Source organism: Rummeliibacillus stabekisii (assembly GCF_007988965.1).
Taxonomy (GTDB): Bacteria; Bacillota; Bacilli; order Bacillales_A; family Planococcaceae; genus Rummeliibacillus; species Rummeliibacillus stabekisii.
In genome coordinates, this window is the sequence record NZ_BJVD01000011.1 from 1 (window position 1) to 57,671 (window position 57,671).

59 protein-coding genes (1 of these 59 running past the window's edge) are annotated in these 57,671 nt (G+C 37.0%); 40 read left to right on the forward strand and 19 right to left on the reverse strand.

From position 1 onward, the window contains the following. The first annotated feature begins 200 nt into the window (after positions 1–200). Positions 201–392, forward strand: a complete 192-nt coding sequence (locus RST01_RS13830; RefSeq protein ID WP_147197646.1) for an NETI motif-containing protein — start codon at positions 201–203, stop codon at positions 390–392. Positions 393–640: 248 nt separating this feature from the next. After that, positions 641–1,936, forward strand: a complete 1,296-nt coding sequence (gene purB / locus RST01_RS13835) for an adenylosuccinate lyase (protein WP_147197648.1) — start codon at positions 641–643, stop codon at positions 1,934–1,936. A 50-nt stretch (positions 1,937–1,986) separates the two neighbouring features. On the opposite strand, the gene RST01_RS13840 is transcribed toward purB, so the two are convergent. Next, positions 1,987–2,712, reverse strand: a complete 726-nt coding sequence (locus tag RST01_RS13840) for a DUF2892 domain-containing protein (protein WP_147197650.1) — start codon at positions 2,710–2,712, stop codon at positions 1,987–1,989. 150 nt (positions 2,713–2,862) lie between these two features. Between RST01_RS13840 and RST01_RS13845 the strand changes: the two genes are divergently transcribed. The 9 genes from RST01_RS13845 to gatB all read left to right on the forward strand — a co-directional run bounded on the left by RST01_RS13845 (position 2,863) and on the right by gatB (position 14,823). After that, positions 2,863–4,593 carry an adenine deaminase C-terminal domain-containing protein gene (locus tag RST01_RS13845; RefSeq protein WP_147197652.1) on the forward strand — a complete coding sequence of 577 codons (1,731 nt, stop codon included), beginning with the start codon at positions 2,863–2,865 and terminating at the stop codon, positions 4,591–4,593. 158 nt (positions 4,594–4,751) lie between these two features. Beyond that, positions 4,752–5,069, forward strand: a complete 318-nt coding sequence (locus RST01_RS13850) for a YerC/YecD family TrpR-related protein (RefSeq protein ID WP_147197654.1) — start codon at positions 4,752–4,754, stop codon at positions 5,067–5,069. A gap of 149 nt (positions 5,070–5,218) precedes the next feature. After that, complete coding sequence (gene pcrB, locus RST01_RS13855) at positions 5,219–5,911, forward strand: heptaprenylglyceryl phosphate synthase (RefSeq protein ID WP_147197655.1); 693 nt, start codon at positions 5,219–5,221, stop codon at positions 5,909–5,911. Between the two features lie 31 nt (positions 5,912–5,942). Continuing rightward, the gene (gene pcrA, locus RST01_RS13860) at positions 5,943–8,180 is read left to right on the forward strand and encodes a DNA helicase PcrA (RefSeq protein WP_147197657.1); all 2,238 of its coding nucleotides are present in this window, start codon (positions 5,943–5,945) and stop codon (positions 8,178–8,180) included. A gap of 18 nt (positions 8,181–8,198) precedes the next feature. Beyond that, entirely contained in the window at positions 8,199–10,205 is a 2,007-nt protein-coding gene (gene ligA, locus RST01_RS13865) for an NAD-dependent DNA ligase LigA (RefSeq protein ID WP_147197659.1), read from the forward strand. A gap of 17 nt (positions 10,206–10,222) precedes the next feature. Beyond that, positions 10,223–11,368, forward strand: a complete 1,146-nt coding sequence (locus tag RST01_RS13870; RefSeq protein WP_147197661.1) for a CamS family sex pheromone protein — start codon at positions 10,223–10,225, stop codon at positions 11,366–11,368. A gap of 259 nt (positions 11,369–11,627) precedes the next feature. Next, the gene (gatC, locus tag RST01_RS13875; protein ID WP_066790065.1) at positions 11,628–11,921 is read left to right on the forward strand and encodes an Asp-tRNA(Asn)/Glu-tRNA(Gln) amidotransferase subunit GatC; all 294 of its coding nucleotides are present in this window, start codon (positions 11,628–11,630) and stop codon (positions 11,919–11,921) included. A gap of 12 nt (positions 11,922–11,933) precedes the next feature. Beyond that, a complete protein-coding gene (gene gatA, locus RST01_RS13880) occupies positions 11,934–13,394 on the forward strand; it encodes an Asp-tRNA(Asn)/Glu-tRNA(Gln) amidotransferase subunit GatA (protein ID WP_147197663.1) in 1,461 nt (486 codons plus the stop codon). Position 13,395: 1 nt separating this feature from the next. After that, positions 13,396–14,823: an Asp-tRNA(Asn)/Glu-tRNA(Gln) amidotransferase subunit GatB gene (gatB, locus tag RST01_RS13885; RefSeq protein WP_147197664.1), complete on the forward strand. Its 1,428-nt coding sequence runs from the start codon at positions 13,396–13,398 to the stop codon at positions 14,821–14,823. A 47-nt stretch (positions 14,824–14,870) separates the two neighbouring features. On the opposite strand, the gene RST01_RS13890 is transcribed toward gatB, so the two are convergent. After that, the gene (locus tag RST01_RS13890; RefSeq protein WP_147197666.1) at positions 14,871–15,326 is read right to left on the reverse strand and encodes an ASCH domain-containing protein; all 456 of its coding nucleotides are present in this window, start codon (positions 15,324–15,326) and stop codon (positions 14,871–14,873) included. A gap of 15 nt (positions 15,327–15,341) precedes the next feature. Next, the gene (locus RST01_RS13895; protein WP_223823611.1) at positions 15,342–16,478 is read right to left on the reverse strand and encodes an MFS transporter; all 1,137 of its coding nucleotides are present in this window, start codon (positions 16,476–16,478) and stop codon (positions 15,342–15,344) included. Positions 16,479–16,623: 145 nt separating this feature from the next. Between RST01_RS13895 and RST01_RS13900 the strand changes: the two genes are divergently transcribed. The 11 genes from RST01_RS13900 (at position 16,624) to RST01_RS13945 (ending at position 25,510) form a co-directional block, all read left to right on the forward strand. Beyond that, positions 16,624–17,184 carry a thioredoxin family protein gene (locus tag RST01_RS13900; RefSeq protein ID WP_147197670.1) on the forward strand — a complete coding sequence of 187 codons (561 nt, stop codon included), beginning with the start codon at positions 16,624–16,626 and terminating at the stop codon, positions 17,182–17,184. Between the two features lie 148 nt (positions 17,185–17,332). Further along, positions 17,333–18,250, forward strand: a complete 918-nt coding sequence (locus RST01_RS13905; RefSeq protein WP_147197810.1) for a diacylglycerol kinase — start codon at positions 17,333–17,335, stop codon at positions 18,248–18,250. 360 nt (positions 18,251–18,610) lie between these two features. Then, a complete protein-coding gene (locus RST01_RS13910) occupies positions 18,611–19,957 on the forward strand; it encodes a cytochrome ubiquinol oxidase subunit I (protein ID WP_147197671.1) in 1,347 nt (448 codons plus the stop codon). Continuing rightward, the gene (locus RST01_RS13915; RefSeq protein ID WP_147197673.1) at positions 19,954–20,979 is read left to right on the forward strand and encodes a cytochrome d ubiquinol oxidase subunit II; all 1,026 of its coding nucleotides are present in this window, start codon (positions 19,954–19,956) and stop codon (positions 20,977–20,979) included. Before RST01_RS13910 ends, RST01_RS13915 begins: the two co-directional genes overlap by 4 nt. A gap of 14 nt (positions 20,980–20,993) precedes the next feature. Then, positions 20,994–21,113: a cytochrome bd oxidase small subunit CydS family protein gene (gene cydS / locus RST01_RS16330; RefSeq protein ID WP_371859453.1), complete on the forward strand. Its 120-nt coding sequence runs from the start codon at positions 20,994–20,996 to the stop codon at positions 21,111–21,113. Positions 21,114–21,263: 150 nt separating this feature from the next. Beyond that, positions 21,264–21,605 carry a hypothetical protein gene (locus tag RST01_RS13920; RefSeq protein WP_147197675.1) on the forward strand — a complete coding sequence of 114 codons (342 nt, stop codon included), beginning with the start codon at positions 21,264–21,266 and terminating at the stop codon, positions 21,603–21,605. 26 nt (positions 21,606–21,631) lie between these two features. Beyond that, positions 21,632–22,000, forward strand: coding sequence for a hypothetical protein (locus RST01_RS13925; RefSeq protein ID WP_147197677.1), 369 nt, complete (start codon positions 21,632–21,634; stop codon positions 21,998–22,000). Between the two features lie 16 nt (positions 22,001–22,016). After that, entirely contained in the window at positions 22,017–22,496 is a 480-nt protein-coding gene (locus tag RST01_RS13930) for a hypothetical protein (protein ID WP_147197680.1), read from the forward strand. Between the two features lie 89 nt (positions 22,497–22,585). Continuing rightward, on the forward strand, positions 22,586–22,786 hold the full coding sequence (locus RST01_RS13935) for a cytochrome ubiquinol oxidase subunit I (protein WP_147197682.1): 201 nt from the start codon (positions 22,586–22,588) through the stop codon (positions 22,784–22,786). Between the two features lie 41 nt (positions 22,787–22,827). Continuing rightward, positions 22,828–23,709 (forward strand): hypothetical protein, encoded by an 882-nt coding sequence (locus RST01_RS13940; RefSeq protein WP_147197685.1) that lies wholly within the window; start codon positions 22,828–22,830, stop codon positions 23,707–23,709. 148 nt (positions 23,710–23,857) lie between these two features. Beyond that, positions 23,858–25,510, forward strand: coding sequence for a MutS-related protein (locus RST01_RS13945; protein WP_147197688.1), 1,653 nt, complete (start codon positions 23,858–23,860; stop codon positions 25,508–25,510). 47 nt (positions 25,511–25,557) lie between these two features. Here the strand turns inward: RST01_RS13945 and RST01_RS13950 are convergent, their stop codons facing one another. Then, positions 25,558–25,971: a VOC family protein gene (locus RST01_RS13950; protein WP_147197690.1), complete on the reverse strand. Its 414-nt coding sequence runs from the start codon at positions 25,969–25,971 to the stop codon at positions 25,558–25,560. A 165-nt stretch (positions 25,972–26,136) separates the two neighbouring features. Here RST01_RS13950 and rlmD point away from each other — a divergent pair, with 165 nt between their 5' ends. Continuing rightward, the gene (gene rlmD, locus RST01_RS13955; protein WP_147197693.1) at positions 26,137–27,501 is read left to right on the forward strand and encodes a 23S rRNA (uracil(1939)-C(5))-methyltransferase RlmD; all 1,365 of its coding nucleotides are present in this window, start codon (positions 26,137–26,139) and stop codon (positions 27,499–27,501) included. Positions 27,502–27,508: 7 nt separating this feature from the next. Here rlmD and RST01_RS13960 read toward each other — a convergent pair whose 3' ends face one another. From RST01_RS13960 to RST01_RS16065, 3 genes are read right to left on the reverse strand one after another with little or no spacing between them, the layout of a single operon-like run. After that, the gene (locus RST01_RS13960; protein WP_147197695.1) at positions 27,509–28,150 is read right to left on the reverse strand and encodes a hypothetical protein; all 642 of its coding nucleotides are present in this window, start codon (positions 28,148–28,150) and stop codon (positions 27,509–27,511) included. After that, positions 28,054–29,064 carry a recombinase family protein gene (locus tag RST01_RS13965; protein ID WP_184117561.1) on the reverse strand — a complete coding sequence of 337 codons (1,011 nt, stop codon included), beginning with the start codon at positions 29,062–29,064 and terminating at the stop codon, positions 28,054–28,056. The genes RST01_RS13960 and RST01_RS13965 overlap by 97 nt, the downstream gene beginning before the upstream one ends. A 1-nt stretch (position 29,065) precedes the next feature. Further along, complete coding sequence (locus tag RST01_RS16065) at positions 29,066–29,212, reverse strand: hypothetical protein (protein WP_184117562.1); 147 nt, start codon at positions 29,210–29,212, stop codon at positions 29,066–29,068. Positions 29,213–29,589: 377 nt separating this feature from the next. On the opposite strand from RST01_RS16065, the gene RST01_RS13970 reads away from it, so the two are divergent. Next, positions 29,590–31,128: a zinc-ribbon domain-containing protein gene (locus RST01_RS13970; RefSeq protein ID WP_147197700.1), complete on the forward strand. Its 1,539-nt coding sequence runs from the start codon at positions 29,590–29,592 to the stop codon at positions 31,126–31,128. 58 nt (positions 31,129–31,186) lie between these two features. Here the strand turns inward: RST01_RS13970 and RST01_RS13975 are convergent, their stop codons facing one another. Further along, positions 31,187–31,600, reverse strand: a complete 414-nt coding sequence (locus RST01_RS13975; protein WP_147197702.1) for a hypothetical protein — start codon at positions 31,598–31,600, stop codon at positions 31,187–31,189. 67 nt (positions 31,601–31,667) lie between these two features. Further along, positions 31,668–32,648, reverse strand: a complete 981-nt coding sequence (locus tag RST01_RS13980; RefSeq protein ID WP_147197703.1) for a tyrosine-type recombinase/integrase — start codon at positions 32,646–32,648, stop codon at positions 31,668–31,670. A 1,178-nt stretch (positions 32,649–33,826) separates the two neighbouring features. On the opposite strand from RST01_RS13980, the gene RST01_RS16070 reads away from it, so the two are divergent. From RST01_RS16070 to RST01_RS13995, 4 genes are all read left to right on the forward strand, one after another. Beyond that, complete coding sequence (locus tag RST01_RS16070) at positions 33,827–33,985, forward strand: hypothetical protein (protein ID WP_184117563.1); 159 nt, start codon at positions 33,827–33,829, stop codon at positions 33,983–33,985. Between the two features lie 169 nt (positions 33,986–34,154). Continuing rightward, positions 34,155–35,765, forward strand: a complete 1,611-nt coding sequence (locus tag RST01_RS13985) for an ATP-dependent nuclease (protein WP_147197705.1) — start codon at positions 34,155–34,157, stop codon at positions 35,763–35,765. After that, positions 35,749–36,831 (forward strand): UvrD-helicase domain-containing protein, encoded by a 1,083-nt coding sequence (locus RST01_RS13990; protein WP_147197707.1) that lies wholly within the window; start codon positions 35,749–35,751, stop codon positions 36,829–36,831. The genes RST01_RS13985 and RST01_RS13990 overlap by 17 nt, the downstream gene beginning before the upstream one ends. 139 nt (positions 36,832–36,970) lie before the next feature. Then, positions 36,971–39,205 (forward strand): protein kinase domain-containing protein, encoded by a 2,235-nt coding sequence (locus tag RST01_RS13995; protein ID WP_184117564.1) that lies wholly within the window; start codon positions 36,971–36,973, stop codon positions 39,203–39,205. 277 nt (positions 39,206–39,482) lie between these two features. On the opposite strand, the gene RST01_RS14000 is transcribed toward RST01_RS13995, so the two are convergent. Next, complete coding sequence (locus tag RST01_RS14000) at positions 39,483–40,019, reverse strand: NAD(P)-dependent alcohol dehydrogenase (RefSeq protein ID WP_307723587.1); 537 nt, start codon at positions 40,017–40,019, stop codon at positions 39,483–39,485. Between the two features lie 159 nt (positions 40,020–40,178). Here RST01_RS14000 and RST01_RS14005 point away from each other — a divergent pair, with 159 nt between their 5' ends. The 5 genes from RST01_RS14005 to RST01_RS14025 all read left to right on the forward strand — a co-directional run bounded on the left by RST01_RS14005 (position 40,179) and on the right by RST01_RS14025 (position 43,573). Then, entirely contained in the window at positions 40,179–40,499 is a 321-nt protein-coding gene (locus RST01_RS14005) for a PadR family transcriptional regulator (protein ID WP_066790021.1), read from the forward strand. Beyond that, a complete protein-coding gene (locus tag RST01_RS14010; protein ID WP_147197712.1) occupies positions 40,496–41,050 on the forward strand; it encodes a DUF1700 domain-containing protein in 555 nt (184 codons plus the stop codon). The genes RST01_RS14005 and RST01_RS14010 overlap by 4 nt, the downstream gene beginning before the upstream one ends. Continuing rightward, a complete protein-coding gene (locus tag RST01_RS14015; protein WP_147197714.1) occupies positions 41,043–41,831 on the forward strand; it encodes a DUF4097 family beta strand repeat-containing protein in 789 nt (262 codons plus the stop codon). Before RST01_RS14010 ends, RST01_RS14015 begins: the two co-directional genes overlap by 8 nt. Positions 41,832–41,945: 114 nt before the next feature. Beyond that, the gene (locus RST01_RS14020; protein WP_147197716.1) at positions 41,946–42,602 is read left to right on the forward strand and encodes a Type 1 glutamine amidotransferase-like domain-containing protein; all 657 of its coding nucleotides are present in this window, start codon (positions 41,946–41,948) and stop codon (positions 42,600–42,602) included. A gap of 470 nt (positions 42,603–43,072) precedes the next feature. Next, positions 43,073–43,573, forward strand: a complete 501-nt coding sequence (locus RST01_RS14025; RefSeq protein ID WP_147197718.1) for a DUF6584 family protein — start codon at positions 43,073–43,075, stop codon at positions 43,571–43,573. Positions 43,574–43,597: 24 nt separating this feature from the next. On the opposite strand, the gene RST01_RS14030 is transcribed toward RST01_RS14025, so the two are convergent. From RST01_RS14030 to RST01_RS14040, 3 genes are all read right to left on the reverse strand, one after another. Further along, entirely contained in the window at positions 43,598–43,960 is a 363-nt protein-coding gene (locus tag RST01_RS14030) for a hypothetical protein (RefSeq protein WP_147197720.1), read from the reverse strand. A 253-nt stretch (positions 43,961–44,213) separates the two neighbouring features. Further along, positions 44,214–45,263, reverse strand: a complete 1,050-nt coding sequence (locus RST01_RS14035; RefSeq protein ID WP_147197722.1) for a 2,3-butanediol dehydrogenase — start codon at positions 45,261–45,263, stop codon at positions 44,214–44,216. Positions 45,264–45,281: 18 nt separating this feature from the next. Further along, positions 45,282–45,920: a GntR family transcriptional regulator gene (locus RST01_RS14040; protein WP_147197724.1), complete on the reverse strand. Its 639-nt coding sequence runs from the start codon at positions 45,918–45,920 to the stop codon at positions 45,282–45,284. A gap of 393 nt (positions 45,921–46,313) precedes the next feature. On the opposite strand from RST01_RS14040, the gene RST01_RS14045 reads away from it, so the two are divergent. Both RST01_RS14045 and RST01_RS14050 read left to right on the forward strand, forming a co-directional pair. Continuing rightward, positions 46,314–46,796: an NUDIX domain-containing protein gene (locus tag RST01_RS14045; RefSeq protein WP_147197726.1), complete on the forward strand. Its 483-nt coding sequence runs from the start codon at positions 46,314–46,316 to the stop codon at positions 46,794–46,796. A 235-nt stretch (positions 46,797–47,031) separates the two neighbouring features. Then, entirely contained in the window at positions 47,032–47,412 is a 381-nt protein-coding gene (locus RST01_RS14050) for a VOC family protein (RefSeq protein ID WP_147197728.1), read from the forward strand. 76 nt (positions 47,413–47,488) lie between these two features. Here the strand turns inward: RST01_RS14050 and RST01_RS14055 are convergent, their stop codons facing one another. Beyond that, positions 47,489–48,067 carry a TetR/AcrR family transcriptional regulator gene (locus RST01_RS14055; RefSeq protein ID WP_147197729.1) on the reverse strand — a complete coding sequence of 193 codons (579 nt, stop codon included), beginning with the start codon at positions 48,065–48,067 and terminating at the stop codon, positions 47,489–47,491. 57 nt (positions 48,068–48,124) lie between these two features. Next, the gene (locus RST01_RS14060) at positions 48,125–48,868 is read right to left on the reverse strand and encodes an SDR family NAD(P)-dependent oxidoreductase (RefSeq protein ID WP_147197731.1); all 744 of its coding nucleotides are present in this window, start codon (positions 48,866–48,868) and stop codon (positions 48,125–48,127) included. 426 nt (positions 48,869–49,294) lie between these two features. On the opposite strand from RST01_RS14060, the gene RST01_RS14065 reads away from it, so the two are divergent. After that, positions 49,295–49,831, forward strand: coding sequence for a DUF3267 domain-containing protein (locus RST01_RS14065; protein WP_147197733.1), 537 nt, complete (start codon positions 49,295–49,297; stop codon positions 49,829–49,831). 271 nt (positions 49,832–50,102) lie between these two features. Here the strand turns inward: RST01_RS14065 and RST01_RS14070 are convergent, their stop codons facing one another. Beyond that, a complete protein-coding gene (locus tag RST01_RS14070; RefSeq protein ID WP_147197735.1) occupies positions 50,103–51,455 on the reverse strand; it encodes an MATE family efflux transporter in 1,353 nt (450 codons plus the stop codon). 140 nt (positions 51,456–51,595) lie between these two features. Between RST01_RS14070 and RST01_RS14075 the strand changes: the two genes are divergently transcribed. After that, the gene (locus tag RST01_RS14075; protein ID WP_147197737.1) at positions 51,596–52,276 is read left to right on the forward strand and encodes a TetR/AcrR family transcriptional regulator; all 681 of its coding nucleotides are present in this window, start codon (positions 51,596–51,598) and stop codon (positions 52,274–52,276) included. A gap of 160 nt (positions 52,277–52,436) precedes the next feature. Here RST01_RS14075 and RST01_RS14080 read toward each other — a convergent pair whose 3' ends face one another. After that, positions 52,437–53,624, reverse strand: coding sequence for an ABC transporter permease (locus RST01_RS14080; RefSeq protein ID WP_147197739.1), 1,188 nt, complete (start codon positions 53,622–53,624; stop codon positions 52,437–52,439). A 163-nt stretch (positions 53,625–53,787) separates the two neighbouring features. Between RST01_RS14080 and RST01_RS14085 the strand changes: the two genes are divergently transcribed. The 3 genes from RST01_RS14085 to RST01_RS14095 all read left to right on the forward strand — a co-directional run bounded on the left by RST01_RS14085 (position 53,788) and on the right by RST01_RS14095 (position 56,040). After that, on the forward strand, positions 53,788–54,405 hold the full coding sequence (locus RST01_RS14085; protein WP_280524636.1) for a TetR/AcrR family transcriptional regulator: 618 nt from the start codon (positions 53,788–53,790) through the stop codon (positions 54,403–54,405). A gap of 75 nt (positions 54,406–54,480) precedes the next feature. Then, positions 54,481–55,296: a MerR family transcriptional regulator gene (locus RST01_RS14090; RefSeq protein WP_147197743.1), complete on the forward strand. Its 816-nt coding sequence runs from the start codon at positions 54,481–54,483 to the stop codon at positions 55,294–55,296. Between the two features lie 60 nt (positions 55,297–55,356). Next, the gene (locus RST01_RS14095) at positions 55,357–56,040 is read left to right on the forward strand and encodes a DUF554 domain-containing protein (protein WP_147197750.1); all 684 of its coding nucleotides are present in this window, start codon (positions 55,357–55,359) and stop codon (positions 56,038–56,040) included. Positions 56,041–56,045: 5 nt separating this feature from the next. On the opposite strand, the gene RST01_RS14100 is transcribed toward RST01_RS14095, so the two are convergent. Together RST01_RS14100 and RST01_RS14105 are read right to left on the reverse strand one after the other, a co-directional pair. Beyond that, positions 56,046–56,747 carry a metallophosphoesterase family protein gene (locus RST01_RS14100; protein WP_147197752.1) on the reverse strand — a complete coding sequence of 234 codons (702 nt, stop codon included), beginning with the start codon at positions 56,745–56,747 and terminating at the stop codon, positions 56,046–56,048. Positions 56,748–56,942: 195 nt separating this feature from the next. Then, positions 56,943–57,671, reverse strand: the 3' portion of a protein-coding gene (locus RST01_RS14105) for a polysaccharide deacetylase family protein (protein WP_147197754.1). It continues 231 nt past the right edge of the window; only the last 729 of its 960 coding nucleotides appear in the window; its start codon lies beyond the right edge, outside the window; the stop codon is at positions 56,943–56,945.

Sequence of the window (57,671 nt, forward strand, 5' to 3'; positions counted from 1 at the left end):
GGACGTTGCTAGGCATATTAAGATACTGCTGATTCAATCAGTAGTGTCTTTTTTTGTTTCTCGGAAGTCTATTGTTTCTAGCAACGGACGTCAAACTTAGGTAAACTATAAAAGAGAGCAAATGGCAAATGGCCTTGTATAAAAAACAAAATGCATAGGCGGCGTATAAAGTGTTGCAAATCTTATAAGGAAGTGGCAATGTGGCAAAGAAACAAATTTGGTATGAAGTCGAAGAATCGGAAACAATAGAAGAGTGCTTGGAGAGAATGAAAAAGGATGGCTATATGCCGATCGGCAGAAAAGAGGAGCCTCTTTTTCAAATTATCAATGGAGAGCCTGTACCGATTCGCCAAATCATAAAATTTAAGGGACTGCCCTCTGATCAAGAATAGACTGACTGTTCAAAATCGAACTTTATTTTCTTTTAGTTAAAGTAACGTTCGGATATTGCGTTGACTTACTACTTTTGCATTGATAAAATGAAATTGAAAAAGTCTTCGTTAGGAAAGTAAAAATTGCGTCGGTTACAGCGTAAAAATCAATGATAATGAGGAGGGAACCGTAGAGTCAAATATGTGACATCTAAAAAGCCTAGAGTGAATAAGCTGTGGCTTTTACGGATTTTGACAGCGGGAAAACGATGATCGAACGTTATACTCGTCCGGAAATGGGCGCCATTTGGACAGATGAAAATAAGTACAATAATTGGTTGGAAGTTGAGATATTAGCTGCAGAAGCATGGGCAGAGCTTGGTGATATTCCAAAGGAAGATGTAGCAAAGATTCGCGAGCATGCTTCATTTGATATCAATCGAATTTTAGAAATTGAAAAAGAAACTCGTCATGATGTTGTGGCTTTTACTCGAGCTGTATCTGAAACACTTGGCGATGAACGCAAATGGGTGCATTATGGCCTTACTTCAACAGACGTCGTAGATACTGCATTGTCTTACCAATTAAAACAGGCAAATGCGATCTTACGTGAAGATATTAAACGTTTCATCGATATTTTGGCAGTAAAAGCAAAAGAACATAAATATACGGTCATGATGGGACGTACACATGGCGTACATGCAGAACCCACAACATTTGGTCTAAAGCTTGCTTTGTGGTATGAAGAGATGAAACGCAATATGGAACGCTTTGAAGCAGCCGCTAAAACGATTGAAACAGGGAAAATTTCTGGAGCAGTAGGAACTTACGCAAATATCGATCCGTTCGTGGAAGAGTATGTTTGCAGTAAATTAGGTCTTCAAGCAGCACCTATTTCCACTCAAACATTACAACGAGATCGCCATGCTGAATATATTGCAGCATTGGCATTGATTGCTACTTCTATTGATAAATTTGCTACAGAGATTCGTGGGTTGCAAAAATCTGAAATACGAGAAGTAGAAGAATTCTTTGCGAAGGGGCAAAAAGGTTCTTCTGCTATGCCGCATAAGAGAAATCCAATTGGATCAGAAAATATGGTCGGCCTAGCGAGAGTAATTCGTGGCCATATGGTGACTGCTTATGAAAATGTATCACTTTGGCATGAACGTGATATTTCTCATTCGTCTGCTGAACGCATCATTTTGCCTGATACAACTATTGGTTTAAATTATATGTTAAACCGCTTCGGCAACATTGTGAAAAACTTAACGGTTTTAGAAGACAATATGAAACGCAATATGGATAGCACATTTGGACTAATCTACTCACAGCGCGTGCTTCTTGCATTGATTGACAAAGGACTATCTCGTGAAGAGGCATATGATACTGTACAACCTTTAACAGCTCAAGCATGGGACGAACAAATTCAGTTCCGCGAGCTTGTGGAAGGGAATTCAGTCATTAGCTCACATCTTTCTGAAGAAGAGATTGCTGATTGCTTCGATTACCATTATCACTTAAAAAATGTAGATTTGATTTTTGATCGTCTTGGCTTAAACTAAAAAAACTGCCCAGCTTTGGGCAGTTTTTTTTGCATCATACTGTTTCTGTCTTACTGTTTTTGTGAAGATTGATTTGAATTAGAGGACTGGTTATTTTTATTTTGTTGGTTTTTTGATGATTGATTCGATGAGTTCGATGACTGGCTCATGTTTGATTGTTGAGAGTTGTTCGATTGCTGGCTATTATTCGATTGTTGGTTATTACTTGATTGCCCACTATTATTCGATTGTTGGCCGTTTGATTGCTTGCCAGAACCGGATAATGAAGAGAAATCTTGCATTAATTGCTCAATATCAGGAATGACGGAAGAGTTGGATGAAGCATTGGCATTTGAGCTAGAATCGCTTGATCCACCTGAACCTCCGTTATTGCTGTTTGACTTGGATTTGCCACCTAGGCCCATAGCAGCTGAAGCTATACTGGCAAGAGATGATCCTGATCCAGAATTGCTTGAGCCTCCTGAATTACCTGAGTATCCAGAGTTACTTGAGCTTCCTGATGTGCCGAAGCCTCCAGAGTTTCCTGAGCTTCCGGAATTGCCTGATTGCAATTCACTAACCATGGTGGACAGATAGTTGCTTAAGAAGGATTTAGTTGGACAGAATTTCGCGACCCCTTCACCCATTTTCATCGCACCAATCATAATCATAGCCTTCGCGCGCATACAATCAGGTTTATGGGCTAGTCTACCGACACCTAATGCAGTCATAGTAGCACCGCATGCAAAACGCATATAAGCACTTTTTACACTGATATTTCCACCTGTTGTCGTCATCAATTTAACCTCCAGTTATCATTCAAATTTTATTTCTTTGCTTTCCAGAAGCGCTATGATACGATTATTTTACCATCCAAAATATTCAAATTATTTTTGGGCGTATCCCAACCATAACATAAGCACAAACTTAGAAAGGAGATGGATGTAATGCTTGAGCCGAATTGGAAAATTACTGAACTTAGAAAGCAAGTGGCAGTAATTGATGGTAAAACAGCACCCACGATTGTTATTACAAATGCATGTTATCTACATAGCATGTACAAAAAATGGGTGGAGGGGAATATATGGATTTTAGGCGACCGAATTGTATATGCCGGCCCTAAAATGCCTGTAAATATAGAAGGAACAGAAATTGTAGATGCAAGTGGCAAGACGATTGTACCCGGCTATATTGAACCGCATGTACATCCATTTCAACTTTATAATCCCCAAACTTTAGCGGATTATGCGGCACAATTAGGGACAACTACGTTAATTTCGGACAACTTAACATTCTTTTTGCATACCGCAAATGAGAAAGCGTTTTCAATGTTAGACCAATTAAAAAAATTGCCATTTTCATTTTATTGGTGGGCTCGCTTTGATTCGCAAACCGAATTACAAGATGAACACAAGTTCTTTACGCCAACAGCTATCCATGATTGGTTAGAAAGAAGCGATGTTCTTATGGGCGGCGAGCTAACTGGATGGCCCAAGCTAGTAGCAGGCGATGACCAAATGCTGTATTCATTGCAAGAAGCTCATATGTACGGCAAAAAAATAGAGGCACATTTACCAGGATCCTCTTCTCGGACCCTTGCAAGATTAAAATTATTTGGCGCGGACGGCGATCATGAGGCCATGACTGTAGAAGAAGTGGAAAACAGGATTCTTCACGGCTATGGTGTCACTTTACGCCACTCATCTATACGCCCGGATTTACCTGACTTATTGAAAGGTATTTTAGAAAAGGATTTGAACCTCTTTGATCATTTGATGATGACAACTGATGGAGCGACACCATCATTCTATGAAAAGGGCATCATGGATCAATGCATTCAAGTAGCGCTCGATGCAGGAGTAGAACCAATTGATGCGTATCAAATGGCCTCTTATAACATTGCTAGATATTATGATATGTCTGATGTGCATGGATTCATTGCAACGGGCCGTTTCGCTACGCTTAATATATTAGAGGATGAATACCATCCTGTTCCAGAAAGCGTGTTATCAAAAGGCGTATGGTTAAAACGCGATGGTCAAAAAGAGACAACACTAGAAGGTGTCGACTTTTCAGCATTGCCGCCATTAAATCTGTCATTTAATTTAACAGAGGAAGATTGTCAGTTCTCCATGCCGTTTGGGATTGAAATGCTGAATGATGTAATTACCAAACCATATAAAGTATCTGTTCACCCAAATCAAGGACATTTAAGCGAAGAACATGATGAATGTTTCTTAATGCTCGTAGACCGAAAAGGGCAGTGGCGTGTGAATACACTCATCAAAGGGTTTGCGAATAAGCTCCAAGGCTTTGCATCTTCTTATTCTTCTACTGGCGACATTATTTTAATTGGGAAAGATATAAAAGAAATGCTGCATGCGTTTAATGTAATGAAAGAAATGAACGGCGGCATCGTCCTAGTAGAAAATGGTGAGGTTATTGAAAGCATCCCATTGCCGCTTTGCGGTGGATTATCTGTAGAACCGGTTCAGCATTTAATCCAGCAGCAAAACGCTTTGGCTAATGCATTGGCTGAACGAGGCTATGCGCATGGCGATGCGATTTATACTCTATTATTCTTGCAATCTACACACTTGCCATATGTTCGAATTACACAGCAGGGAATTTATGAAGTCATGAAGAAAAAGGTACTATTCCCATCCCTTATGAGGTAGTAGTGCACTAAAGCGTGAAATTGATATATATCCTATAATGGTGGTAAAATAGAGTAGAAGAAAGTTGTCTTCTTGCTGTACTTTGCCCTTTAGGGTGTATGCCTTCTAAAGCCTAGTCACAAAGGCTAGTACACAAGCAAGGGAGGGGGAAAACGGTTATGCAAATTGATAAAATTAAAGGCCATCAAACAGAACAATTATTTAAAGCCGTTTTATCATTGAAAAATATAGAAGAATGCTATGAGTTTTTCGATGATTTATGTACAATCAGCGAGATTCAATCATTGGCACAGCGTTTTGAGGTCGCTCACCTTTTACGGTTGAAAAAGACATACGAAACAATCAAAAAAGAAACAGGCGCCTCTACTGCTACCATTTCAAGAGTACGCCGTTGCTTCGATTATGGCAATGACACGTACGATGAAATGCTAGGGCGTCTTTACCCAGACGAATCGCCTTATCAAGCGCCTAAATAGGGACCACAAAGAAAAGACTGGACCAAGTGTTCAGTTTTTTCTTTTTATAAAGATGTTGATCAACAAAAGAATGTATTTGTAGATTTAGCATGTGAAATAGTTTGTGTATACTAGGTATGATAGAAAGTGAATAGGGGGCTTTTGAAAAAATGATGGATTGGCGGCATGTATTTAAGCTGGACCCAGCAAAGGAGATTTCAGATGACGCATTAGAAGCAATTTGCGAATCTGGTACCGATGCGATTATAGTAGGAGGTTCAGACGATGTAACGATAGATGGAGTGCTCGACCTGCTAGCGAGAATTCGGCGCTTTACTGTGCCAGTAGCATTAGAGATTTCAAATATAGATAGTATTTCTCCGGGATATGATTATTACTTCATTCCAACGGTGTTAAATAGCAGTGATACATTATGGGTGAAGGATCTTCATCATGAAGCGATTAAGGCATTTGGCGATGTGATGATGTGGGAGGAGCTTGTAGCAGAAGGCTATTGTATCTTAAACGCTGATTGCAAAGCTGCAAAATTATCCAAAGCTAAAACGGACTGTGAGCCAGATGATGTCATGGCTTATGCAAGAATGGCAGAGAACTTTTTCCGTTTGCCGGTCTTTTATATGGAATACAGCGGCACATACGGTGACCCTGAACTTGTAAAATCCATTGGGGAAGAACTTTCAACAACTAAGCTCTTTTATGGAGGCGGTATTGCTTCAGAGGAACAAGCGGCAGAAATGGCTTCTTACGCGGATACAGTTGTCGTAGGCAATGTAGTGTATGATAATTTGAAAACAGCATTGAAGACAGTAAAGGCTGTTAAAGAGACAGTGAAAAATGTATAATAAGAACAAATGTTTGTGAAGGAGAGTGCATATGGAACAGCTGACAAGAAATTTGCTGAGTGGCATGAATAAGGAACAAGAAGAAGCAGTTAAAACAACAGAAGGCCCTCTCCTCATTATGGCGGGAGCAGGTTCAGGGAAAACGAGAGTATTAACGCACCGGATTGCTTATTTGGTCATCGAAAAACAAGTCTATCCTTCCAAAATTTTAGCGATTACCTTCACTAATAAAGCGGGTCGCGAAATGAAGGAGCGGATCAACAACTTGCTTGGCCAAGGTACAAGCGAACGGATGTGGGTATCTACGTTCCACTCGATGTGCGTGCGCATATTAAGACGAGATATCGACCGTATTGGCTATAGCAAGAGCTTTACCATCCTTGATACCTCTGACCAACTGACCGTAATTAAAAATGCTCTAAAAGAGCTAAACATCGATCCAAAACGATTTGATCCGCGTTCCATGCTGAATGCGATTAGCTCAGCCAAGAACGAGTGCATTGATGCTGCCTCATATAAAGCTCAAATCAATGAGTCTAACCCATATGAACGGACTGTAGCACAAGTATATGAGAACTATCAAAAACGCTTGAGAAAGAATCAATCATGCGACTTTGATGATTTGATTATGCTTACAATCCGTCTTTTTGAAGAAGTACCTGAAGTCTTGGAATATTATCAAAATCGTTTCCAATACATTCATGTGGACGAGTACCAAGATACCAATAAATCTCAATACCTGTTAGTCAAAATGCTTGCAAAGAGATTTAAAAATCTTTGTGTTGTAGGTGACTCAGATCAATCAATTTATCGCTGGCGCGGTGCTGATATTCAGAACATCCTATCATTTGAGAAGGATTATCCGAATGCCAAGGTTATTATGCTTGAGCAAAATTATCGTTCTACATCGCGCATCTTACAGGCGGCTAATGACGTCATAGAAAATAATACGAGCCGTTATCCTAAGAAGCTACGTACGGAAAACGAAGATGGAGAAAAAATCTATCTGTACCGCTCCTATGACGAAAAGCAGGAAGCACAGTTCGTCGTTAAGACTATTCAAGAATTGATGGAGACAGAGAATCGTTCTGCAGATGATTTTGCTATTCTTTACCGTACAAATGCCCAATCGCGGGTAATGGAAGAAATGCTTGTCAAATCCAATATGAACTATACCATTGTCGGCGGTACAAAGTTCTATGATCGAAAAGAAATTAAAGACTTGCTTGCCTATTTGCGTCTCATCGCCAATAATGATGATGATTTATCGCTCGCACGTATTATCAATGAGCCAAAACGGAGCATTGGCGCTACGTCATTTGAACGCATGGCTCAATTTGCTATTGATCAAGATCGTTCCATATTCGATGCATTGGCTGAAGCAGATTTTATGGGATTATCTGCACGTGCAACGAAGGCAGCAATCGAATTCCGTGAGATGATATTGAATCTGACAAAAATGCAGGAGTTTTTGCCGGTCACAGAATTAGTGGAAGAAATCTTAACTAAATCCGGCTACCGCGATATGTTGAAGAATGAAAAAACAATTGAAGCGGAAAGCCGTTTAGAAAACATTGATGAGTTTATATCTGTTACTAAAGCATTTGAGGATCAAAGTGAGGACAAATCTTTGGTTGCCTTCTTAACTGATCTAGCGTTAATCGCTGATATTGACACATTGGATAAAGAAGATGAAGCGAAAGGCTCTATTGTTTTGATGACGATGCATTCGGCGAAAGGGCTAGAGTTCCCTGTCGTGTTCATTATCGGTATGGAAGAAAATATCTTCCCGCATTCCCGTTCATTGCAAGATGATGATGAGATGGAGGAAGAAAGAAGGCTCGCTTATGTGGGTATAACAAGGGCTGAACAGCGCCTTTATTTAACATGTGCTCAGTGCCGGACAATCTTTGGCCGTAGCAGCTTCAATACGCCTTCACGCTTCTTGCAGGAAATTGGTTCTGAAATACTGGAAGAAATAGCTTTGCGCGATCAAACAAATGGGCATACTAGCTTTAATGCGCCAAGACGCCGTCCATCAGGCTATGCACAGCCACGTCAAACTGTGATTACACCTACCTATAAACAAACAGGTGGCGATCAGATTGGTTGGAAGGCTGGCGACAAAGCCTCTCATAAGAAATGGGGCGTAGGCACGGTAGTAGCAGTGCGCGGAGAAGGCGAAAATACTGAATTGGATATTGCTTTTGCTAGTCCAACCGGCATTAAACGGTTACTTGCAAAATTTGCGCCAATCGAAAAAGTTTAAAAGTGTGGAGGAAACAGAATGGACCGAGTTCAATTGGAAAACAGAGTGGCGGAGTTAAACAAACTTCTTCATGAATACGGGCACGCTTACTATGTATTGGATCAGCCCATCGTACCTGATGCTATCTACGATCAATTGCTGCATGAATTGATTGCTATCGAAGAAGAAAATCCTGACCTTATTTTTCCGGATTCACCAACAAGGCGAGTGGGCGGAGAAATACTGACAGGGTTTAACAAAGTGACGCATCAATATCCGATGTTGAGTTTAGGAAATGCGTTTAATGAAGAAGATCTAAACGATTTTGACCGCCGTGTACGCCAGGTGGTTGGAGATCAGGTCACATATGTATGTGAGCTGAAAATTGACGGTCTAGCGATTTCACTCCGTTATGAAGACGGGCTTTTTGTACAAGGTGCCACGCGCGGGAATGGGACAGTTGGCGAGGACATTACAGAAAACCTGAAAACTGTTCATTCCATTCCGCTGCGTTTAAAAGAACGTGTCAGTATTGAAGCACGTGGCGAATGCTATATGCCGAAGCGTTCATTTACTAATTTGAATAAGATGAGGGCGGAAAAAGGCGATGAGCTCTTTGCTAATCCGCGAAATGCTGCAGCTGGTTCGCTTCGTCAGCTTGATCCAAAGGTGGCAGCGAGCAGAAATTTATCGACATTCATATATGCGATGGGTGGCAACGGCGAAGCATATGGCCTTGAAAGCCACAGTGAAGCACTTGATTATATGGACCATTTGGGCTTTCAAACAAATCATGAGAGAAGAAAGTTCACTAATATGAAAGAAGTAATGGCGTATATCGAGGAATGGACAGAGCAACGCCCAACACTGCCGTATGAGATTGATGGCATTGTCATCAAAGTAGACAGCTACAACCAGCAAGAAGAACTAGGGAATACCGTCAAAGTTCCTCGCTGGTCTATCGCGTATAAATTCCCAGCTGAGGAAGTTGTAACAACTGTTTTAGACATTGACTTAACTGTGGGCCGGACAGGGGTTGTGACACCGACTGCGATCTTGCAGCCAGTCCAAGTAGCAGGAACAACTGTTGGACGTGCAACGCTTCATAATGAAGATATCATTCGTGAAAAAGATGTGCGCATCGGCGATCAGGTCATCATCCGAAAAGCGGGTGACATTATTCCTGAAGTGGTATCTGTACTGTTTGATCAACGAAAAGAGGATAGCGAACCCTTCGTTATGCCGACACATTGTCCGGTATGCGACAGTGAACTTGTTCGCATTGAAGGGGAAGTAGCCTTGCGCTGCGTCAATCCGCAATGCTTTGCCCAAATATCAGAAGGAATGGCACACTTCGTCTCACGCAATGCCATGAATATAGATGGATTGGGTGAAAAGGTTGTAGAACAATTGTTAAGGTCTGGGCTGGTTAAAGATGTATCTGATTTATACCGCCTTACTGTTGATGAATTGGTACAGCTCGAGCGCATGGGTGAGAAATCTGCAACCAATCTAGTGAGCGCGATTGCAGCCTCTAAGGGGAATTCATTAGAGCGCTTATTGTTCGGCTTAGGCATCCGACATGTCGGAGCCAAAGCAGCAAGGCTGCTGGCTGAAGAATTCGAAACGATGGATCGCCTAATCAGTGCGACAGAAACAGAATTAGTGAACGTCTTTGAAATTGGCGATAAAATGGCGGATTCAGTCGTGACGTATTTCGATAATGAAGACGTGTTGACCTTGATCTCACGTTTAAAAGAAGCTGGCGTCAACATGAATTACCTTGGCAAGAAGGTGAACGCAGCGGAAATCGACAGTCCATTTTCAGGAAAAACAATTGTCCTGACCGGTAAATTAGAACAATTGACAAGAGACGATGCAAAAGTGAAAATAGAAGAGTTAGGCGGCAAAGTCACAGGCAGCGTCAGCAAAAAGACGGACCTGGTCATTGCCGGAACAGAGGCAGGCTCTAAACTCGCAAAAGCCGAAGATTTGGGCATTGAAGTGTGGGATGAGGACCGCCTGCTTGAAGAATTAAGAGAGTAAAGGAGTTTTCACAGGCAATGAACCGACTTCGCTTTATACCCGCAATGCTTGTTGCAGCAATGCTTGCGGGCTGTAGTTTGCCTTCTTTATCGAAAGATTCATCTGTTGTTCAAACCAACACAAAAGATAAAGAAGAAACAACTATCATTCCAAGTATGCAAATCGATGACCAATACTACCGTACACTTTTACCGTATAAAGAAAGCGCAAGTAGAGGTTTGATTGTTTCCAATATCAATACAAAGTACGACGTGAAGGAAGCAGAAAGCGGGCTTTTACGTTTATCGCAACAGGCATTTGATCCGGATAAGTACTTTTTCCAAGAAGGACAATACCTAGATAAGGATACGGTTACTTCGTGGCTGGCACGGGGTAACCAAGATCCTGAGGGGTTAAACCCGAAAGAAACAAAAAATATGACGCCGGATGAACGTGCCAAAAAAGCGCCTATCTATTTGGCCCATATTGTAGAGCAGAATTATCTGCAAAAAACAGGGAAAAACAAAGTAAAGCTTGCAGGCATTTCCATCGGCCTTGCGCTCAATTCAACCTACTATTATCAAAAAGAAGAATATGGCGCTACATATGACGAAGAAATCCCAGTGTCCATGATTGAATCTCAGGGCAAAAAGATGGCATCACAAGTAGTCAAACGACTGCGCCAAATCGACGGCTTGTCAGAAGTGCCGATTACAGTCGGTTTATTTAAACAACAAAGCAAATCAGCTATTACGCCAGGCACATACTTTGCCTATACAGATGTAGATAAAGGAAGCGCCTCAATTAAAAGCTGGAAAAAAGTAAATGAAAAATATGTATTATTCCCAACAAGCGATTCAACAAACAAGTATCGGGATATCAATGAAAACTTCAATTACTTTAAGCAGGATATTGATAAGTATTTCTCAAACTACACTAATATCGTAGGTACTGGTTTCTATCAAAATAACAAAATCAAAAAGCTAGAAATCCAGATTCCTATTAAGTTTTACGGGACTTCCGAAATCATTGGGTTTACTCAATATATGGCGGGAGAAGTCATGGACCAATTCCCTAAAGGTCTAGAAATTGAAGTGAACGTAACGTCCGTCAATGGTCCAGAAGCGCTTGTCGTGAAAGAAGCCAATGCGGACGAACCGTATATTCATATTTACAATGATTAATAGATGTATTAGAAAGAAGAGCTTAAAGGGTTTATCCTTTAAGCTCTTTTTGCATGCTTGCTTGGTGGGTAAGCTACATTCTTCATGCGCTTAAAAAATCTGGCAGGTAGCTTTTACATTCTGTTTGCGATACAACAAACTGAAAAACCTTTGCCAGCAAGCGTTCAGACAGTGCTTTAGCGAAGGGAAGTGTGTTGCACATTCCTTTGGTATAATGATATTATTATCGGTATGGTTATTGAATTCGGAGGTGTAAAAAATGGCGAAACTTTCAAAGGAAGAAGTAAAGCATGTCGCGAAACTTGCGAGACTTGCAATTACAGAAGAAGAGGCAGAAAAGTTCGCGGAGCAATTGGGCGCGATTACTGATTTTGCTGTGCAACTAAATGAACTCGATACAACAAATGTTCAACCAACAACGCATGTATTGCCGCTTGTTAACGTATTCCGTGAGGACGTAGCAGTTAAAGGTTTAGACCGCGATGTGATGATGAAAAACGTGAAAGAACAACAAGATGGACTAGTTAAGGTACCACCAATTATTAAAGATTAAGGAGGGAATCCCGTGTCTCTATTCAAAAAATCAGCGAAAGAATTGCAAGAGCTATTACATAGCAAAGAAATCACCATTGCTGACTTAACAAAAGAAGCTTATGACCGCATTGATGCATTAGACGGTGAAGTAGGCGCATTTTTAGCATTAAATAAAGAACAAGCACTAAAAGAAGCGGAAGAAATGGATAAAGTACCATTTGAAGAACGCGGACCGCTATTTGGTATGCCAATCGGCGTGAAAGACAATATTGTAACAGAAGGTTTGGAAACAACATGCGCTTCTAAAATTCTAGAAGGCTTTAATCCAATCTACAATGCAACCGTTGTCAATAAATTGAAAGAAGCAGGCATGGTGAACGTCGGCAAAATCAACATGGACGAATTTGCAATGGGTTCTGCCAACGAAAACTCATCGATCAAACCTGTGCATAATCCATGGAATTTTGAACATGTACCAGGTGGTTCTTCAGGTGGTTCAGCAGCAGCTGTCGCAGCAGGCGAAGTACCATTCTCATTGGGCTCTGATACAGGCGGCTCTATCCGCCAACCAGCGGCTTATTGCGGTGTGGTTGGTATGAAACCAACATACGGCCGTGTTTCTCGTTTTGGTCTTGTAGCATTCGCTTCATCTCTTGACCAAATTGGACCAATTACACGTAATGTACGCGACAATGCGCTACTACTAGAAGCTATTGCAGGAGTGGATGCGCATGACTCTACATCTGCTAATGTAGAAGTGCCTCACTATGTAGATCAATTAACTGGCGATATTAAAGGCCTTAAAATCGCAGTGCCAAAAGAATACCTCGGCGAAGGGGTAGGCGAAGCAGCACGCAAATCTGTACTAGAAGCAATTGAAAAATTAAAAGAACTAGGTGCAACTGTTGATGAAGTATCCCTTCCTCACTCAAAATATGCTCTAGCAGCTTACTATATTCTGTCTTCATCTGAAGCATCATCTAACCTTTCTCGCTTTGACGGTATTCGTTACGGCTTTAGAGCAGAAGCAGACAACTTGGATGATTTGTATACAAAAACTCGTGCAGAAGGCTTTGGCGATGAAGTAAAACGCCGTATCATGCTTGGCACATACTCACTATCAGCGGGTACATATGATGCGTATTACAAAAAAGCGCAACAAGTCCGCACATTAATCAAACAAGACTTCGATAAAGTATTTGAAGAGTACGATGTAATCGTTGGCCCAACTTCTCCAACAGCAGCATTCAAACTAGGAGAAAACTTGGATGATCCAATGACTGTCTATGCAAATGACATTTTGACAGTGCCAATCAACTTAGCTGGCGTACCAGCCATCTCAATTCCATGTGGATTTGATAATGGTCTTCCTCTTGGTCTTCAAATCATCGGTAAATACTTTGAAGAAGGTACTGTATACCGCGTGGCTGATGCTTTTGAAAAAGCAACAGATTACCACGAAAAAACACCTCAAACTTGGGAGGTAAAATAACATGAATTACGAAACAGTCATTGGTTTAGAAGTGCATGTGGAGTTAAAGACGAATTCAAAAATCTTCTCACCATCACCAAACCAATTTGGTTCAGAACCAAATACCAATACATCTGTGATCGACCTTGGGTATCCTGGCGTGCTTCCAGTTGTGAACAAAGAAGTAGTTAATTATGCTATGCGCGCATCATTGGCGTTAAACATGGATATCAACCAACACACTAAATTCGACCGCAAAAACTATTTCTATCCGGATAATCCGAAAGCGTACCAAATTTCACAATTTGATGTGCCAATCGGCGAAAATGGTTGGATTGAAATTGAAGTAGGCGGCGAGAAAAAACGTATCGGTATCACACGTCTTCACATGGAAGAAGATGCTGGTAAATTAACGCATGGCAAAAATGCTTCACTTGTAGACTACAACCGCCAAGGAACACCATTGGTTGAAATTGTATCTGAACCAGATATCCGCACACCGGAAGAAGCATATGCATATCTAGAAAAATTAAAAGCAATCATTCAATATACAGGCGTTTCAGACGTGCGTATGGAAGAAGGCTCATTGCGCTGTGACGCCAACATCTCTATCCGTCCTTATGGCCAAGATGAGTTTGGTGTTAAAACAGAATTGAAAAACTTAAACTCATTCAGCTTTGTGAAAAAAGGGCTTGAGTATGAGGAACAACGCCAAGCAGCTGTATTAAACGCAGGCGGTGAAATCAAACAAGAGACTCGCCGATTTGATGAGAAAACAGGTAAAACAATCCTTATGCGTGTTAAAGAAGGAACAGACGATTACCGTTACTTCCCAGAACCTGATTTAGTGGATATCGTCATTGATGATGAATGGCTAGAACGTGAAAAAGCTGCTATCCCTGAATTGCCGGATGCACGTAAAGAGCGCTATGTTTCTGAATACGGCGTCCCTGCGTATGATGCGCATGTATTGACGCTATCAAAAGAGACAGCTGATTTCTTTGAAGCAACTGTTGCAACAGGCGCGGATGCAAAACTTTCATCTAACTGGTTAATGGGTGAAGTATCAGCATACTTAAATGCAGAGCAAAAAGAGCTTTCTGATACAGCTCTTACACCAGAAGGACTTGGCGGCATGATCAAACTGATCACAGCTGGCACGATCTCTTCAAAAATCGCGAAAAAAGTATTCAAAGAGTTGATTGAAAACGGTGGCGAAGCAGAGAAAATCGTCAAAGAAAAAGGACTTGTCCAAATTTCAGACGAAGGCGCATTGCTTAAAATGGTCACTGAGGTGCTTGATCAAAACGCACAATCTATTGAAGACTTCAAAAATGGTAAAGATCGTGCAATAGGCTTCTTAGTAGGTCAAATCATGAAAGCTTCACGTGGACAAGCTAACCCTCAAATGGTGAATAAAATGCTACTTGAAGAAATTCAAAAACGCTAATTCTAATAAAAAACGCTTAGAGATGAGATGATCTCCAAGCGTTTTTTTTATTTACTTTTTTCATCCACTAATTCAAAACGTTCACATACGAGCAGCATGTCTTCTGAAAACTCTAGGCCAACTTTACTTAACGCTTCTGTAAAGAATTCTACATGAACCTCTTTCCAATAGCGATATGTCCGGTCTCCTTCACCTTCAGCAATAGCAAATTCTTCTGGCACTTCATTCATCGGCATAATCTTAACATCCACTGTTTTGATAATAGCCAAGGGTTCGTCTTTGCTATTTAAAATAATGCTGTAGTCATTAACAGCAGGAAGTGGCTCTTGTTCTATTTCATACAAAATATGACCAGAACAAGTAGCTGTCTTCACTCCATCGATGACCAATTGCGCCAAATAATCTGGATCTCCGCCGAATTGCCAGGCACTGACCTTCGATGGCTTTTCTTTCTTTTGCTTATCCCAATACATATTCCAATATAGCTGTGATGCTTCATTCATATTTAACCCCAACCTTTACTTTCTTTTTCTTATTAACAAGTAAACGCCAAATAATCCTGCAAGAAACGAAATGGAACCGAGGAGATAATAAAAGAGATGCCCACCCCATTCATGGTAGATAAATCCGCCAACAGAGGATGATACGATGCCGGAAAGGCCAAAGAACAATAGCGCTAATACAGTTTGCCCTGTGGCGCGCCATTCCCGTGGAACGATTCTGTATAAATTCTGGATGGCAGCCGTATAGTAGATTGGGAATGTAAGCGCTTGGAAGAGCTGAATGATCGCTAGCAACAATGCGCTCTCCACAATACCTGATAAGAAAAAGCGAAGCGCATAAAAGAATATAGCGATCGTCATGATTAGCAGTTCTTTTCCTTGTCGCAGCCACCAAACACTGAGGGCAAAGATCACGATTTCACTTGCAGCAGAGATGAAAAACGCAATGCCGACAAGTGAGGGGTCGCCTCCAAGTGAGCGAATATGTATGCCTAAAAATGTATCATTCATCCGGGCCGGAATAGAGCTGAGGAAGACTAAAAGTAAAAACAGCTGCATTTCTCTATTTTTTAATACTTTTTTCAGCCCATCAATTGTCACAGGAGCAGAGCTTGTCGGGACATCAGGCATTTTCCACATAACAGCAAAGCTAATAATCCCAATCACAACGAAAAGAATAGACACGCTGCTCATGCCGAACCATTTCATCACATAGCCGACAACCAGTGATAGGACCGCATAGCCGAGAGCCCCATATGTACGTACAGAACCATAGTTGGTGCCGATGGTTTCAGTCATGGTGAATGACAAACTTTCAGTTAAGGGATCGATTGGCATTAAGAAGAAGTAAACAACCATTGCCGCTATGATTAAACCTACAAAGCTATTCATATGAAATAAAAGAAATCCGCTAATCGCTGCCATAAAGATTAGAAGTAGCAACACTTTGCGTAGCGTTTTTCTGCGGTCGCTAATCATGCCCCATAGTGGCTGTGCAATAATCGTCACAAATCCGCCAGCACCGATAATCAATCCAACTTCATTGGTTTCAAGCCCTTGTCCATCTAAGAAGACAGGCAAGAACGGAATAAACAATGCAAGCATACCGAAAAATAAAAAATTGTGCGCCTTTAAAAGACGTTGAACACTCAAAAAATAACCTCCTTCTATACTAACCTCCTGTAACATACTACAGCGAGGTAGAAATCCCATTATAGCAGGAATTTCAATGAATGGAGAGTGTCTTTTTGCGAAAAAGAGGTAAAGTGATTACACTAAAGAGAAGGAGGGGATTTTCATGAAAACAGAAGAACAGTATTTTGCAGAAGGAACACCGATCAAAGACTATATGGATCAAATGGATACCCATCAGGAAGCAAGCATGCATGTGTACAATGAATTCGAGCTGCCTGAGGACGGTCCATTTATCTCACTGCTCAAAGAAAAGAAACCCCATATTTTAGCGATTACAGAAGACTGGTGCGGAGATGCGATGATGAACAACGCCATATTAAGACGTATTGCTGAAGAGGGCGACATTGAAGTGCGTACGGTACTCCGTGATGAAAATGAAGAGTTGATTGACCAGTATCTAACGAATGGCGGACGCGCGATTCCTATCTACATCTTTCTAAACGAACAAGGAGATGTTATTGGTAAATGGGGACCGCGTGCACCACAGATTCAGGAGTATATGACTAAAGGTAAGAGTGAATTGCCAGATGCTGAAGATCCTGCTTTTGAGGAAAAACAAAAAGAGCTATTTGCACATATTACAAGGGAATATGCTACAAATGAGAAGTTCTGGAGTTATGTTTATGAAAGCCTAAGTCGCGCGCTCATCTTAGCCCTATCGTAATGGGGCTATTTGCAGAAGGTGCCTATTCGTTATAAAATAGATGTTGGCTATCCAGTAAATGGGGGCTTAATGGCCCCTTCGCTGGAACTTAAGCATGAAGGATTCGTTCTCTTTATAGAGAAATTTTGTAAAGTAGGAAGGTAGAATGATGAAGCGAGCACGTATCATTTATAACCCCACATCAGGCCGCGAAGCTTTTAAAAAGCACTTGCCTGACGTATTAGCTAGACTGGAAGTGGCAGGCTATGAGACATCTTGTCACGCGACTACATGTGCGGGTGACGCTACGAACGCGGCCAAAGCTGCAGTAGAAAGAGGCTTTGATGTCATCATCGCCGTGGGAGGCGATGGCACGTTAAATGAAGTGGTTGCAGGTGTAAGTGGTTTTGAAAACAAACCATCAATTGGGCTAATTCCAATGGGCACGACCAATGACTTTGCGCGCGCAGTCCAAATCCCGCGCGATATCGATAAAGCACTTGATATTATTATTGAAGGCAACAGCATCCCAGTAGATGTTGGATGTGCCAATGATCGTCACTTTATCAATATTGCAGGACTTGGCAGAATTACTGAGCTGACATATGAAGTGCCGAGTAAATTAAAGACAGTTTTAGGCCAGCTAGCTTACTATCTAAAAGGCATCGAGATGCTGCCATCCATCAAAGCTACAAAAATGCGTATTGAATATGATGGAGAAGTATTTGACGACGAAGTAATGATGGTGTTAATTGCCTTGACTAATTCCGTCGGCGGCTTTGAAAAACTCGCGCCTGATGCAAGCCTGAATGATGGGCTGTTCTCTGTGTTCATTCTTAAAAAGTGCAATATAGCTGATTTCGTCAAGCTTGTTACACTTGCAAGTAGAGGCGAACATTTGCGAGATCCTCATATTATCTACACAAAGGCAAGCCACTTGAAAATCACTTCAGACGAAAAAGTGCAGCTAAACTTGGACGGAGAGTATGGCGGGGATGTGCCGGCTGAGTTCACCAACTTAAAACGCCACATAGAATTATTAGTCCCAATCGAAAAAATGAAAGAAATCGACCGACCACAAGATTAATAAAGGGCTAGAGAGCAAAGATGCTTTCTAGTCTTTTTTTATGTTTTTCATCTTAGTTGAGTAATGAAAAGCTATTTCATACATTCTCCAGCACCTAAAAGTTCACCTCACTTCAAATTCTCGTTTGAAACATGAATAAAAGACGCATAATGCGAGTATCATACCTAATTGGGGAGATTTAAAAATTATTTAGTTAGAATAGTGAAAAAATTATTGTAAGAGGGTATACGTCCTAGAAGGGAGGAAAGAGCATGTATAAACAGCAGGAGCGAAAGTTAATCATTGCAAGTTTCATCGTGGCGGGCATTATGCTGCTCTCGATTCTGGGCAGAATTTTTGGTCATTAGGGAGGGGAAATAGATGGTAAATGAACATGCCGTCTTTTACAGCAGGTTGCTGACAGAATTTACTTTAACTTTTCATATTATTTATGCCACGATTGGCGTTGGCGTGCCGCTTCTTATCATGATTGCTCAATGGATTGGCATTCAGAAAAATGATGAGCACTACATATTGCTTGCGAGAAGGGTAGCGCGCGGTTTCGTCATAACAGTAGCAGTCGGTGTCGTGACAGGAACCGCCATTGGACTTCAGCTGTCGCTGTTATGGCCGAACTTTATGCAGCTTGCAGGGAATGTCATTGCTTTGCCGCTCTTTATGGAGACATTTGCATTTTTCTTTGAAGCAATTTTCCTGGGCATTTATTTATACACATGGGATCGCTTTGAAAACCAAAAGAAACATTTTTTACTGCTAGTGCCGGTTGCATTAGGCGCTAGTGCCTCAGCTGTATTTATCACCATTGTTAACGCATTTATGAATGCCCCTCAAGGATTCGAACTGGTAGATGGAGAGCTTGTGAATATCCAGCCACTTGTAGCTATGTTTAACCCAGCCATGCCGACAAAGGTAGGGCATGTACTGGTGACAGCTTATATGACTTCTGCCTTTATCCTAGCTTCCATTGCTGCTTTCCGTTTGTTGAAAGGGTCTAATCATATCTATTATAAAAAGTCCTTATATCTATTTATGAAGCTTGGTCTCGTTTTCTCTATTGCAACGGCCATGCTCGGTGACTTCTCTGCGAAGTATCTCGTTGAATATCAACCGGAAAAACTTGCTGCGGCAGAGTGGCATTTCAAAACAGAAAAAGGCGCATCACTCTTGGTGTTTGGTCTGCGTGACGGGGAGGATGTAAAGTATGCTATTCGGATTCCTTATGCTCTAAGTATCCTGGCCCATTATAACCCGAATTCTGAGGTAACAGGGCTTGATCAATTCCCTGAAGATGAAATTCCGCCGCTTTATATCCACTTCCTTTTTGACTTGATGGTATCAATTGGCTTCTTTATGGTGGCTGTTTCAGCGATTTATATCATTGGCAAGCTGAGGAGCTGGCGTTGGATTCATTCGAAGTGGTTTAGATGGATTATGGTATTAGGCGGTCCACTGGCAGTCATTGCAATCGAAGCAGGCTGGTGGATGGCAGAGGTAGGTCGCCAACCATGGATTTTAGTGAATTATATGAAAGTCGCAGAGGCTGCGACATCAAGCAATCATGTGGATCTTATGCTATTACTGTTCTGCATTATCTATCTCATTCTTGGCGTCGGCAGCGTAGTTGTTCTTCGCCGAATGTTCAAAAGGAATCCGATTGAGCGGGAGATTGCCGATCGGAAAGCGGAAAAAGGCGGTGATTTATCATGAGTTTAGAAATACTCGGCATCTCTGTCCTATGGTTGTTTTTGTTTGGCTATGTGATGATTGGCTCTATTGATTTTGGAGCAGGCTTTTTCAATGCCTATAGCGTCATTACAGGGAAAAAGCATATTCTGACCAATATTATTCAGCGCTATCTGTCGCCTGTATGGGAGATCACCAATGTATTTTTAGTCTTTTTCTTCGTCGGCATCGTAAGGTTTTTCCCGAAAACGGCCTTCTACTACGGTACGACACTGCTTGTGCCTGCGAGTATAGCGCTTGCTCTGTTAGCAATTCGAGGGAGCTATTACGCATTTGAATCCTATGGTTCGAGAGGACATGTTGGCTATTCCTTTATGTACGGTGCATCAGGGCTATTGCTTCCTGCATCGCTCTCGGTAGTTCTGACCATTTCAGAGGGCGGCTTTATCCGAATGCATGGCAATAACCCTGTGCTCGATTTCCAAGCATTATTCACCAGTCCATTAACATGGAGTATCGTATTGCTCGCCATTGCCGCGGTCCTCTATATATCGGCCGTCTTCCTTACATGGTATGCGAATGCGGCAGGAGATGCAGATGCGACAAGGCTATTACGTAAATACGCGCTCATCTGGTCTGTTCCATTAGCCATCACTGTAGTTGGTATCATGGTAGAGCTGCGCAAGCATAATGAAGCTCATTACGCACGGATGTTAGATATGTGGTATTTATTCGCCATATCTGCTCTTATGTTTATCGTGACTGTCGGATGTATCTGGATGAAGCGCAACTATGGATTAGCGCTATGGCTATTGGTCGGTCAATTCGCTTTAGCATTCTTTGGCTACGGCATATCACATTATCCATATTTACTGTATCCGCATTTAACAATCTATGACTCATTCACAAACGAAGCCATGGCTATTTCTTTAGTCATCGCCTTTGTACTGGGGCTATTGCTGCTTGTCCCTTCACTCTATCTTGTCCTCAAATTATTTTTATTTGATAAGGACTATGTTCGCGGCAAAGGAAACCATCATGCGTAGAGGAGGAAAGCCCGATGGAACATTTTCTAATATTTTATGCACCATTTATCGTCGTCATCCTATCCATACTAATCGGCTTTTTCGTTGCTTCTAAGGATGGAGCTGTCAGGGAGGAAGAGGAGAGCCAGTCTTAATCGCTATACATTATCCAAGGGTTTATATGACCCTTGGGTTTTTTTATTTATTTGGATGTTCGATAAATCAATAAGAGGTTTATGGTAAAGTAGACAAAAAGATACTTTTAAATAAAGTTAGCTTAGGTATAAGGATGAGGTAAGGTGAATATGAAGAAAAAATCACAAGCATACTTTAAGCTTAGTGCCGATGATGTCTTAAGTATAGTAAATGATTATCTAGAAGAAAAAATTAGTTGGGGAGCGTACAATTCTAAGTTAAGCTTTATTCTGGATGACGATAAAGATATTAGGGTTATAGCTGCTTATGGAGATATGAATGATCAAAGTATAGATACTATTAACCTTGAAGAGTTAGATAAAGAAATAGATTTTAATGGGGAGGTATCAACTTTACCAGACAGCTCTTTATTGAACCCACAGGATTTTCAAACAAGAGAAAAAGTAAGAAAAAGAATCAAAGAGTTAAAAAAAGATATAGGAGATTTTTAAGATCTCACTACTTTGAGGGGGAAATGATGGAAATATATCCGGATGAATTAGATTTCATTTCTTTATTTTGTGTTGATGCAAAAACAACTAACAATCATCTACCTTATCATTATAGAGAAAGCTTTTACGAGTTTACTATTCATGAATTGCAGTATAAGGTAACTCTTTTTCCAAGTGTTGATGAGTTTTCTATGAAAGTTAAGAATGTATCAATAGGCGCCACAATATTTGAGTCTTCTTACAAAACGGTAAGTAAAATTGAGATTCTGAAGGATACAAAACATGAAGCAGCCTTTAGATTGTTTTTACATGAGGATAGCGATCGTTTCTGTATGATTATTGACATTGCTATTAAACCATACTTTTCTGTAATGATAAAAGAAGACTTTACATAGCAGGAGGAAATTTCATTTGAAAAAATTCCGAGGGAAGAGACGTTACTTTCGTAATTTATGGAGAGAGACAAAAGTTAATAATTATGATTTGAAGATTGAGAAGGATAGTTGGTTCGACTTATGGCATACGCACCTCGACTTTTATGGGTATGGAAATAATAGTTTGAAGATAAGAAAAGAACATATGAAAGCAAATATAGCGCTATATAAGGACTTTCAAGAAACACTTCAAGAACTTGAAATGCCTTATCAACTATGGATTGAAATAGTGGAAGAAGATGCAAGCTTAGATGCTATTTACCTACATACCTCAAACCCTAATGAAAACAATTTCCCCTTTAAAATAGATAACGTAAACAGAAACTGCACGATTCCAACATATTTAAACGGGGTAATAAACCTGAATGAATTTAATATGGGACAATATAAAAGTGAATCGAGTACCATCTATATAATTCAGAAAAAGCTATTAGAAAAGAGAGAAGAAAGTATTTGAAAAAGAGTAAACTGCTTAATTTATTTAGAGGGACTTTATTGTAAGAGATTTTAAGGACTTAGTGAATAAAATGAAGAGGAGGGATTATGATGGAAGTTTCATCTTCAAGTTGGGTGGATTGGCTTCTTTTAGGCCCTGTAATTATATATTTAGTGCTAATTATAGTCGGAGTTTATATTGTAGTGAAAGTCATTAAGTTTATGAATGCCAAAATAAAATTGGACAAAGAGAGAAATGAAAAACTCGATAAGCTAATTAGGGCAATGAATCAAGATAAAGACGCTGATTAAAAGCTATAAATAATATTGTTTTATTTATGGGAGGAAATAATATGAAGGAAATTTCAACTCTAACCCATAGCTACGAATCTACATTTTCACCAGATGATCAATTCATAGCGATGGTTACAACCTCAAAAGTAAATATTTATAAAACAATGGATTTCTCTCTATATCATAGCATTCCATTAAGAAATCCAGGCTTTATACAATTTCTCGCTAATTCAAATTTAATTTGTATTACTAACACAAGTGGAACATTGTATTTGTATAATATGAAAACTATGGAGATGGTGAAAAGATTAGTCTCCGCAAAAAATAGAAAATTCTACGAGTCAGATTGCATTCTTCATAATGAACAATTATATAAGCTAGCTAACGTTAAAGGTGAAAATACATTGCTAGCATATGATTTAAGAAGTAATTCTTTTAAAGAGTGTTTAAAATTTGATGGTTATTATGCGAATATGCTCCAACATGTACCTAGTAAACATGAAATCCTTATTCTCAATGTGGACGGTAAATATGGAGAGAAGGAGCAACTAATCATCTATAACTATGAAACATTAGAAAAAAGAATATGGGGTTTTCAGGAAGAGGCTTCGGATTATACATTGAATTTGTATACGTACAAGGAAGAGATATATGGTTATTCTATGGGAACTGTCGTTAAGATGAAAGGTCTTAATGAAAAGGTTTTAATCGTAGACCAGGAAGTATTTAATGTTCAAGATAGTATGATTACTGATATTCAATTTTCGGAAATCCATGGATTAAGAGTAATAGTAACGACTAGCAAAGTTTATATAACTGATATAAATTTTCAAGTTATACAAGAAATCGAGATAGAGTTTGGTAATCATGCTAAATTCAATCACGCCGAAGATCTATTAATACTAGGCAGCTGGAGCAAGAATAAAATATTTAAAATATAAATAATTATTAGACCTAATCCTAATGATAAAGGTCTTTTTTTGTAGAAGGCTAAGAGAAAATCTCACCTTTCAGGGAATTAATTGATATAAAAAGGAAAATAACCTAGCATAAGGTTAATAACTAATTATCTGAAAATGAGGGATAAGCATGTATTATATCATTGGAGTTGCCGTATGTATCCTATTGCTGCCTTACTTTAAATACACCAGATCGGTGGAAACGAAAAAGAGAGTGGAAGTGGAATGGGAAGAGAAACGATTTTTATCGCCTACAGAGCCTTTGGAGTCTGTGATGTCATACTGGGAGTCAACCCCCAAGCAGCCAAACGTTCATCATATCGACTCGATTACCTGGAATGATCTCTCCATGAATGAGGTCTTTCAAAAACTTAATTATACACAGACCTCAATTGGCTCTGAATATTTATATAATCAGTTGCACACCATCCAGCTTGAAAATCAAGATGCCAATGAGCCCTTATATGAGTTAATGGAACAAGACCATGAGCTTCGGAACAAGCTGATTTATATTCTGAGAAAGCTAGGGAAAGAAAATTACTCTAATTCGTCCTCTTTTTTTTATAAAAACTACGGGAACATTACGCATATTTGGTTTTATATCCTCTGTGGCTTTTTACCAGTAGCAAGCATTATTACAGCTTTTTTTAACCTAAAGGTGGGCATAGGGGCTCTGGTTCTATCCATGGTCTTGAATATCCTGATTTACTATAACAAAAAGCTGCATCTAGACAGTAGCTTATACGAGACATCTTATATTGCGGGAATTATCCGTGCAGGCAAGCGTCTTGCCAAGGTGAAAGATGTCGCCTTTCAGCCCTACGCTACAGGTATTCGTAAATGCATTAAGCCCATTCGCAATCTATTACATTTCGAGAAGGTTATTTCACTCGGCAAGGGTAAAGGCGAACTAGATGGTCTGTTTGAATACATACGAATCATTTTTTTGCTGGATTATATTTCGTATTATTTTATGATCAGCATGATCTCAAAATATAAGAAAGAATACGAAATGCTCTGGAAAACAATAGGGGAGATAGATGCAGGTATTGCTGTGGCTTTCTATCGCCATTCTACAGAGGGCTATTGCACCCCTGATTTTACTGAGAAAGAAGAAGTAACGTTTACTGATTTGTATCATCCACTTATTAATAAACCTGTAAAAAATTCATCCGAGATTCTTAAACAGACGTTGATTACAGGTTCCAATGCTTCAGGAAAATCCACCTTTATGAAGGCTGTCGCGATTAACGCGATATTGGCTCAAACCATTCATACAGTCCATGCTAAATCTTGGAGCATGAAGCCTAGCTATGTCCTTTCCTCCATGGCTATTCAGGATAATGTCATCGACGGGGACAGTTATTTCAAAGCGGAAATCAAATCGTTAAAACGTATCATCAAAAAAATCGAATCAGGTGTTCCTTGCTTAGTATTTATCGATGAAATTCTTCGTGGGACGAATACAGTGGAACGAATTGCCGCATCTGCCTCTATGATGGACTGGCTGACAAAGCATCCGGGCATGATTATGATCGCATCACATGATATCGAATTGACAACCATCGCTGGATTTGATAACTATCATTTCCGAGAAACAGTCCAAGATGATGGTGTCTATTTCGACTATCAAATTCATAAGGGTCCATCCACCACGAAAAATGCGATTAAGCTGCTAGAGATTATGGACTATCCTTCTTCTGTTACAGCTTTGGCAAACTCATTAGCAGAGGAGTTTGATGAGAAGGGAGAATGGAGTTTTCCCGCAGAAACCACGAAATAACGATTCAAGAAAAAGAGGTAACATTCGAGTGGCTTTTGCCACTCGAGTTATATATCATATTTTTCTTTAAAAACCGGACTTAGTTCACTCCAAATATCAAATTTATTGCCATCCAAATCATAAAACACAAAATTTCTTCCGGCATGTCCTCTGTTTTCAATCTCTCCTACATGTACTTCTTTTTCAATAAATTCACGATGAATGGTTTCTAATGCATGCATCCCGTTGACTTCAAATGTCAGAGAAAAGCGTTCATTGCCATGTGCATCATAAAAGTTGAAGCTTTCGTCTGCTGGAGATCGAACAAGGAAAACACTTTGATTAGCTAAGTCAAGAATCGCCTTTTCTTCGTCTTTATAATTTAATATCGCACCAAGTTTATTTACATACCATTCACTTGAGAGTCCAACATCTGAAACTGGTATATAAATAGTACCAACTCTTTGTAATTTTTCCGCCATCTGATTTTCTCCTTTTTCGGCCAATTTATGTTATATATTGTTCTATCGATACCCAGCTAATTCCTTTTATCTACAGGAGTTTGTAGGGATTCTTTTTCTAAGCTCTTGGATTTTTTCTTTTCCGCTCACGTGATACAATAGAGGAACTGAAACGGAGGATGCAGAATGACAGCACCAGTTAAGAAAAATGATCGTTTAACGGTTGATATAGAGGATTTAACACATGATGGAGCAGGCGTCGCAAAGATAAACGGTTACCCGCTCTTTGTTCAAGGCGCGTTGCCCGATGAGCGAGTAGAAATCCATGTACTAAAAACATTGAAAAACTATGGCTTTGCCAAAATTATAAATATAGAAATTCCTTCACCTGACAGGGTCGATGCAACATGCCCAGTGTATGATCAATGTGGCGGATGCCAGCTACAACACCTATCCTATGCGGGGCAACTGAAATGGAAGGAAAAAATGGTGCGCGATGTGATGGAACGTATCGGCAAAATTGATGTGCCTGTCCTTCCAGTAAAAGGCATGGAAAACCCATGGAATTACCGTAACAAAGCGCAGATTCCATTTGGCGTAAATGGGGAAGCACCGATCGCTGGATTTTATAAAACTAAATCCCACGCCATCGTCGACACAGAACGCTGCTTAATTCAAACACCGGAAGCGGACGCCATTTTAGAAGGGTTAAAACCGCAGCTTTGGAAGCTCGGCATCAAACCTTATAACGAAGAAACGAAACAAGGCATGCTGCGACACGTGGTAGTTCGAAAAGCGCGCGCGACAGAGGAAGTCATGGTTGTCCTTGTCACAAAGAAACGTAAATTCCCGCAGGCAGAAGAAGCAGTGGCACTTATCCGTAAGCTTATTCCGAATGTCAAATCGATTATGCAAAACATCAATGGGGAAAACACTAATGTCATCTTTGGCAACGAAACCATCAACCTATGGGGTCAAGACACGATTGAGGACCATATCGGTGACGTACGCTTTGAAATCTCAGCACGTTCCTTCTACCAAGTGAACCCAATCCAAACTGAAGTACTGTACAAGCAAGCGTTAGATTATGCAAATCTAACAGGCGAAGAAACAGTCATCGACGCATACTGTGGTATTGGAACGATCTCCTTATTTATGGCTAAAAAAGCTAAATTTGTGATGGGGGTTGAAATTGTTCCTCAAGCGATTGAAGACGCCAAACGAAATGCTAAACTAAACTGCTTGGACAACACTTACTTTGAAGCTGGCCCAGCCGAAGAAGTCATTCCTCGCTGGTACAAAGAAGGCAAAACGGCCGACGTTCTAATGGTAGACCCACCAAGAAAAGGCTGCGATGAAGCATTGCTTAAAACCATCCTAGAGCAACGTCCAAAACGCATTGTCTATGTCTCATGCAATCCATCTACATTGGCAAGGGATTTAAGAATTCTAGAAGACGGCGGCTACAAAACAAAAGAAGTGCAGCCAGTGGACATGTTCCCGCATACGGGGCATTGTGAATGCTGTGCGTGGCTTGAACTAGCTGACTAATCCTTATTTAAGCGTGTTTTTCAACATAGGCCTTATTCGGATGTGTCTTTGGTATATCTAGCTTAATATTGGTTGAAACATAAAAAGCAGACGGTTTAGAAGTGCGATAATGCACCTCTAATTGGCCGTCTGCTTTTACTGTTATTTTATGAATGAACCGCACTAATATTGTAGGGGTTAACTCTTTAATTGGTTTCTTTGGATTAAGTTGACTAAGGATATAAGCCTTCAATTCTTCTTCGTCTACAACCATCCCAGAAGCTTCAGATTTCAAATTCTCTAGTTTCTTGACTAATTGCTCTATTTTTGGATTCAACTTCATGATAAGTCCATCATATGCGTCTTGATCAATTTTCTCGTCTAAAAGCATATCTAGCGCTTTTTGTTTGCGGGCTTTCAAAGAATCCAGCTCAACTTGTATTACATCACTATTCGAAAGGGATTTTGCTTTGGCTAATTCTTTCTTGGTACGAGCAACCAACAATTTTTCAGTAGCTGCCTTTGAAATGTTCGAGAAATAAAGTTGATTTAAGTCATCCAATAGCGCTTGACTTAATAATAGCTCCTTTGGACGGAAGTTTTCAGGGCAAGCCTTTTTACCAAATTTATTTTGTCTTCCACAAACATAACGGTCTCGCTTAAAGTGCATTCCTGCACCGCACGCCCACAAAAGAGTAAACCCGTAAATAGATGTGGATTCTGCTGTGAGCGAATTTGTTTACGAGATTGTATCAATTGTTGAACAAGGTTGAAATCTTCCTTAGTAATGATTGGCTCATGTGTATTTTCACGTATAATCCAATCCTCGGGTTTATTTACAATCCGCTTAATTGTGGCTGGCGAAATCATAGTAGTCTTTTTCGCTATTAAGCACCCTGTGTAGATTTCGCGTTCCAAGATTTGGCGGATGGTTGAGCCATGCCAAAAGACACCAGCATTTTTATGTCCTTTACGCAGAGCAGGTGTGGGGACGTTTTCGTTATAAAGAGAACGACCAATTGCGTCAAAGCTTTTTCCAGCAATATATTCTTCGTAAATTCGCTTTACGATTTCTGCACTACCATCATTAGAAATAAGTAGTTTTCCATTATTTAAATCGTATCCATAAGGGGCGTCATCGAAGCGACCAGACTTTGCGCGAACATCATAAGAGTCCTTTATCCGTTTACTTGTACGTGCCGCCTCTGCTTCAGAAAGCCAAGCAAACAATCCGAAATTTATACCATTGTCCTCAAAAGTATTAATAGCTCCATCTAGCGTAATGAAGTGAATTTGATTCATTATTAGAACGTTTTTAAACTCATATGAAAATTCCCCGTTACGAGAAATACGAGATAGCTCTTTAGCAACGACAACATCAAATTTTTTATTTTTGGCATCTTGGATAAGCTCCTGAATTCCATCTCGATTAGATTTCGAACCGGATTTTACATCGGTATAAACTTTGTAAAGCTCCCAGCCTTTATCTTGAATGAAGTTATCAAAGAGCTTTATTTGCGTTGGAATAGACGTTTTTTGTCCATCAGATCCAGTTGATACACGGGCATAAACTGCACACCTCATGTTATACATCCTCCTTGTCAGAAGATGTAGTAGAGTTCACCTTGATATAAGCATAAAACTGTTCAATATAAGTGTCAAACAGGACTTCAAAAGTTTGTGAAATTGCAATAATGGGATCATCATCAGCAAAGTTTCGTGTGATTTTCATGTTTCCCTCCGAAAAGTGTTAAATAAATTCTTTTGGCCAAAAGTATAAATATTATAAATGCGTTTTTTTCATATTCTAATAGCAAAATTTAGGCATAAAGTATCATTTGTTGGTTTATCAGGAAGATTTGAATGAAAAAAAGGGTAGCAGAATTAACTGCTACCCTTGGATTATTAGGCTGGTCTATTTTCTACTTTTGGTTTTTAAACTAAGCAATAAATTTTTTATAAAAAATAGTTATAGAAGTTTCATCAGGTTTATAAAATCCTCCAATGAAAATAATTAATTTACTATAAAATACTCTTTTGAAGTTATAAAAGATAAAACCCCTGTAAATAATATCTAAATATAAAACAGAATTTATGGGGGAGACTATATTGACATTTTTTAATTATAACTGTTTTGCACATTTATTTTTATCAGTTAATGATGTAAATAAACTTGAACCTCACATTTATAACCTCGAAGCTATAAAAAAGATAAATAAAGCTTCATTTTCCGAGTTAAAATTTAAAGAATATTATTACTTTAAAATGCCTAAATGTGGACATTTAAAGCGTTCCAGTTTGGTTTATTTTAAAACACATAAACTAAATAACACTTTTGATAAATTAGTATGCGATATATGTAAATTGTTAAAAAACAGTCAGATTTCTTACGGGAAATTAAAATCTATTTATTCTCGTTCCAACAAAGTGCCATTGCATGAAATAAAAAAAAGAGGAGTCCCTGTTATTTTATTATGTGGAAAATGTGATTCAGTTACCGAATATAAAGAAATTAGATGGGTACTAAATAATTTTAAAATTGATAGTGAGTATGATTACTGTAATAATAAATGTAAATCCATAGGGAAAAGGTATCCAGAATTAAAACCGTTTTGGGATACTAATGAAAATAATCAATGTATTTTTGATGTAGTTGCAACTGATGAAAATATGAGCCACAAAAAATTCGCATTTACTTGCCCCCTTTGTGAATCAATTAGTTCCTATACGCCTTATAATGTCATTAATAATAGTTCAAGATGTCAAGCACATAAAAATAGCCGAACATCATTTGCAGAAACAGCAATTTATCTATCATTCAAACGTTCTCTTGGAAATATTCCCTTTTTGTCTATTACCCATCAACATAAATATAATGGGAAAAATGAATTTGATATTTATATTTCGCTGAAGGGAAATAATAATAAAGCTTTTGCAATAGAGTATGATGGAATGTTTCATCTAGGTACAAACTTAAATGATGATCACAAAAGTCTATATGCTAAAAAGAATGAGATTCACTTAATACGTGTAAGGGAATTAGGGATAATAAACACACCCCTTTTAGTTCCAGTCTCAATTATTCAGCGTAAAAGCATTAAAAAGATAGAACTAAACGATATTATTCGTACTTTATTAAAAGAATTTAAAACATGGTTTGCTAAACAAAATATTCTCGAGAAGAATTATTGTTCAGAGGTGTTTACTGCAATCGATTCTGGAATAAATAATGTCGATGTGATAAAGGATGAATTGGAGATTTATGATGCAATATATTATAAACCAAAAAAATTACTAAAAGACAATATTACATTAAAGCCTATATGGGAACAGTTGCATCCTCATTTTAAAGTCACACATGGTAATATTATTGCTGAAAATGAACAAGACATTTCTCGGCCATTTATTTGTCAAAAATGTAATCATGAGTGGTCACAAACGGTCAAAACTGTAGTGAGCAACTACAAGAAAACAGTAAATGGAAGTACAGGTTGCCCATCGTGTAGTAATAAAGTTAAGTCTAATACCGAAAGATTAATATTAGAAGCTCGCAATTTAAGAAGACAAAATTTAACGTTAATTGAAATTGGGAAAATTATCAACAGAAGCCAACCTACATTATCGGGATGGAAACTTGACGAAATGTAGACCATTTAAAAGGAAAAGTAATACGGCAGGTTGTTAATTAACAAGCTGCCCATATTAATTAGTTATTTTGATAATACTTTAGAAGAAATTCATTCTCTAGCTGAATATCAAATGCTATGTCCATTTCCACTTCAAAAACCCATTCCTTCTTTTTAGGTACATAATCCATTTTTTTAAAGGTATAGGGGTATAACCCTTGTAGTATATTTTCTTTAAGGTAATTTAAAACTTCCTCTACAGGTAGATCCCCTGGAAGGTCGATTGAATAAACTTTGTAATGCATACCTGTAACCGCGCTATAGCCTTCTCGTAATGTCTCGCGGCGGAATCCTCTTTTACCCTCGGCCTTACGTTTCCAACTAGCTATTAACTGAATCAGCCGCTCCTTTTCAGACTCGAATTTTTGATTGGACCTTTCGATTATTGCATTTAACTCTTCAATTTGCTGTAATGCTTGTTCCAATGTGAGCATTGTCTCACCTCCATTTCACATCATTTTATCCTCGATTTTTAATATTCCTAGAGGGATTTGAAAACTATTATTCCGCTAGATAAATATCTGTTACATCCGCGCGGTTATGGCCTATTAATTTGGAAACTAGCAATTTTGTCTTGTTGGATTCAATCCCTTTAGCAATAAATTGGTGGTATTGATCTTTAGCGTATGCATGGCGGAAACTATGCATTGTAATTTCGATGCCAGGCGGGCGTTGATTGAGTGGATCCAATACCTTATTTCGGTTATTCTTTACAAAGTCTTGCACACGTTGAATGACTTGATGTGCTTTTAAATCCTTTGAAACAAAGAGCTTGTCTCCACGTTCTACCGATTGCATGGCGTCTTTTAAAATGATTGCTGCATGATTGGAAAGCGGAACTTCACGTATTAGCCCGCCCTTACCTTTAACTGTTAGAAAGTCATCTCTCAATGCCTTTTCTGCATCTGCGCGGTAAAGCCTTACTACCTCATGCACTCGTAGACCAAGCTCTCGACAAAGCTGAATAATATTCGCCATTTCTGGATTTATAGATTGTCTAGCTAATGTTACTAATGCCTGATATTCAAGTTCTGTCGGTTGTCGATTGATCCCTCCAAATTTTCTTTTTTCTAAATTAAAATTTAGATACTTTTTTGTTAATGCTTGATTACTACCTAGTTGATAGCGCGGTCGGGGAAGTTGATCGTGAAAGTATCGAATAGCAGCTAAATCATTTTTTATAGTAGCAGCTGATTTTCCTTCGTCTTGTCGTTCAAGGACATATTCAACTAAATGCTTGTCCTGAAAATTTGCTAGGGTTTTTAAATTGAAACTATCAGCTAGAAACTGACAAAACAAATGCATGTGATTATAGTACTGTGGTAATGACTTATGCACGCTTATTCCTTTTGCATGCCGCGCAAGGCTATTTAATTGCAGCATTAAATTTATATACGCACCTTTGTTACTTAATTCTTCATTTGCGAAAGCTACCTCGCGAATTTGCTGATCACTTTTAATCCAGCCTCGTTTTCCATTCATAAAATCTTTCCTTTCAATTTTAAAAGTAAAAATGGGCAGAGTTCACCCGTTGTAAAATAAGCCCCATCTATATGATATTTATAAAATCTGGTGGATTGAAACACCCTATATATCATTGTAAATCCCACCCCATAACCCACTGTCTATGTGGAGTGAAACTGTTAAAAATAAAGGCAATTGGTTGTTAAGTAATACATTTACACACTGCAAGTATTCCACTTGCTACCATAATAGCTGGCAGGTGCATCTCACTTATGCTCGCCTATTGCAAGTTTCGATAACGAAAAGTGAGGTCAATGTCCGCAGACAAAAATTCAAAAGACTATATAATGTGTAACCTGCTTTACGCAGTCGCATATGCACTTGGCTGATATTTTTCCTCTCCGCCCAAAGAGTATGGCTTCTTCCGTTTTTAGGTGTGTTGTCACCGTTAGGGGGTACCTCCAAGCCAAAGTTGAGATACTAAATTGTACGCACTGGTTGCGAGCAACGGCTATATGCACCAGACCACCGCAAAGTTAGGCAACGGCACGATTTGCGAATGGATTTTCATTTATATAAACGTTGTGTTATGGAACGATAAGAGCAAGAAATCAACGTTCTTTATTGCCCTTACAAGTAATTGAATTTATATATGTTAACAGCGAATTGCTGGATTATTAAGAAATGATGAAAGCTAGAGTGTTATGGATCCATTTAAAATACAATATTGATTAATTAAAATGTAAAGTTACTTTTTTAGATAGTTGGAGATAACTCATTACGGATTTTTAACGTAGAAATTTCAATTGAAAAGGAATTGCTGTAGAAAAGGAAAATACAAAATAAAAAGTAGCAGACGGTTCATTAGTCAGCTACTTTCAAAATAAATGATTATTAGGTTGATTTAGTACATAAAGTGGTTACTAAAAATATTGTTTGCATATTTAACATAAGGAATTGTTAATGAGAACTTACTGTGAATATTGAAATGTTGGATCCAAAAGATCACATGAAATTAGTAAATGGGGAGAAAAAAGATAAAAATTAAATGTTACATATTCTTATAATAGCATTTAAAAAAGACCTTTCGAATAGTAGATGGGAGATTATTTTTAACGGATAATAAAATATATACGGCATGTACCAATATAATGTAGGTTAAATACGATGATAGTTGTACAAAGGGGATGGAAATATTGGATAGAGATATGGCAAAACAAATGGGAACGGAAATTGTTTTAGATGTAGCTGTTACACAGGCTACCGATGCGCTTAAAGAACATGGATTAAACGTAATAGGCGAAATATTAACTGATACTGTTGCATCTGCAATTCCTGCTTTAGGGGGGCAGTGATATTAAATGATTAAATGTATTTACTGATAATAAGTGCTATAAAGATTAACCATTATCAGGATATGGTAGGATTTGAGTTGATTTTTAAATACATTTACCTATAAAATAAAACCTTATAACGTAAATAATGGTATAATATACTTAAAATTGATTGAGATGAGGTGTTCACGTGATTAATAAGTTGAAAATTAAGAACTTCAAATCTTACGAAGACTTTGAATTAAGTTTGAATGCTGATTTGAACATCATTATTGGAGATAATGAAGCAGGAAAATCTACGTTGCTAGAAGCTATTAATTTAGTTTTAACAGGTCAATTGAATAACAGATTACTTCAGAATGAATTAAGTCCATATTTATTTAATCTAGAAAGTGTAAAACAATATTTACAAGAATTAAGTACTAATCGACAAGCTGAATTACCTAAAATAATTGTTGAGTTATATTTTGATAATCCGGATAACATATATAGTGAGTTAAAAGGAACTAATAACTTATTAAGAATTGATTCTCCAGGAGCGTCAATAAGCATTGAATTTGATTCGACATATCAAGCTGAATATGAAGCTTATATTCAAGATGTTAGTACAATTAAAACATTACCGATTGAATATTACAAAGTTGTTTGGCGATCTTTTGCGGGTAATAGTTTAACTTCTAGAAGTATACCTGCCAGATCCACATTGATAGATACTTCAACTTCAAAATATCAAAACGGAACAGATATATACCTGCATAAAATTTTAAATGACTCCTTAGAACCCTCACAGCGCACAGAATTAGCAGTTCATTATAGAAAACTCAAAGAAAATTTTTCAGAAAACCCTTCGATATCAACAATAAATGAAAGTATAAATGAAAAGAAAGGTGATATTACTGATAAAAATTTAAACGTATCAGTTGATATTTCAAGCAAAACTAACTGGGATAAGATTATCACTGCTTATTTGGATGAAGTTCCATTTGAATACATAGGGAAAGGTGAACAAAATGCTATAAAAATGAAATTGGCATTAGAATCCAGTACAGAGATAGAAGCAGTGGTATTAATTGAAGAGCCAGAAAATCATTTGTCGCTATCTAACTTGAATAAATTACTAAATGTTATTAAGACTAAGAATGAAAATAAGCAATTAATAATTACAACGCATAGTAGCTTTATTTTAAATAAGTTAGATATTGGAAAAATGTTATTACTTTCAAATGACAAAATCATAACAACATTTAATGAACTTGATAGAGAAACTAGAGATTTTTTTATGAGGTTACCTGGGTATGACACTTTGCGTTTAGTATTAAGCCGAAAAGTTATTCTAGTAGAAGGACCATCAGATGATTTGATTGTACAAAGAGCCTATAAGGATAAGTATGGAAAATTGCCTTTAGAAGATGGTGTTGATATTTTTTGTGTAGACGCCTTATCCTTTAAACGGTTTATTGAAATATCTGCTAATCTTCAAAAGGAAATTGTCATAATCACAGATAATGATGGTGATATAAAGTCAAATATCACTGAAAAATATGAAGAATTTTTGGGTAATCCCTATGTGAAAATATTTTATGGGAATGATGAAAACTTAAATACGCTTGAACCGAATATTATTGAGGCTAACGAAAGTAACTCGGGTTTATTAAAACAAATTTTTAATCATCCTAAATTTAGTGATGAGCGGTTATTAAGTTATATGTTAAATAATAAAACAAGTTGTGCGCTTAAAATTTTTGAATCTGATCAAAATATTCATATGCCGAGGTATATTTTAGATGCAATTGAAAAATAAAGTTATTGTTGCAGCCGCTGGATCTGGGAAAACTACATTTATTGTGAATGAAGCGTTAAAAAATGCCCCTAAAAAAACTTTAATAGTTACATTTACAAATAAGAATCGAGAAGAAATTGAGAAGAAAATTAATACCCTTCATGGATTTATACCTAAATATATTGTAGTAAAAAGCTGGTATTCATTTTTGTTAGCAGATTTAATAAGGCCATACCAGAACACTGTTTATGAAGATCGAATAGAAGGAGTATATTTTCCGAATGGGCCTGTTAATAGATATATTTCTAAATCAAATTTTAAAGCATTCTTTTTAAACAATAAGAATGAGGTAAATAAAGATAGGATCTCCGAATTAGCAGAGCTAGTAGCTCAAAAATGTGAATATAAGACTATTACTCGATTAAGTGAATTATACGATTACATTTTTATAGATGAAGTACAGGATATGGCTGGTTATGATTTGGAGATATTTAACTATTTAATGTATTCCCCCATAAATACATTGTTTGTAGGTGATATTAGACAAGCTACCTATTCAACAAACAATACGACTAAGAATAGGAAGTATAAGGGGATAAATATTATTAATTACTTTATGGAAAAATCGGAAATCTGTGAGGTAGACCAAAGTTTGAATGTTAGTCATAGATGTAATCAAATGATATGTGATTTTGCTGATGGCTTATTCGAGGGCATGGCTAGCACATTATCAAAAAATGAAAAACAAACTGGGCATGATGGAGTATTTATGATTCATCCGAATGATATAGAAGAATATATTCAAAGATATAATCCACAGTGTTTAAGGTACGATGCCAGAACGGCTTTACCAAGAGCAATTAATTTTGGGGATTCAAAAGGTTTAACATTTGATAGAGTCCTTATAAAGCCTACTGCTAAGATGGAAAAATATTTGAAAACTGGGGAGTTAGTTTTAGATGAGACAACTTTAGCTAAATTTTATGTTGCTCTAACAAGGGCTAAATATAGTGTAGGAATTATTAGTGCAACTAAAAATGTTAAAGTGAATGGCATTTCTAATTTTGTAGAAGAAATTATTAGATAATAATTTCGAATAGAGAGGGTAAATAAAAACATTGATATATTTCGAAAATGAAAGTTTACACATCATGTATTCTTTAATAATCAATAATGAATTTTAGTAAGTAAAATTAGAAATAAAAACATTTATAGAAAAAATGGGGATGGAAAAAATGTATAAGATCAGGGAGTTAATATATAACAAGGTAGAGGAAAAACCAATTGGTAGTGGAGGGAATGCAAGAGTATTTAAAGTTAAAACAGCTCATGAAGAAACATTAGCTTTAAAAGAATTAAAAACAGGGGGTAGTAATTTTAATAAGAAGAAAGAACGCTTTAATTCAGAAATAAAGATAGTTAAAAAGATTCAAGATGATTTAAATGGAATAATTCCGATTATAGATTTTGCATTACCTGATGATTCAGGGAAGTATTGGTATACCATGCCGATTGCTATACCTTTAAATAAGAAATTAGCTTTTGAAGTAGAATTTGAAGAGATTGCAGAGTGTATAATACAATTGGCAAATGCAATGTCCGAAATTCATGAAAGAGGTATTGTGCATAGGGACATAAAGCCAAGTAATATTTATTGGTACAACAATCATTATTGCTTTGGAGATTTTGGATTAGTAGATTATCCTGATAAAGAGGATTTAACCGCATCCAGAGAATCAGTAGGTCCCAGGAATACTATAGCACCAGAAATGAAAAATAATGCTAAAAATTCAGATGGAAAGAAAGCCGATGTATATTCTTTAGCGAAAACTTTGTGGATGTTATTAACTAAGAGTCAATATGGATTTGAAGGAACTTATGACGAATCAAGTAAAATCATGGGATTAAGTAATTTTTACCCCAAACAACATTTAGTCGAATTAAATTCCTTATTATATGAATCTACAAGAGAAGAACCAGAACTAAGACCGACAATGAAGGAATTTTCTAGCAGATTAGAAGAATGGCTTTTAGTTAGAGCTGATTTTGAAAAGAGTAATTTGAGCCAATGGAGATATATTCAAAATAAACTTTTCAAGGGTTATGTACCCGATACTGCTATTTGGACAGACATCCAGGATATGGTGAAAGTCTTGAATTTACTAGGATCTATGCCAAGTTTAAATCATATGTTTATACCTGATGGCGGAGGACTTGACTTAAGAAATGTTAGTCTCTCATCTGAAGAGGGTTGTATTGAAATAGATGCTATGGAGAAATATGTTTTAAAGCCTAAAAAGTTGATTGTAGAAAATATATCGAAAGATTATATTTGGAGTTATTTTCGATTAGAGCTAGATGAGTTAGAACCAATTTTTTCTGATGAGGTATATGGTGAGTATGAACGTTTGACGGATGATTCTAATGGTAATTATTTATCATGGATTTGTGGTAATTATGGATACTATGAAGATGGCACACCTTTACCGGAAAATTATAAAATAGTCAGTCGTTATCTAAATGGCAACTTTGTAATGTTTTCAAAAGCTTCTATATATAATGATATTAGTGGCACATATGATGCGAGACACAACAAATTTAATACAGAGGAGTTCAGAAGGTATATAGAATTCTTAAGAATAACTTATTTAGGTGTTCCTGAAAGAATATTTTTTGAGTTCGTTAACCAAGATCCTTTTGAAAAAGAAGATAAAGAGGAGAAAGAAAAAAGGCTTAATGAAATGCGAATAAGAAATAAGAAAGAAACCTTCTTTAAAAAATTTATTGGTACAAACATTACAAATTATAATTTTCATTCTTTATTTATAAATAGCCCTAGTGTAAATGAGGATGTTGCTTATGTTTTTAAGTATGTAAAAAATGAAGAGGATTTTTTGGGGAGAAAGGAGTCTTATCTCACTAAAGACGGAAGATTTAAATCTAATATTAAAAAAAATGATAAAAATTTATACATACTTTATTCAGAGGAAGATGCATTAACTTTTGTGAATGCATGCAATCAGTTTCTGGAGAATAAATGTAAAATTAATGGTGTAGAATATATTATTGATTTGCAAGTAATTAAAGTAGAAGGTAAGAGATTAGGTAACCCGGAACATCTTTTCACAAGAGATGAATTAAAAACCTTATTAGTTAATGGGAATGATCATGTTAACAATATGCTGGTAATAAATAATAAAGGGTATTTTGAGTTATTAGAGAACCATAGGTTTAATGATTTTGAATTTATAAAATACCCCATAAGACATGAAGGTTTTTCGGCTTTTAATAACTATGTAGGGAAATATTCAAATTTAAATCATTTTGAAGATACTTATATTTCTTCTTTGCAAGGCTGGCTTATGTATTTGCAAAGAGGTGGGACAGTTTATTTAGATTATGTAAGAGAGAATGTAGATGAAGAATTATTAATAAAAGAAATTCTTTCATTTTACAAGTAGCTCGACAGTTAATGATTTAAAAACATAAAAGTATTTTTAAAACGACTTAGGGGAAATATTGAAAGGGAATTCTAGGGGATTCTCAATTTAATTATTATTGGTGATTCTACTACATCTAATAATAATTTTTGTACCACCATCAGCACTCACCACATTGTGAAGCGGTTGCTTGGTTGGAGTATAATAATAAAATAAAAAGCAGACGTTTTAGTTGTTTATTACGACACTTCTAATTTACCGTCTGCTTTTTATTTAGGGATAAAATGGAAAGCCCGGGTTAGATAGTAATCACCACTTTACCTTGAGCATGACCTTCCTGAAAGTATTCAAACGCCTCAGTTATTTCACCTAGCTTAAACCGCTTATCAATTATTGGTTTTACTTTACTAGTCTCAAGTAATTCTTTTAAATCATTTAAGTCTTTTTGATTTGCTTTTTGTAATAGGCTACTTATTTTTTTACTTCCAGTCATTGAAATAAAAGGACCAAGAAATAATGTTTGATATAATTGAGATTCGGAACCTCCTACGTGCACAAAATTCCCATTTATTTTTAAGATACGTTTATAAGTTGAAAGGGAATTAGAGCCATTGACCCCAAGAACTAAATCATAGTATTCCTGATGATGAGTGAGACTCTCTTTTGTATAATCGATGATATGGTCTGCCCCTATCGAACGTAATATTTCTACATTTCTTGTACTACATACTCCCGTTACTTCAGCACCGAATGCTTTAGCAATTTGAACCGCAAAAGAACCAACGCCACCAGATGCTCCATAGATTAATACTTTATGTCCCGATTTAATATTCACAGTCTAAAATTTATTTACAGTTTTAAGTGTTTTTTTATTATAGTACCTTGCAATGTACAGTAGTGTGTAGTAAATTACATTACAAGAGTTATTATTTTTTGTTCAGTACTGTTTAATGTGTAGTAGTACTTACATATACCATAAAGGAGCTGCGGTTTATTGAATGTACAATTTAAGAAAGGCATCTTGGAACTATGCGTGCTTGTGTTGCTTGATAAGAAAGACCGGTATGGCTACGAGCTTGTTCAAGAAATTTCTGATCAGATTGAAATATCGGAAGGGTCCGTTTATCCGCTGTTACGAAGATTGACGAAGGAGGAATACTTTACGACATATTTACAAGAGTCATCAGAAGGGCCACCACGTAAGTATTATAAACTAACCGATAAAGGGCGGGAATATCTTTACGAATTGCTGACAGATTGGAAAGAGTTTTCTAATGGCGTAAATCAATTAATTGAGGAAGGGGTACGCAAATGAACAAAGAGCATTTTTTAAAGCAGTTAGAAAGTTCTCTAAAAAAGCTTTCTTTAGAAGAAAGACAGGATATACTGCAAGATTATGAGGAGTACTTCTCAATAGGAATCGAAAAGGGGAAATCGGAGCAAGAAATCGCAACATCCCTTGGCCAACCAAAAAAAATTGCGAAGGAGCTGCTGGCTTCCTATCATCTTGATATGGTCGAACAAAAGACTTCTGCAAGAAATATTACAAGCGCAGTTTGGGCTGTGATTGGATTGGGATTCTTCAATTTCCTTATTGTCTTCGCACCATTTTTAACTTTGGTATGCCTTGTAATTTCAGGGTGGTTAGTTTCTGTAGCATTCATTCTTTCACCACTCGGAATCATAATTAATCTATTTATTGGTCAATTTAGAATAGCTGATATGTTCTTATCGCTTTGTCTTTGTGGGATTGGAATATTCGTAGCGATGGGGATGTTTGTTGCGACAAAAGCTATAACTAATGGATTTATTCGTTACTTGAAATATAACATTACTTTTGTGAAAAGAGGAATAAAGTATGAATAAAAAGTTATCAATCCTTGCCCTGCTTCTATTATTAATTGGTGGTGTAGGCAGTTACTTTACATTGTCACAATTTTCTCAGGATGAAATTACGTCAGAGAAAAAGGTAAGTTCTGATATGGTAGAGGAAATCCAAATTTCCGCTGATAATGCAAGTGCAGAAGTTCTTCCAACTTCGAATACAGAGACTAAAGTACAGCTTGTAACAAAAGGTGTGGACGTTTCTAAGTTGGATTTTACTGCCAAAGTAGAAGGAAAGAAATTGATTATTAGGTTAAAAGATAAAAGGACCTTCTATATTGGATTTAACATACAATCATCTCATTTATACGTATATGTCCCACAAAAATTGTATCACTCCATTGTGATTGATAATGATAATGGAAAAGTAAAAATGTCGGAGCTGAATGTAAAGAATCTGAATGTGCAAACAGATAATGGCCGCATCGAATTAAATAAAATTGAATCAGAAAACGTTGACGTGAGAAGTGCAAATGGCAAGTTAAATCTTAATGAAGTGGAAGGAAATATTAAGGGCTCAGCAAATAATGGTAAAATAGTGCTCGTTACAAAGGATTTAGATCGGAATATACAATTAGAAAGCGACAATGGAAAAATTTCAATTAAAACGGAGAAGGAACCGACTAATACCACTTTTAAAGTATCCTCCGACAATGGGAGTATCAATATCCTCGATAAATATAAGGGGAATACAGTCATTGGAAAGGGCGAAAATCATGTTGATTTAAAATCAAATAACGGGAAAATCGAAGTGGTAAAATAGAATTTTTAATTACGATAAAAAAGAACTGTTATATGTACTACCAAGGATGAAAAATGAAAACAGAATGAGTAACGCAGAAATTTATATTATTTACACTTTACTTAGGGAGGACTTATGAGATCTCACTATTATTTAGGATGGTTTAACGACTTTTTTCCAGAGAATCTGGTCAGGGTGTTGTGTGAGGATATTACTGATAGAAAATCGGTTGTTATGATTAGCTCAAATCCAGACTTTTTTGAAGAAAATGGCACTGCTGAACGCTCCTGGCTTGACCAGGCGGGCATTATGTTCAATGAATATCATTTAATTAATTATCATGTACAGAAGGAAGATGCCCAAACCTTAATTCAAAATGCTTCAGTCATTTTCTTGTTGGGTGGAGATACTCTTAAACAAAATGCTTTTTTGAAGGAATATGAATTGTTGGATGAGGTTAAAAAAAGCAGTGCCGTTGTGATGGGGGCAAGTGCTGGTGCAATCAACATGTCCGCTAAATGGTTATGCTCGAAAAACTTTGGCTATGAAGTAGAAACAAGTTTTGTTTATGATGGAATCGGTCTTGACAATTTCTCTGTTCTATCCCATTTTGATCTTGAAAATAACATTACATTGGTAAAAGACGAACTGTCTCCCTTATCGGAGAAAATAAATATTTATGCGTCAAACAAAGATTGTGCTGTACGTGTAAAAGGAGATAAAATAGACATTTTAGGCAACGTATTTTTAATTTCCCACTCTAAGATTCAGAAATTGGATGAGACGCTCTAATGGATATTGCTTGGAAATTGGAGAATTTATTAAAGAACTAATTAGTAGATCATTTACAACTAACAAAGTGATTTAGTTGAATAAGCAATAGTAGAAGACGAATAAGAAAATAGACTCTATCTCACTACAAAAGGAACCGAGCCAAGATTTATTAAACCTACCAGCATCAATGTTTTGTCATATGTACTTCGCACATGCTAAGTGTTAGCGCAACTTATTTTTAAAAAAGGCAACTAACCCTTATGGTTGTTGCCCTTTTTAAGGTATTTTATAAGTGCAGTTTCACAATAAAGAAATTAACCCTGTCGAAACAATAAAACGACAGCTTATTGGCAGAGTGTGCATCCTGACCCTTTTGAGGGCTTATCTCATTAATTGAGATTTTTTTAGGGTAACAATTAAAATAATGAAATAAAAATACCATCATGAACTAATTAGAAAAAGAGTAATTTCCATAAAAGAGGGCGTTCATAATAGAAAAGAAAATAGCTAAGACTTTAAAACGAATAGAAGAGGATATTAAAAATGATGACTTGGGGAAAGCAAGGGATAGATTACATGGATTAATTTCAACCTTTCCGAATGAATTAGATCTACGTAAAAAGTTAGGAGACATTTATTTTAAATTAAAGTATCCTGCAATGGCTGGCCGATACTGGTATTTAGAGAAGAATAAGACTCCAGGAATGATAAAAGCGTGTATTGTATTCGAAAACTCCATGGGGAATGACGTTAATAAAATAGCCAGAGCCTTGAAGTATAAAGGTGACATTGAAATTTTAAAAGGACTGGAATTAGACCCAGAACTATTATCAATACAACATAAAGTAAAAGAAAAAATAATAGAAGAATCAGATGAATCAAAAGAAGATAACCATAAACCGGTGATTTTCGGTTGCCTATCCATAATGATTTTAATAATTACTTTTACATTAGTTGGAGTCTATACAGTTTTTAATTGGATATTTTAATATGTTTTTTTGTATTTTTTTATGTTACCCATCTATCTTATATTTGTTAAACGCTTTAGTGGGCTGTTTACGCTTTTCAAAGATTTCGGTGTCATGGTAAGGAGCTTCTAAGTTCTCCCAATTGAATTGATCATCAACGCATGCTACATATAAATCATAGCCTTCACCATCATTTGGGAAAAACACATCTTTTTTCTCTCCGTATTGAAGCGCTTGAGTAATTTGATCTTGTAGTCTTTGAAGAGCAGCTCGATTACCAACGATATATGCGTTATCATGCCACATTTGTTGACCATAAATGTGTAAAGTTTCTTCTTCTTCAAAATATTTTATTGATGCTTCGATTTGCGCAATCATTTTGATAGGTTCATCGTCCGTAATAAACATGTCTTGGTAAAACGAAGAAAAGCCCTTTGACTGTAGTTTATCTATAAACCGATTCAATTGTGATTAAATAGAAATATGGAATATTAATATAAAAGAAAAGTAAGATAAAGAATCTCGACTTCTTTGGGAGATTTAAACATTAGAATGTGAATATTTTTACTTAATTTTCCATATGCGTAGGGAATATAAAAAGAGCATAGCTATTTCAGCTGTGCTCTTTTTTAGCTTAGATATATATTAATCTCTCAATATATTATTTTTCGCCACTCATCGCAACTAGGATTTTAGATTGAGTTTTGTCGTTCGTTAACGTTACGAATCCGTTATCAACAATTTCATCTAGTTCAATTTGACTTGTGATGATACCTTGTGGATTTAGTTGGCCAGTGCTCATTGCATCAATTGTTCTTTGGAAAATTGATGGTGTGTAGACAATGGAAGATAAGATATTTACACCTGTGTTTGTAAGTTGAATTGGATTCCATTCGATAGGTCTTGCAAAAATTGAGACTATCATCATGTTACCACGTGGTTTAGTTACATCAATAGCTTGTTTAAAAGTAGGAGCAACGCCCGCCACTTCAAAGGATACATCCACCCCGTTAGCAGCAATTGTACGAACCGCTTCTACAGGGTCTTCTTTGCCTGAGTTAATAACATGTGTTGCACCTAATTCTTTTGCTTTTTCTAATCGACTATCAGATAAATCCAATACGATAATTTTGCTTGCGCCTGAAGCTTTAGCAGCAATTACTGTAAACAACCCAATTGGTCCAGCACCGAACACTGCAACTGAATCTCCTAAAGTAACGCCTGCATCTTTCACAGCTTGTACGGCAACAGCCATTGGTTCTACTAACGCGCCATCTTGTAATGTTAGGTTTTCTGGTAAACGATGTAACGATGTGACAGGAACATTGGCATATTCCGCAAATCCACCGTCTCCATGCAAACCAATGAAGTTAAACCCATCATAACGATCGACATCTTCATGTTTTTTTCTATATGTTAATGTAGGGTTAATTACTACACGGTCTCCAGATTTAAAGTTAGTCACTTTAGAGCCGACTTCTTCAATAATACCAGCAAATTCATGACCCATTGTGATTGGGGCCATTTCACCTGTTAAATCAGCTTTCGCATCAACAGGAATGAAGACAGGTCCTTCTTGATACTCATGTAAGTCACTTCCACAAATGCCTGCCCATGCTACTTTTACTTTCACTTCATCTTCTCTTAAAGCTCTTAATTCAACCTCTTCAACTCTAATATCTTTTACACCGTGCCAAACTGCCGCTTTCATATATATTACCCCCATAAATTAATTAAAATGGTGCCATAATATAACATCTTTAATAGCCATTCGGGCCTTTTCGAAATCCGACAATTCTATACACTTAATAAAGGTATAAATGGATTCATGATAGGATTCAAGTAGATTCATTTTCCATTTTGTTTGAGCTGCTACATTTGTAACAAATATAGTTTCTTTAAAGAACCGCAGCATCGCAATATTTCCTGAAACCTCAAAAAACACTTCTAACAAGTGAGCAAATGAAACAACATATTCATAAATATTCTCAGCTGACTTTTTTTGCTTCATCGATTCAAAACGAAGCATTAATTCATTTTGCAAATCGGAATTCCATTTCGGTTTACAACTGGTAAGAGCAAAATTCAAAAGGGAATAAAGGGCTTCCAAATAATCCTTCAATTCCTGATCTGAAATAGTCTTTACTCTTACTCCTTTATGTTGTACTTTTTCAACCACACCATCTTTTTGCAAAAGATAAAGAGCCTCTCGGACAGGCGCATGACTTACTTGCAGCTCTTTTGCTATTTCTGCTTCTATCAATCGCTGACCTTGGTCATAATAGCCTGAAAATATGCGGAATAATAATTGTTCAGCTATTTGTTCTGAAATTGTTTTTTTTGAAATTGGATTTTCATTGAACCCCATCAAACCACTCCAATAAATTTAATCCTTATATTTTAACATAGTTTAATGTATAGAGTAGCTAACTAAGAGTGTTATTGATTATGGATTATAAATTATAGATTATCGATAATCTATGTGTAATACTTTAATATAAAATTTCATTCGATACAATAAAAATGTTTTAAGACTATTTTTTTGGTTAATTTCATTAATTAATGAGGGACTGTAAATAATCGTATGAATTCACTATAAATTCTCATTTATAGTATTTTAAATCTATCGTCATGTGTTTATAAGCTATAGAAGTTCACCTTAATAGCATTTGGTTATAGAATTGATATATCTAATGAAAAGAATATAAGCTGTTTGAGGTTGTGTTAAGGAGAGCAATAAAATTCAGTGAGGGGTGTTGGAATGAGTAAAAGAAATATTGAAATACCTGTACACTGTAAGGGGATTGCAGTGGTTTTATTGAAGAAGTTTGGTGAGGAATATAAAGTGCTTTTGCTAAAACGAGCGACTTCTATTTTGAAAGATGCATGGTGTTATATTGGCGGGAGTATTGAAGAAGGCGAGAGTGCTTGGCAATCTGCTTTTAGGGAAATTGAAGAGGAGACTGGGATCACAGAGGTTTTATTATATACTTCAAATAAATTGGATCAATTTTACTCACCTTATGAAAACTATATTTATATGGCACCGGTGTTTGTAGGGTATGTGAATGACGACCAGAAAGTAAACTTAAACTATGAACATAGTGAGTATAAATGGCTAAGTTTTAATGAAGCACTTGAACAGGTCACCTTACCAGGAAACGATGAAGTACTTACTTTTATTGAAAAGCATTTTGTGAAAAATACTCCCTCTAAGTTATTGCGTGTAAGAAATTATAAGTAGACTCAGAGCGAGATAAGAGAAATTAATTAGTTACTCAGCTCGCGTTATGGCTGAACAAACGGGTCTATTGTTGGATAGAAATTTTGAGTGATTTCGCCAATTCATTTGAAGGATGATAAAATCATTCAATATATTTTAGAAAATTCATAACTTTATTGAAGAGATACTCAGGAAATGGTAGAATTCAAAGACTTCTAGTTTAACGCATAACAAACGAACAAAAGGGGTGTTATTCATGATTAACAATGTAGGTCAAATCATGTTGTATGTAGACGACCAAGACAAGGCAAAGGAGTTTTGGACAGAAAAAGTAGGGTTTAGTGTGATTTCGGAGGAAGATAATGGACAAGGTATGAAATGGATTGAGATTGCTCCAAACAAGGAAGCTGAAACAAGTATTATCCTCCATAACAAGGAGCTTATTGCGAAAATGTCGCCTGAGTTAAACCTTGGAACACCTTCTTTGATGTTCTTTTCAAACAACTTCGAAGGACTATATAGCGATTTATCAAACAAACATGTGACAGTCGGAGAAATCGTAAATATGCCATCAGGTAGAGTATTTAATTTCGCAGATAGTGAAAATAATTACTTTGCTGTAATGGAAAAAAGATAAAAATAAAAGAGCTAGTACGAAGAGTATGTTGGATAACTCTTTGGTACTAGCTCTTTGTTTAACCTTCTATAGAGTGTTAGTCAATATAAGGACCATATATAGAAATTTCAATTAAACTGTTCGCCATTTCTTCTGGGCTTGTTTCATAATTTTCTTTGATCCAAAAGACGATGCTTTCAACATAAGCTCCGGTTACATAAGAGATAATTAAGTCTATCTTTACACGCAGCTTTTTATCCTGTAGCGCGTAATAAATACCCTCTGTTATATATTGCTTCATAATTTCTTTTACGCCATTGATAAAAATCGCATCGGGTTGATAAACAAAGAATGTCTCATATGCAATATGCTTCGCTTGAATATGTTGAAACAACAGCATTAGGTTTTCGGGAATTTCTTTCTTAGGAATCTCAGATAAACGCCTCGGATTTTTAATTGTTAATGCTTTTTTTAATTCAGCCAAAACACTTTCATGGATATCAAAGCGAAGTTCTTGGATGTCTTTGTATAATTTATAAAAGGTAGGCCTAGTTACTTCAGCTGTATCACACAGTTGCTGAATCGTAAACTGGCCTTGTCCTTTTAATTGCAATGTTAAATACGCTTCATGCAATTTTTCTTTTGATTTCAATTGTCTTGGATCTATACGTTTCATTTATTTATCACCCAATACAATTGTATCACGATTTAATTTGGACTAACCACCTATACATTAAAGAGCAGTCCAACCACCATCAATCACAAGCTCTGCACCTGTCATAAAGCGTGATTCGTCACTCGCTAAGAATACTACCCCATGTGCCACATCTTCTGGATTACCAAAGTAAGGTAATTGTGTATGCATTTTATAATATGGCATTGCATCTTCCATTGATGGAGCAGTCATTGGTGTAACAATAATTCCTGGATGTACAGAGTTTACACGGATTTTGTCTTTACCGTATTCAACAGCAGCGGATTTTGATAAAGAGCGTAATGCACCTTTTGCTGCTGTGTATGGGCTTGAGCCTGCCATCCCTACAATGCCTCCGATAGAAGAGATGTTAATGACAGAACCGCCACCAACTTTTTGCATTTCAGGAATAGCATATTTCATGCCCAATACACAACCGTTTAAGTTAATGTCCATTACCCAGTTCCACTCGTCCATTTCCATAGTTGCGAAGTTTTTGCTCATCGCAACGCCTGCATTATTAACAAGTACGTCTACTTTACCGTATAGCTCAACTGTTTTAGCTACAACGGCTTTCCATTCTTCTTCAGATGCTACATTTTGTTTAATACCATTGATTTCTCCACCAGCTGCTTTCACATCAGCCACTACTTCATTTAATTTTTCTTCATTTAAGTCAGTCGCTACTACTTTTGCGCCTTCCTTCGCAAATAAACGAGCTTCTGCTGCACCCATACCATTTGCTGCCCCTGTAATAATCGCTACTTTTCCTTGTAATCTCATTGTCCATACCCTCTTTATTGATAATTTTTTGGATTGTAATAAAGCTAAAGCTTAATACTTTCCTTTCAAAACTAATTTACATATTGTAAATTAGTTTTGATTTATGAGATACATTTTAGTGTATCAAGTACAAAAAGTAAATGGTAAATATAAACAACTGTTTATTATATAAAATAGTTGTCGATTGAAACATTATTACAAGAATGCATAATAGTTAGCGTTTGCTAAATAGAATGCTTTCTTTGTTTTGTTTACAACATGTAAATGAGTTTTATTTATGATTAGATGAACGAAGGAGAAAAGCTATTTTCTAAGACTCGGTTAGTTTGTTCTTTTTTAGAAGGAGTAAAGGTATTTTTGAAGAATTATTATAGTAGGTTGGTTTATGAAATTTATCTATGGAAATGAAGGGGGGAATGGACGTTTATGATACTATGGTTTCGCCACTTGCCAAGATTAAATATAGATTTAGCAGAGTGGAATCCTTTTATAAAAAATAATTGGTTTCGAGAACACTTTATGAAGTTTGTTTATTTACTCCAAATCATTATTCTGCTGATGCCTAACTTTTTTTATATAGGTTTCGGTTCTCTTAATATATTCACTCTTTTCTTATTAGGTATATTAATCTTGATCCCTCATGAATTGCTCCACATCATCGTCATAAACAAAAAAGGTAATATAAGCTTAACATTTCGGGGTGTATTTTTCTGGCTACATACAGATGCCATTTTATCTAAAACTAGATTTTGGATTTTTATGAGTTTCCCCTTGATTGTATTATCAGTAGTGCCTGCTTTATTCTCATTCCTTGCATCCGGGAATATCAAATCAACTTTATTAATTATCAGCTGGATCAATTTATTGATTTCTGCCGCTGATATTATTAATTCCTTTTTAATTGCCATTAAGCCAAAGAACTCTATATTTTATAGAGGCTATTACCGCGTGGAAAAGAATTAAATACATAACTCTAGCAGGAGGGTGAAGATGCTAAGAAGAAGCCCTTCAGAATGGTACGATTAACGAGGAATTATATAACTTGGCGTGGGAAGAAAGAAAAAAGCTAGCAAGTATAATAAAGGATAAAGAATTTGGATTAATAGAATGACAGAGACTCATAAAGAGTATCTATTAAAGAATGCTAAATTGGATTGTTGAAAGTAGTTTGAAACTCTAAAAAGGCAGGGTTGGAGGTTACTCTTACTCTGCCTTTACAAGTATATATATGTTTTTACTGTACCAAGCTATCAATCTCTGGTTGCAGCTTATTTCGTAAAACATATAGCATAATAGCGCCAACAAGGAATGCGACGGCTTCTGCAATAACTAATGACCAGATTACCCCATGGAAGCCGTTTGTTTTATTTGCGATAAATAATACTGGAATCAGTGTAATTCCTTGAATTATAGACATGATGAAAGCAGCTGTACCTTGAGCTGTTGCTTGGAAAATCCCCGTAAACAAGGTCGTAATGCCTGTAATGAACAAGGATAAAAATGTCACATGCAAAATATAGCTGCCCATATCAATTAATTGCGGGTCATTTGTAAATAGGCCAACTAAGTGATCGGAAATCAAATAGACAACAATGCCGAACAGGACTGCTAACGCAACAATTGTTTTAATAGTAAAACCAATCGTTTGCTTCATGCGTAATTTATTCGCTGTAAAAGAGAAAGCAATCAACGGTACAACACCCTCGCATAACCCCATCAGAATAAACTCTGGAAATTGTAATAAGCGCGATGATATACCATAAGCCGCTACTGCCTGGTCGCCATATTCAACAAGAAAATGGTTCAGGATGAGTGACATGGCACCTAAAAAGATACTCATTATAAAGACGGGGACCCCAATTTTTAATACATTACTCAGAATCTCTTTGTTCGCTTTAAACCATTTTACGGAGATAGTTAAAAATTGGCTTTTATTACTCAGATGCAAAGCGTAAAATGCACTCGCAACTATATTTGAAATGACAGTAGCAGAAGCGACGCCGATTACACCCCAGTGCAACACGAAGATGACGAACACATCGAGAATGATATTTAAAACAACACTGAGAATCATACCGATCATCGAGGTGATAGCTGCACCCTCTGAGCGCACGATATTTTCTAACGTGAAGAATAAAATGACAAAGGGTGAACCAAGAATCATGATCGTGACATAGTCCTTAGTGAATTTGAATGATTCAGATGTTGCCCCAAGGCCGTGCACAATAGAATTAATGAACGGGAGACCCGCCATGATTACAACAAGTCCGAGGACTAAACTGCTGTAAAAAGCGAAAGATGATACATGCTTTACAGAGTCATATTTTTTCTCTCCAAGTAAGCGGGAGATGAATGTGCCGCTACCCATGCCAATTAAGTTGCCTAGCGCCATAATGAATGCAAATAATGGCAAAGTTAATGCGAGTGCCGTCAACATGGCCGTATCGTGAAGTGTACCTAGAAAGTAGGCATTTAAGATGGAATAGATCACACTCATCGAAGTGCCAAGCATCATCGGCACCGCAAAATGAGCTACAGCTTTTGCGACTGGTGCTTCTTCGAAATAATAGATATTATCTTTATCCATAGTGGATCACTGCTTTCTATAAGTATTTTGATATCTTAATCTAACGGTGTAAGGTTGAGCCTTACAGTGTTAGATGTTATCATGGGTTTAATAATCTGTAAAGAAAAAACTTACACTGTTAGATAAAAGGGTGGATGATGATGAAAAAACAGCAGCCTCAAATTTCAGAAGATAAAATTTTAGAAACTTCATGGGAGCTTCTTGGGGAAAATGGCATTGAAAAATTCAGCATGAGACGATTGGCCGATCGCTTAGGAATACAGGCCCCTTCTCTATACTGGTACTTCAAGAGCAAACAGAATCTCTACCAGCGTTTAGCGAATCAGATATCCAAAATCATTTTAGAAGAGTTCCATTCAGAAGGGGATTGGAAGGAGCAGCTAACAGAGCTTGCGGTAACTGTGCGAAGTGTGCTGAGCCGATATCCTTGTTCTACGCAGCTCATGATGATGACACTGCCTCACGAGCCAGACATCATTCGATTTACGAACCGTATGCTACTTTGCGTGGAATCTACTCCGCTTAAGCAAGAGCAAAAAATGCAGGTAGTCACTACGCTTGTGAACTTTGTTTTTTACTTCGTGCTAGATGATTATCAACATGAGCGCAATATTTCCGTTATGCTGAAGGAACAGAGTGAGCTTCCGGGAGAGCAGATGATTAATCTTCTTAATTCAATGAGCGACAGCGATGCAGGACTGTTTCGAAGAATGTTCACGAATGGCTTGTTTGAGCTGATGGGGACAGATGAGGCATTTGATTTTGGCTTAAAGCTCATTCTATATGGTGTAGAACGGGTGATAGAGGAGCAAGTGAAGTAGTCAAACTACTTTTTTCAAGCGACTAACCAAAATATTTAATAATGTAGTCCCTTCACAGTATGAAGTACTGCATTTGTAAAATTAGATTTAAAAGAGACCAACAAAAAAGCTCAATGCTAATCGAAATCGGCATTCAGCTTTTCTTTTCCTGTAAAATTTGTTAGGCTTCAGCTTTCACTTCAATGATTTCTTCTTGTACTTTCCTATGTTTTAAAGAAGTTCCGAGTATGATTAACATGCTCACAACTCCAATCCAAACAAGAATAGAAAGATCAAAATTCCAAGTGAGACCCTCTCCAAAGAATAGCAATTTTCGAACCCCTTCTACCATAAACCGCATTGGTAGCCACGGATAAATCCAATCTTGGTAAAATGCCGGCATCATTTCAGGTGCCATTGCTAGTAAAGGTGCACCGAAAAATAGTAATAAGGCAAAGACGGCGATCCCCTTAAAGCCAACTAAGGATAGTACAGCAGATATCATTAAGAAGAAACTAAAGGCAGTTATGGTTAAAAATAAAGCTGTATCTATAAAGTTCGGAATATGGATCCCTACCATTCCATCTACTAACCATGTAAGGCCGAATCCAATTATACATGCGGCAATCGCACCGATTAAAATTTGTGAAACCCTAGATATTAGATATTCTTTCCGCTTAACAAATCTCATTTTGCTGGTGGACAAGAAGATGATTGCGGCTGTTGCTATGCTTGCAATCCATAATGGTTGGAAAAGCGAAACAGGTGCGTTGCCGTTCGCGCTGTTTTCTTTCACTTCATTCACGTTTATTACCTTTTTGCTAATAGGTGTTAATATATTCGAAACCTGCTCAGCTGTTAACGTTTTATTATTTGATTCATACCCTTTAAGTAATTGACTGCGAACGTTATTGTTAATGTTGTCGACCACACCGTTCAGTATTTGACCTGCCGCAGTGGATGCTGCCATATTCATTCCCTGGTTGATATATATTTGCAGCTCAGGTGAGGTTGGTTTTGGCGTTTGCAATGATGCTTGTTTTGTACTGAAATCTTGCGGAATAACTAATGCAGCATAATACTTTTGATGATCCAATCCTTTTTGAACTGCCTTTTTATTTTTCACAACTACCCATTTAATTGGTGTGTCTTCTTTTTTACTTTTAGATTGTTGAACCTTATCAATGATCGTTTTTCCCATATTTATTTTTGGTTTATTAGGAAATTCCAATCCTTGGTCTTCGTTTACGATTGCAATCGGTAAATTTTGGGGTTGGGGTTGGACTGTAGGAAATAGAGTTAATGAAAAAATAAATACGACTGCCAGCGAAATAATCGGTGACAAAAGCAATAGTTTGTTTTTAAGCATATTATTGTAAACCTCCTTGTATTAAGTTAAAATAACCAACAACGTGTTGTTTATCGTTTATATAATATGTCGAGATGAAACTTTAAACAATAATCAATAATCAGCAATGTGTTGGTTAGAGGACATTTAGGATAGATGTGTTGGATAAAATGAAGGGGGTATGATTTTGCAAAATAATATGGATTTGCGTGTGATTCGTACAAAAGAGGCCATTCGAAATGCGTTAGTAGAGTTAATGGAGGAAAAAGGCTTTGAAGCAATAACTGTTAAAGATATTACGACTAAAGCAAAAATTAATAGAGGCACTTTTTATGCTCATTATCAGGACAAGTTTGATTTAATGGAAAGATGCCAGAAAGAGATCATGCAGGAAATATCTAGTATTGCGAAACAAAACTTTCCAGACGTTATTAACGAACTTGGAAATAACACTAGTCCCCAAACAAGATTAAACATTTTTGTCTATGTTTTTGAATATCTCAACGAAAATAGTGGCTTTATGAAGGCAGCACTAAGTTCGAAAGGCGATCTATCTTTTCAAACAAAGATCAAAGAATTTATGTGGAAAACAATTTTTGAGGACAAACAAAATGCATTCATTAAAGAGGAAAATTTAATGGTTCCAGCACAATATTTTGCTTCGTACATTGCATCTGCTCATATCGGAGTGATTCAAGAATGGTTAGAAAGTGGTAGAAAGGAATCACCGCAGGAAATGGCTCGTATACTTTCCACCATTACAGTTAACGGGCCTTTCTTTGTCGCAGGCTTGAAAAAATAATGGCTGCCAAATTCCTCAATCGATCTGATCATTGTATGCTGCACAAGGAATACGGCAACTGGAAGGAAGATGGAGATGAAGAATAAATTCTCAATAGGTGAAATGGCAAAACTTCATAATACGACCATCAAAACCTTAAGATACTATGATGAAATTGGGCTATTGAAACCGATACAAACTGATTCACAAAACGGGTACAGATACTATTCAACGGAACAATTTGAGCAACTCAACACCATTCAGTATTTAAAGCAGTTAGGGTTTTCCTTAAAGGAAATCAGTAGACATTTGGAGCATCGAGACATTGATGGATTTCTAGAATTGCTGCAGAAACAGAAACAACTAACGGAAATGAAAATAAAAGAGTTAGAACGGATAAACCGTAGATTTGAAACACGAATAAAAGAGATCTATTCTGCAAGAGAATTAAGGGAATTGGAAGTTGTCTCGATAAAGCATATAAAAGAGAGAAGAGTCGTAAGGTTAATGGAGAAGATTCAGTCGGAACCAGAGTTAGAAGTATCCTTACGCCAATTAGAGAACATAGCCAATATGAATTCTTCTATATTTATCGGTGGCGTAGGGCTCACAGTGAGCCTCGATCATATTAAAAATAACAAATTCGATGTATATAACTCCATATTTATTCTCCGGGAAGAAGATAAGCAAAATTCATTAGAGACCACTCTCCCTGAAGGGCAGTATGCATGCATCTATTACAGGGGGAATCACAGCGATTCTCCCCATTACTACAACAACCTGTTGAATTACATACAAGACCAGCGTTTTCATATTATAGGGGATGCCATAGAAAGAACTATCATTGACCATTTTATTTCGGGAAGTAAAGAGGACTACCTGACAGAAATTCAAATTCCAATAAAGTATTGACCCTTCCCTTACAGGAGGGTTTATATTTTTAGTAAGAACATAGAGATAAGGAGAAGGAATATGTACGGTACAATCTTTAATACACTCATGATTATCATCGGAAGTATTGTGGGAAGTGTCTTTAAGAAGGGAATCAAGGATGAATATCATACGATTCTGATGCAGGCAATGGGGTTAGTTGCCATGGGGTTAGGCATCAATGCCATCGTGCAACATTTGCCTTCCAGCCAATACCCCGTGCTTTTTATTGTTAGTTTAGCGATTGGGGGATTGCTCGGCCAAAGACTTGATTTGGAAGGGAAATTCAATGCTTTAGTAAATAAATATTCTAAGGGTAATTTAGCTGAAGGGTTATCAACTGCCATCTTATTATTTTGTATTGGTACATTGTCTATTATCGGCCCTATAGAGGCTGCATTAAAGGGCAATTATACATACCTGCTTGCGAATGGAATGCTGGATGGAATCACGTCGATTGTTTTAGCCTCTACATTTGGAATAGGGATCGCTTTTGCAGGGATAGTTTTATTTCTATGGCAAGGATCTATTTATTTAATCGCGTTGTTAATGGAGAGCACCATTAATAATAGTCTTCTAAATGAAGTAACAATTGTAGGTGGTTTCTTGATATTGGCTTCTGGTTTAAGCATTTTGGGCATTAAGAAATTTAATACGTTAAATCTGTTGCCATCACTACTGATTCCACCATTTCTATTTTTAATTATCCATTTTTTCCATTTATAATAAGATTAATCAACGTAGTAAACTTTCGAATTTAAAACGTCTAGACAATTCAACCTTCCACCATATGCACAGCCACCATCAATGCCAATAATGCGATTATCTCCAAAATAAACATCGTTGCTTTCGTGCAAATAATTGGTTGGTGTATGTCCAAATACAACAGTTTTATCGCCATTATATCCTTTGTGGAATTCTTCGCGAATCCACACTAATGTATAAGGCTCTGTTGACTCTATTGGTGTTTCAGGGTGAACGCCTGCATGAACAAAAATATGGGTGTCTGTTTCATAGTAGTATTGAAATTCTTTTAATATTTCAATGTGTTTGCGGATGTCATCGTTTAATTTAATAGGCTCAGGCATTTCAGTAGTTGTATACCAATACTCTGCATCGTCTTTTTCAATGGTATATCCATAGTTTTGAAGGGTTTTTATGCCACCGTTATAAAGCCATCTTTTCAAATGCATCGGATTACCATCAAAAGCATCCATCATCATCATTTCATGATTGCCAATTAAAGCAATAGCTCCCTCACTTTTTAACTGAATCACTTTATCCAAAACGGCTCTCGAATGAGGGCCTCGATCTACATAATCACCTAATAACAGCAATTGATCTAGGTTTTTGTCATATTGTACAAGCTCTAAGAGTCGCTCGAATTTTTCTAAATCCCCATGTATATCGCTTATAGCTAGGATTCTTTTCAAAACACACATCTCCTTTTAACTGTTAAAATGGTTTGTTTTAATAGTAACAAATCTATTTTTACTTTTATACTAGTTTTGTAAAAATTCAATCAATAAGGTTCTAAAATGAAATAGCTTTATAATCCTGCTAATTTTTAACGAATAAAGTAGACGCCCAATATGATGGACGTCTACTTTATTCACTATTCTACTGGATTATTTAAATGAGCTGCAACGATTACTGCATTGAAAGGTATATGGCGCCATGTTGTTGGCTAGGGTTTTTGTGTGATAGCCATTGTTATTCAGATAGGTTAATAGTTTTGGCAAATGGCGGATGGTCTCTGGTTTATCATGCATCAGAACAATTGGGGCCTGGCCCAATTTGTCCCATGATTGGATATCGCGGATTGTTTTTTGGACGTAGCGCTGGTCTTTCAATGACCAATCTTCCGAATCCACAGTCCAGTCCCAAATTTTAAAGTGTTGTTCCCCTAATAAAAGTCGCATATCGATTGTTAGATACGGGATGCTTCCATATGGCAAACGGATGAGTTGAGAATGTACTGGCGCAACATTTTGTAGGATTTCTTGAGCTTTCAACATTTCGTTTAGCGGTGCACTGGCTGCTGCGCTGTATAGTTTATTGGCATCGTGTGACATACTGTGCAACCCGACCCCAAACCCTTCATTCACCATTCTTTTAATTACTTTAGGATGGGCCTTAATATTAGAGCCAATCATGAAGAAAGTTGCTTTAGCATGATAGCGGTCAAGTATATCAAGTAAATGGCCGGATTCAAGAGTAGGGCCGTCATCAAAAGTCAGATAAACGGTTTTCCTCCTGTGTTCTTTTTTTAGATGATTGATTGCTTTTTTATGTACAACTTCCTCATGTGCGGTTTCCTTTTTCCTTTCTTTTTGCGTTATTTTCCGGTTTTTATC

Coding starts and splice junctions, on each gene's coding strand:
- pcrA (WP_147197657.1), top strand. CDS start 5,943: ATGGAACAGCTGACAAGAAATTTGCTGAGTGGCATGAATAAGGAACAA.
- gatC (WP_066790065.1), top strand. CDS start 11,628: ATGGCGAAACTTTCAAAGGAAGAAGTAAAGCATGTCGCGAAACTTGCG.
- purB (WP_147197648.1), top strand. CDS start 641: ATGATCGAACGTTATACTCGTCCGGAAATGGGCGCCATTTGGACAGAT.
- RST01_RS13965 (WP_184117561.1), bottom strand. CDS start 29,064: ATGAGGTGTGCAGTTTATGCCCGTGTATCAACTGGATCTGATGGACAA.
- RST01_RS13945 (WP_147197688.1), top strand. CDS start 23,858: ATGTATTATATCATTGGAGTTGCCGTATGTATCCTATTGCTGCCTTAC.
- RST01_RS14030 (WP_147197720.1), bottom strand. CDS start 43,960: ATGTTTATTACGGACGATGAACCTATCAAAATGATTGCGCAAATCGAA.
- RST01_RS14015 (WP_147197714.1), top strand. CDS start 41,043: ATGAATAAAAAGTTATCAATCCTTGCCCTGCTTCTATTATTAATTGGT.
- RST01_RS13920 (WP_147197675.1), top strand. CDS start 21,264: ATGAAGAAAAAATCACAAGCATACTTTAAGCTTAGTGCCGATGATGTC.
- RST01_RS13925 (WP_147197677.1), top strand. CDS start 21,632: ATGGAAATATATCCGGATGAATTAGATTTCATTTCTTTATTTTGTGTT.
- RST01_RS13935 (WP_147197682.1), top strand. CDS start 22,586: ATGGAAGTTTCATCTTCAAGTTGGGTGGATTGGCTTCTTTTAGGCCCT.
- pcrB (WP_147197655.1), top strand. CDS start 5,219: ATGATGGATTGGCGGCATGTATTTAAGCTGGACCCAGCAAAGGAGATT.
- RST01_RS14090 (WP_147197743.1), top strand. CDS start 54,481: ATGAAGAATAAATTCTCAATAGGTGAAATGGCAAAACTTCATAATACG.
- RST01_RS14050 (WP_147197728.1), top strand. CDS start 47,032: ATGATTAACAATGTAGGTCAAATCATGTTGTATGTAGACGACCAAGAC.
- RST01_RS14065 (WP_147197733.1), top strand. CDS start 49,295: ATGATACTATGGTTTCGCCACTTGCCAAGATTAAATATAGATTTAGCA.
- RST01_RS13905 (WP_147197810.1), top strand. CDS start 17,333: ATGAAGCGAGCACGTATCATTTATAACCCCACATCAGGCCGCGAAGCT.
- RST01_RS14040 (WP_147197724.1), bottom strand. CDS start 45,920: ATGGGGTTCAATGAAAATCCAATTTCAAAAAAAACAATTTCAGAACAA.
- RST01_RS13890 (WP_147197666.1), bottom strand. CDS start 15,326: ATGAATGAAGCATCACAGCTATATTGGAATATGTATTGGGATAAGCAA.
- RST01_RS14055 (WP_147197729.1), bottom strand. CDS start 48,067: ATGAAACGTATAGATCCAAGACAATTGAAATCAAAAGAAAAATTGCAT.
- RST01_RS13900 (WP_147197670.1), top strand. CDS start 16,624: ATGAAAACAGAAGAACAGTATTTTGCAGAAGGAACACCGATCAAAGAC.
- gatB (WP_147197664.1), top strand. CDS start 13,396: ATGAATTACGAAACAGTCATTGGTTTAGAAGTGCATGTGGAGTTAAAG.
- RST01_RS14045 (WP_147197726.1), top strand. CDS start 46,314: ATGAGTAAAAGAAATATTGAAATACCTGTACACTGTAAGGGGATTGCA.
- rlmD (WP_147197693.1), top strand. CDS start 26,137: ATGACAGCACCAGTTAAGAAAAATGATCGTTTAACGGTTGATATAGAG.
- RST01_RS13845 (WP_147197652.1), top strand. CDS start 2,863: ATGCTTGAGCCGAATTGGAAAATTACTGAACTTAGAAAGCAAGTGGCA.
- RST01_RS13995 (WP_184117564.1), top strand. CDS start 36,971: ATGGAAAAAATGTATAAGATCAGGGAGTTAATATATAACAAGGTAGAG.
- RST01_RS13980 (WP_147197703.1), bottom strand. CDS start 32,648: ATGAATGGAAAACGAGGCTGGATTAAAAGTGATCAGCAAATTCGCGAG.
- RST01_RS14080 (WP_147197739.1), bottom strand. CDS start 53,624: ATGCTTAAAAACAAACTATTGCTTTTGTCACCGATTATTTCGCTGGCA.
- RST01_RS14070 (WP_147197735.1), bottom strand. CDS start 51,455: ATGGATAAAGATAATATCTATTATTTCGAAGAAGCACCAGTCGCAAAA.
- RST01_RS14010 (WP_147197712.1), top strand. CDS start 40,496: ATGAACAAAGAGCATTTTTTAAAGCAGTTAGAAAGTTCTCTAAAAAAG.
- cydS (WP_371859453.1), top strand. CDS start 20,994: ATGGAACATTTTCTAATATTTTATGCACCATTTATCGTCGTCATCCTA.
- ligA (WP_147197659.1), top strand. CDS start 8,199: ATGGACCGAGTTCAATTGGAAAACAGAGTGGCGGAGTTAAACAAACTT.
- RST01_RS14020 (WP_147197716.1), top strand. CDS start 41,946: ATGAGATCTCACTATTATTTAGGATGGTTTAACGACTTTTTTCCAGAG.
- RST01_RS13960 (WP_147197695.1), bottom strand. CDS start 28,150: ATGCACTTTAAGCGAGACCGTTATGTTTGTGGAAGACAAAATAAATTT.
- RST01_RS13915 (WP_147197673.1), top strand. CDS start 19,954: ATGAGTTTAGAAATACTCGGCATCTCTGTCCTATGGTTGTTTTTGTTT.
- RST01_RS13840 (WP_147197650.1), bottom strand. CDS start 2,712: ATGACGACAACAGGTGGAAATATCAGTGTAAAAAGTGCTTATATGCGT.
- RST01_RS14060 (WP_147197731.1), bottom strand. CDS start 48,868: ATGAGATTACAAGGAAAAGTAGCGATTATTACAGGGGCAGCAAATGGT.
- RST01_RS16065 (WP_184117562.1), bottom strand. CDS start 29,212: ATGAAAATCACACGAAACTTTGCTGATGATGATCCCATTATTGCAATT.
- RST01_RS13870 (WP_147197661.1), top strand. CDS start 10,223: ATGAACCGACTTCGCTTTATACCCGCAATGCTTGTTGCAGCAATGCTT.
- RST01_RS13940 (WP_147197685.1), top strand. CDS start 22,828: ATGAAGGAAATTTCAACTCTAACCCATAGCTACGAATCTACATTTTCA.
- RST01_RS13990 (WP_147197707.1), top strand. CDS start 35,749: ATGCAATTGAAAAATAAAGTTATTGTTGCAGCCGCTGGATCTGGGAAA.
- RST01_RS13850 (WP_147197654.1), top strand. CDS start 4,752: ATGCAAATTGATAAAATTAAAGGCCATCAAACAGAACAATTATTTAAA.
- RST01_RS14075 (WP_147197737.1), top strand. CDS start 51,596: ATGAAAAAACAGCAGCCTCAAATTTCAGAAGATAAAATTTTAGAAACT.
- RST01_RS14095 (WP_147197750.1), top strand. CDS start 55,357: ATGTACGGTACAATCTTTAATACACTCATGATTATCATCGGAAGTATT.
- RST01_RS13910 (WP_147197671.1), top strand. CDS start 18,611: ATGGTAAATGAACATGCCGTCTTTTACAGCAGGTTGCTGACAGAATTT.
- RST01_RS13950 (WP_147197690.1), bottom strand. CDS start 25,971: ATGGCGGAAAAATTACAAAGAGTTGGTACTATTTATATACCAGTTTCA.
- RST01_RS14035 (WP_147197722.1), bottom strand. CDS start 45,263: ATGAAAGCGGCAGTTTGGCACGGTGTAAAAGATATTAGAGTTGAAGAG.
- RST01_RS13975 (WP_147197702.1), bottom strand. CDS start 31,600: ATGCTCACATTGGAACAAGCATTACAGCAAATTGAAGAGTTAAATGCA.